56 protein-coding genes and 6 tRNA genes (1 of these 62 cut by a window edge) are annotated in these 41,993 nt (G+C 45.5%); 58 read left to right on the top strand and 4 right to left on the bottom strand.

Features of this window, described 5'->3' with window-relative positions; translation table 11 throughout:
- The first annotated feature begins 67 nt into the window (after nt 1-67).
- The 5 genes from DWZ44_RS07555 to DWZ44_RS07535 all read left to right on the top strand — a co-directional run bounded on the left by DWZ44_RS07555 (nt 68) and on the right by DWZ44_RS07535 (nt 508).
- Nucleotides 68-149: transfer RNA gene (locus tag DWZ44_RS07555), tRNA-Tyr, on the top strand.
- 19 nt (nt 150-168) lie between these two features.
- A tRNA-Thr gene (locus DWZ44_RS07550) sits at nt 169-241 on the top strand.
- Between the two features lie 33 nt (nt 242-274).
- A tRNA-Met gene (locus tag DWZ44_RS07545) sits at nt 275-348 on the top strand.
- Between the two features lie 6 nt (nt 349-354).
- Nucleotides 355-427 (top strand) — tRNA-Phe (locus DWZ44_RS07540).
- A gap of 8 nt (nt 428-435) precedes the next feature.
- A tRNA-Lys gene (locus DWZ44_RS07535) sits at nt 436-508 on the top strand.
- A 134-nt stretch (nt 509-642) separates the two neighbouring features.
- Here DWZ44_RS07535 and DWZ44_RS07530 read toward each other — a convergent pair.
- Together DWZ44_RS07530 and DWZ44_RS07525 are read right to left on the bottom strand one after the other, a co-directional pair.
- Entirely contained in the window at nt 643-1,749 is a 1,107-nt protein-coding gene (locus tag DWZ44_RS07530; protein WP_117804557.1) for a tyrosine-type recombinase/integrase, read from the bottom strand.
- A 176-nt stretch (nt 1,750-1,925) separates the two neighbouring features.
- Nucleotides 1,926-2,723 (bottom strand): DUF4236 domain-containing protein, encoded by a 798-nt coding sequence (locus tag DWZ44_RS07525; protein ID WP_117804556.1) that lies wholly within the window; start codon nt 2,721-2,723, stop codon nt 1,926-1,928.
- A gap of 55 nt (nt 2,724-2,778) precedes the next feature.
- Between DWZ44_RS07525 and DWZ44_RS07520 the strand changes: the two genes are divergently transcribed.
- Complete coding sequence (locus DWZ44_RS07520) at nt 2,779-2,973, top strand: helix-turn-helix domain-containing protein (protein WP_117804555.1); 195 nt, start codon at nt 2,779-2,781, stop codon at nt 2,971-2,973.
- A gap of 247 nt (nt 2,974-3,220) precedes the next feature.
- Here the strand turns inward: DWZ44_RS07520 and DWZ44_RS07515 are convergent, their stop codons facing one another.
- Complete coding sequence (locus DWZ44_RS07515; protein WP_117804554.1) at nt 3,221-3,592, bottom strand: helix-turn-helix domain-containing protein; 372 nt, start codon at nt 3,590-3,592, stop codon at nt 3,221-3,223.
- Nucleotides 3,593-3,750: 158 nt separating this feature from the next.
- Here DWZ44_RS07515 and DWZ44_RS18185 point away from each other — a divergent pair, with 158 nt between their 5' ends.
- From DWZ44_RS18185 to DWZ44_RS07340, 38 genes are all read left to right on the top strand, one after another.
- Nucleotides 3,751-3,903 (top strand): hypothetical protein, encoded by a 153-nt coding sequence (locus DWZ44_RS18185; protein ID WP_158565846.1) that lies wholly within the window; start codon nt 3,751-3,753, stop codon nt 3,901-3,903.
- Between the two features lie 19 nt (nt 3,904-3,922).
- Nucleotides 3,923-4,216 (top strand): hypothetical protein, encoded by a 294-nt coding sequence (locus DWZ44_RS07510; protein WP_117804553.1) that lies wholly within the window; start codon nt 3,923-3,925, stop codon nt 4,214-4,216.
- Entirely contained in the window at nt 4,213-4,491 is a 279-nt protein-coding gene (locus DWZ44_RS07505; protein ID WP_117804552.1) for a hypothetical protein, read from the top strand. The genes DWZ44_RS07510 and DWZ44_RS07505 overlap by 4 nt, the downstream gene beginning before the upstream one ends.
- Entirely contained in the window at nt 4,473-4,655 is a 183-nt protein-coding gene (locus DWZ44_RS07500; RefSeq protein ID WP_117804551.1) for a hypothetical protein, read from the top strand. The genes DWZ44_RS07505 and DWZ44_RS07500 overlap by 19 nt, the downstream gene beginning before the upstream one ends.
- 189 nt (nt 4,656-4,844) lie before the next feature.
- Nucleotides 4,845-5,630 carry a rolling circle replication-associated protein gene (locus DWZ44_RS07495; RefSeq protein WP_199608671.1) on the top strand — a complete coding sequence of 262 codons (786 nt, stop codon included), beginning with the start codon at nt 4,845-4,847 and terminating at the stop codon, nt 5,628-5,630.
- Entirely contained in the window at nt 5,572-5,982 is a 411-nt protein-coding gene (locus DWZ44_RS07490; RefSeq protein ID WP_117804550.1) for an RNase H family protein, read from the top strand. Before DWZ44_RS07495 ends, DWZ44_RS07490 begins: the two co-directional genes overlap by 59 nt.
- A 1-nt stretch (nt 5,983) precedes the next feature.
- Entirely contained in the window at nt 5,984-6,469 is a 486-nt protein-coding gene (locus tag DWZ44_RS07485) for a hypothetical protein (protein WP_117804549.1), read from the top strand.
- Between the two features lie 9 nt (nt 6,470-6,478).
- A complete protein-coding gene (locus tag DWZ44_RS07480; protein WP_117804548.1) occupies nt 6,479-8,614 on the top strand; it encodes a PcfJ domain-containing protein in 2,136 nt (711 codons plus the stop codon).
- Nucleotides 8,615-8,623: 9 nt separating this feature from the next.
- Nucleotides 8,624-9,865, top strand: a complete 1,242-nt coding sequence (locus tag DWZ44_RS07475) for a hypothetical protein (protein WP_117804547.1) — start codon at nt 8,624-8,626, stop codon at nt 9,863-9,865.
- Nucleotides 9,855-10,109, top strand: coding sequence for a LexA family protein (locus DWZ44_RS07470; RefSeq protein ID WP_117804546.1), 255 nt, complete (start codon nt 9,855-9,857; stop codon nt 10,107-10,109). Before DWZ44_RS07475 ends, DWZ44_RS07470 begins: the two co-directional genes overlap by 11 nt.
- Nucleotides 10,106-10,531 carry a single-stranded DNA-binding protein gene (locus tag DWZ44_RS07465; RefSeq protein WP_117804545.1) on the top strand — a complete coding sequence of 142 codons (426 nt, stop codon included), beginning with the start codon at nt 10,106-10,108 and terminating at the stop codon, nt 10,529-10,531. Before DWZ44_RS07470 ends, DWZ44_RS07465 begins: the two co-directional genes overlap by 4 nt.
- A 17-nt stretch (nt 10,532-10,548) precedes the next feature.
- Nucleotides 10,549-10,899, top strand: coding sequence for a hypothetical protein (locus DWZ44_RS07460; RefSeq protein WP_117804544.1), 351 nt, complete (start codon nt 10,549-10,551; stop codon nt 10,897-10,899).
- Nucleotides 10,900-10,909: 10 nt separating this feature from the next.
- Nucleotides 10,910-11,128 carry a hypothetical protein gene (locus DWZ44_RS07455; RefSeq protein WP_158565845.1) on the top strand — a complete coding sequence of 73 codons (219 nt, stop codon included), beginning with the start codon at nt 10,910-10,912 and terminating at the stop codon, nt 11,126-11,128.
- The gene (locus tag DWZ44_RS07450) at nt 11,061-11,294 is read left to right on the top strand and encodes a hypothetical protein (RefSeq protein WP_147342466.1); all 234 of its coding nucleotides are present in this window, start codon (nt 11,061-11,063) and stop codon (nt 11,292-11,294) included. The genes DWZ44_RS07455 and DWZ44_RS07450 overlap by 68 nt, the downstream gene beginning before the upstream one ends.
- A gap of 6 nt (nt 11,295-11,300) precedes the next feature.
- On the top strand, nt 11,301-11,468 hold the full coding sequence (locus DWZ44_RS18180; protein ID WP_158565844.1) for a hypothetical protein: 168 nt from the start codon (nt 11,301-11,303) through the stop codon (nt 11,466-11,468).
- A gap of 127 nt (nt 11,469-11,595) precedes the next feature.
- Nucleotides 11,596-11,769, top strand: a complete 174-nt coding sequence (locus DWZ44_RS18175) for a hypothetical protein (protein ID WP_158565843.1) — start codon at nt 11,596-11,598, stop codon at nt 11,767-11,769.
- A gap of 1 nt (nt 11,770) precedes the next feature.
- The gene (locus tag DWZ44_RS07445; RefSeq protein ID WP_117804541.1) at nt 11,771-11,968 is read left to right on the top strand and encodes a hypothetical protein; all 198 of its coding nucleotides are present in this window, start codon (nt 11,771-11,773) and stop codon (nt 11,966-11,968) included.
- Between the two features lie 15 nt (nt 11,969-11,983).
- Nucleotides 11,984-12,541, top strand: coding sequence for a hypothetical protein (locus DWZ44_RS07440; protein WP_117804540.1), 558 nt, complete (start codon nt 11,984-11,986; stop codon nt 12,539-12,541).
- Between the two features lie 29 nt (nt 12,542-12,570).
- On the top strand, nt 12,571-12,993 hold the full coding sequence (locus DWZ44_RS07435) for a sigma factor-like helix-turn-helix DNA-binding protein (protein ID WP_117804539.1): 423 nt from the start codon (nt 12,571-12,573) through the stop codon (nt 12,991-12,993).
- A 138-nt stretch (nt 12,994-13,131) separates the two neighbouring features.
- Nucleotides 13,132-13,467, top strand: a complete 336-nt coding sequence (locus tag DWZ44_RS07430; RefSeq protein ID WP_117804566.1) for an HNH endonuclease — start codon at nt 13,132-13,134, stop codon at nt 13,465-13,467.
- 151 nt (nt 13,468-13,618) lie between these two features.
- Nucleotides 13,619-13,927 carry a P27 family phage terminase small subunit gene (locus DWZ44_RS07425; protein ID WP_117804538.1) on the top strand — a complete coding sequence of 103 codons (309 nt, stop codon included), beginning with the start codon at nt 13,619-13,621 and terminating at the stop codon, nt 13,925-13,927.
- The gene (locus DWZ44_RS07420) at nt 13,914-15,566 is read left to right on the top strand and encodes a terminase large subunit domain-containing protein (RefSeq protein WP_117804537.1); all 1,653 of its coding nucleotides are present in this window, start codon (nt 13,914-13,916) and stop codon (nt 15,564-15,566) included. Before DWZ44_RS07425 ends, DWZ44_RS07420 begins: the two co-directional genes overlap by 14 nt.
- Nucleotides 15,559-16,725 carry a phage portal protein gene (locus DWZ44_RS07415; protein ID WP_117804536.1) on the top strand — a complete coding sequence of 389 codons (1,167 nt, stop codon included), beginning with the start codon at nt 15,559-15,561 and terminating at the stop codon, nt 16,723-16,725. Before DWZ44_RS07420 ends, DWZ44_RS07415 begins: the two co-directional genes overlap by 8 nt.
- A gap of 50 nt (nt 16,726-16,775) precedes the next feature.
- The gene (locus DWZ44_RS07410; RefSeq protein ID WP_117804535.1) at nt 16,776-17,534 is read left to right on the top strand and encodes a head maturation protease, ClpP-related; all 759 of its coding nucleotides are present in this window, start codon (nt 16,776-16,778) and stop codon (nt 17,532-17,534) included.
- The gene (locus DWZ44_RS07405; RefSeq protein ID WP_243002038.1) at nt 17,521-18,693 is read left to right on the top strand and encodes a phage major capsid protein; all 1,173 of its coding nucleotides are present in this window, start codon (nt 17,521-17,523) and stop codon (nt 18,691-18,693) included. The genes DWZ44_RS07410 and DWZ44_RS07405 overlap by 14 nt, the downstream gene beginning before the upstream one ends.
- A 14-nt stretch (nt 18,694-18,707) precedes the next feature.
- Complete coding sequence (locus DWZ44_RS07400; protein ID WP_117804533.1) at nt 18,708-18,974, top strand: hypothetical protein; 267 nt, start codon at nt 18,708-18,710, stop codon at nt 18,972-18,974.
- The gene (locus DWZ44_RS07395; protein WP_158565842.1) at nt 18,971-19,318 is read left to right on the top strand and encodes a phage head closure protein; all 348 of its coding nucleotides are present in this window, start codon (nt 18,971-18,973) and stop codon (nt 19,316-19,318) included. The genes DWZ44_RS07400 and DWZ44_RS07395 overlap by 4 nt, the downstream gene beginning before the upstream one ends.
- Nucleotides 19,315-19,638 carry a hypothetical protein gene (locus DWZ44_RS07390; protein WP_117804531.1) on the top strand — a complete coding sequence of 108 codons (324 nt, stop codon included), beginning with the start codon at nt 19,315-19,317 and terminating at the stop codon, nt 19,636-19,638. The genes DWZ44_RS07395 and DWZ44_RS07390 overlap by 4 nt, the downstream gene beginning before the upstream one ends.
- Complete coding sequence (locus DWZ44_RS07385) at nt 19,635-20,006, top strand: hypothetical protein (RefSeq protein ID WP_117804530.1); 372 nt, start codon at nt 19,635-19,637, stop codon at nt 20,004-20,006. Before DWZ44_RS07390 ends, DWZ44_RS07385 begins: the two co-directional genes overlap by 4 nt.
- Nucleotides 20,007-20,019: 13 nt before the next feature.
- Nucleotides 20,020-20,643: a major tail protein gene (locus DWZ44_RS07380; RefSeq protein WP_117804529.1), complete on the top strand. Its 624-nt coding sequence runs from the start codon at nt 20,020-20,022 to the stop codon at nt 20,641-20,643.
- Between the two features lie 8 nt (nt 20,644-20,651).
- Entirely contained in the window at nt 20,652-20,990 is a 339-nt protein-coding gene (locus tag DWZ44_RS07375; RefSeq protein WP_117804528.1) for a hypothetical protein, read from the top strand.
- A 129-nt stretch (nt 20,991-21,119) separates the two neighbouring features.
- Entirely contained in the window at nt 21,120-23,882 is a 2,763-nt protein-coding gene (locus DWZ44_RS07370; RefSeq protein WP_199608665.1) for a phage tail tape measure protein, read from the top strand.
- A complete protein-coding gene (locus DWZ44_RS07365) occupies nt 23,879-24,673 on the top strand; it encodes a distal tail protein Dit (RefSeq protein WP_158565841.1) in 795 nt (264 codons plus the stop codon). The genes DWZ44_RS07370 and DWZ44_RS07365 overlap by 4 nt, the downstream gene beginning before the upstream one ends.
- Nucleotides 24,670-26,493 carry a phage tail spike protein gene (locus tag DWZ44_RS07360; protein WP_117804526.1) on the top strand — a complete coding sequence of 608 codons (1,824 nt, stop codon included), beginning with the start codon at nt 24,670-24,672 and terminating at the stop codon, nt 26,491-26,493. The genes DWZ44_RS07365 and DWZ44_RS07360 overlap by 4 nt, the downstream gene beginning before the upstream one ends.
- Nucleotides 26,480-27,499 carry a phage tail tip lysozyme gene (locus tag DWZ44_RS18170; RefSeq protein WP_158565840.1) on the top strand — a complete coding sequence of 340 codons (1,020 nt, stop codon included), beginning with the start codon at nt 26,480-26,482 and terminating at the stop codon, nt 27,497-27,499. The genes DWZ44_RS07360 and DWZ44_RS18170 overlap by 14 nt, the downstream gene beginning before the upstream one ends.
- 16 nt (nt 27,500-27,515) lie before the next feature.
- On the top strand, nt 27,516-28,310 hold the full coding sequence (locus DWZ44_RS07350; RefSeq protein WP_117804525.1) for a phage baseplate protein: 795 nt from the start codon (nt 27,516-27,518) through the stop codon (nt 28,308-28,310).
- A 12-nt stretch (nt 28,311-28,322) separates the two neighbouring features.
- Nucleotides 28,323-28,643, top strand: a complete 321-nt coding sequence (locus DWZ44_RS07345; protein WP_117804524.1) for a hypothetical protein — start codon at nt 28,323-28,325, stop codon at nt 28,641-28,643.
- A 1-nt stretch (nt 28,644) separates the two neighbouring features.
- On the top strand, nt 28,645-31,836 hold the full coding sequence (locus DWZ44_RS07340) for a right-handed parallel beta-helix repeat-containing protein (protein ID WP_117804523.1): 3,192 nt from the start codon (nt 28,645-28,647) through the stop codon (nt 31,834-31,836).
- Between the two features lie 70 nt (nt 31,837-31,906).
- Here the strand turns inward: DWZ44_RS07340 and DWZ44_RS18165 are convergent, their stop codons facing one another.
- Nucleotides 31,907-32,074, bottom strand: a complete 168-nt coding sequence (locus tag DWZ44_RS18165) for a ribbon-helix-helix protein, CopG family (RefSeq protein ID WP_158565839.1) — start codon at nt 32,072-32,074, stop codon at nt 31,907-31,909.
- Nucleotides 32,075-32,268: 194 nt separating this feature from the next.
- Here DWZ44_RS18165 and DWZ44_RS07335 point away from each other — a divergent pair, with 194 nt between their 5' ends.
- From DWZ44_RS07335 to DWZ44_RS07270, 14 genes are all read left to right on the top strand, one after another.
- Nucleotides 32,269-32,691 carry a hypothetical protein gene (locus tag DWZ44_RS07335; protein WP_117804522.1) on the top strand — a complete coding sequence of 141 codons (423 nt, stop codon included), beginning with the start codon at nt 32,269-32,271 and terminating at the stop codon, nt 32,689-32,691.
- A gap of 240 nt (nt 32,692-32,931) precedes the next feature.
- Complete coding sequence (gene xerA, locus DWZ44_RS07330) at nt 32,932-33,927, top strand: site-specific tyrosine recombinase/integron integrase (protein WP_117804521.1); 996 nt, start codon at nt 32,932-32,934, stop codon at nt 33,925-33,927.
- A gap of 115 nt (nt 33,928-34,042) precedes the next feature.
- Nucleotides 34,043-34,495, top strand: coding sequence for a phage holin family protein (locus DWZ44_RS07325; protein WP_117804520.1), 453 nt, complete (start codon nt 34,043-34,045; stop codon nt 34,493-34,495).
- A 171-nt stretch (nt 34,496-34,666) separates the two neighbouring features.
- Complete coding sequence (locus DWZ44_RS07320) at nt 34,667-35,017, top strand: hypothetical protein (RefSeq protein WP_117804519.1); 351 nt, start codon at nt 34,667-34,669, stop codon at nt 35,015-35,017.
- Between the two features lie 61 nt (nt 35,018-35,078).
- On the top strand, nt 35,079-36,638 hold the full coding sequence (locus DWZ44_RS07315) for a phage tail tip lysozyme (protein WP_147342465.1): 1,560 nt from the start codon (nt 35,079-35,081) through the stop codon (nt 36,636-36,638).
- A gap of 542 nt (nt 36,639-37,180) precedes the next feature.
- Nucleotides 37,181-37,582: a hypothetical protein gene (locus DWZ44_RS07310; protein WP_147342464.1), complete on the top strand. Its 402-nt coding sequence runs from the start codon at nt 37,181-37,183 to the stop codon at nt 37,580-37,582.
- A gap of 111 nt (nt 37,583-37,693) precedes the next feature.
- Entirely contained in the window at nt 37,694-37,930 is a 237-nt protein-coding gene (locus DWZ44_RS07305; RefSeq protein WP_117804516.1) for a hypothetical protein, read from the top strand.
- 86 nt (nt 37,931-38,016) lie between these two features.
- A complete protein-coding gene (locus tag DWZ44_RS07300) occupies nt 38,017-38,214 on the top strand; it encodes a hypothetical protein (RefSeq protein WP_117804515.1) in 198 nt (65 codons plus the stop codon).
- A gap of 17 nt (nt 38,215-38,231) precedes the next feature.
- Nucleotides 38,232-39,206, top strand: a complete 975-nt coding sequence (locus tag DWZ44_RS07295) for a type I-C CRISPR-associated protein Cas8c/Csd1 (RefSeq protein ID WP_117804514.1) — start codon at nt 38,232-38,234, stop codon at nt 39,204-39,206.
- A complete protein-coding gene (locus DWZ44_RS19295; protein WP_117804513.1) occupies nt 39,196-39,375 on the top strand; it encodes a helix-turn-helix domain-containing protein in 180 nt (59 codons plus the stop codon). Before DWZ44_RS07295 ends, DWZ44_RS19295 begins: the two co-directional genes overlap by 11 nt.
- A 22-nt stretch (nt 39,376-39,397) precedes the next feature.
- Nucleotides 39,398-39,709: a hypothetical protein gene (locus DWZ44_RS07285; protein WP_117804512.1), complete on the top strand. Its 312-nt coding sequence runs from the start codon at nt 39,398-39,400 to the stop codon at nt 39,707-39,709.
- A gap of 124 nt (nt 39,710-39,833) precedes the next feature.
- Nucleotides 39,834-39,903 (top strand) — tRNA-Lys (locus DWZ44_RS07280).
- Between the two features lie 166 nt (nt 39,904-40,069).
- Complete coding sequence (locus DWZ44_RS07275) at nt 40,070-41,125, top strand: D-alanyl-D-alanine carboxypeptidase family protein (RefSeq protein ID WP_022461224.1); 1,056 nt, start codon at nt 40,070-40,072, stop codon at nt 41,123-41,125.
- 320 nt (nt 41,126-41,445) lie between these two features.
- Nucleotides 41,446-41,993, top strand: partial view of a peptidoglycan DD-metalloendopeptidase family protein gene (locus DWZ44_RS07270; RefSeq protein ID WP_117762165.1) — the 5' portion only. 406 nt of this gene lie beyond the right edge of the window; the window shows 548 of its 954 coding nt (coding positions 1-548); it begins with the start codon at nt 41,446-41,448; the stop codon falls past the right edge of the window.

The raw sequence follows: 41,993 nt of genomic DNA, 5'->3' as shown, positions 1-41,993 counted from the left end.
CTGGGAGAGCATCTGCCTTACAAGCAGAGGGTCACAGGTTCGAGCCCTGTAGGTCCCATTCTTTTATGGGTGGTTTCCCGAGTGGCCAAAGGGGACAGACTGTAAATCTGCTGCAAATTGCTTCGGTGGTTCGAATCCACCACCACCCACTTGCCAATCAGGCAATCGGCCGATGTGGCTCAATTGGCAGAGCAGCTGATTTGTAATCAGCAGGTTATCGGTTCGAGTCCGATCATCGGCTTTACTTGAGAAATCAAGTACAAAAATAGGATATCGCGGGATGGAGCAGTCTGGAAGCTCGTCGGGCTCATAACCCGAAGGTCGTAGGTTCAAATCCTACTCCCGCAATTTTATGCCTAGTTAGCTCAGTTGGTAGAGCAGAGGACTGAAAATCCTCGTGTCTCTGGTTCGATTCCGGAACTAGGCATATTTTACGGAGCATTAGCTCAGTCGGTAGAGCACTTGACTTTTAATCAAGTTGTCCGGGGTTCGAATCCCCGATGCTTCATCAAATGGAAACGGCTGAAAACCTTGATTTTACTGGGTTTTCAGCCGTTTTTCTGTTACAAAAATGAAATTGTAAAAAATGGTCGTACGACAAAGTAGAACAAAGTAATACAAAGTAAATGTGTCACTTCCGTGTCACATATACAGCGCTGCTTCTACGGCCCCTGCGGTGTCCTCGCGCTCCAACATAATGTGATTATACACGCGCAGCACCATGGCCTCGCTGTCGCCCAGGAGCGCCGCAATATTCTTGATCGACACGCGCGGGATCTGGTAGCACATCGCCGTACAGTAATTGTGCCGGAAAATGTGCGCTGTGAGCCCGGATATGGGCTGTTCTGCGACTTCATTCATGGCCTTGATAATTCTATCCCACTTGCGGCGATAAGAGGATTTAGACACCAATTTGCCGCCGCGCATGGAAAAGAGCTGAGTTCCTCTCATGCAGAAACGAACGTAGGTCTCGAGAGAGGAGAAGAGCTGCGGCGGGATCGGTACCTGCCGGTATCCGTTATGAGACTTTGGGCACTTGATACTCGGATGACCGGCATCGTCAAATTCGATTGATTTATTGACGTTGATTGTTTTCTCCACAAAATCAATGTCGAATCGAGTGAGGGCAAGAACTTCTCCACAACGTAATCCGGTGGCATACAAGATATCCACAAAAATCCGATCAGATGGGGATAACTCAGCATCTTTCATTGCTTTCTTCTCGTTTTCGGTCAGCGGACGCTTCTCATCCGCCTTGTAGTCGACCGGTTTCATGATGTCCTTCAGATCCTCGTAGAGATTCGCGGCGTAAAGGCGATCATGCACTGCGGTCCGCATAATTTGCGAAAAGCAGAGGAGCAGCTGCTGCTGAGTGCGCTTCTTGCCGGCGGCATCGTTGAGGAGCATCTGGTAGTGGATCGGGAGGACGTCACAGAGCCGCACACCCGCCATCTGGCTCATGTGTTTCTCAATGATGTTGAGATACATTCGTTTTGTATTGTTGGCCGCTTCGGCCTTATAGACGGTAAGCCACTTGTGAGCGTAATCCAGAAACAGGATGTGTTTATCGCGGACTGCCTCCATATTTTTGATTTTGTTGTTGTACTGAGCAACCTTTTCTTCCAGATCTTTGCTGCTCTTCTTTGATCGGATCGTGATATAGTGTTTCTGGGTCCCCTGATAGGTGCCGTCCCATACGCGGGCCTGGAAATATCCGTTTTTTTGACGTGTATATTTTGCTTTTGCCATGTTCTATACCTCCATTTTCTGAAAAAGGGTGCAAAAATAACAGGCATCGGGAAACGAATGTTCGTTTTGACACCTGTTCCAGAAAATGGTAATATACAGATGGTACCTGTGTCCATTATCTGGATGCAACCCCGCCTTGGTGTTGGCGCACCGGGGCGGATTTTTTTATTTACTTTTTAATGGCATTTCTTGCAAGGCGTGTATCCTTGCGCCTGCGCATCGGATAACGAGATCTGATGCGGATTTGACATATTGCTGCAGCTTGATTTGGAATGATATTTCTTTCCGGAATCAGAAACCCATACCATAGTTTCCTGCTGATCGGACGATGCCGGAGCCTGTGTAGCGGCGGGAGCAGCGGTTGGCTGTGTATCGGAAAGATAATCACTTGCCACGTAAGCCTCTGTCCCATTGTAGTCGATCTTAGACCAACCGTTTTCAGAACTGATAACGGTAACAGAGTCGCCAGCCGAGAACGTGCCGAGCTTTTCGGCATCCGCGCTTGCAGCGGCTCGAATGTTGAGCGATGACTGGGAGTACATTACTTTCGTTTCCACGGGCGCTTCTGTGGGAGTCGGCGTTGAGGTCTCAGACACAGCAGAAACGGTGGAAGATGAAGCTGCGGAAGAGGATGAAGCCGCGGCTTCGGCTGCTTTCTTCCGCCCGCTACTGAACCCGCTTGAGAAGACACCGACGATCAGGAAAAACAGAATGAAGCCGAGCAGGATAGTGCCACATCCGACGGTTCCACTTTGCGCTTTTTTAGAGGATTTCCTTTTACGAGATCCTCCACCGGAAGTTTTAACGTAGCTCAGTCCGGTACCAGGCGCGCTTACAGTGGTTGTCTTTCGACCGCTGCTACTCACAGAATGATGAACACCTTTCCCGCCAACAGAAACACCAACGCTCTTATTGGAGACGTTCAGTTTGACGCCTGGAGCAATTTTCTTACTCTTTTTGAATCGCATACCCATAACGATTCCCCCTTTCTGGAAGTATAATTTCCCGAATATCGGGAACTATAATGTCATGAAAATATTAATTCAAGACATCATATACAAAAGAAATTTGACGCTCCGCCAGGCGGCCTTACTGACTGGAATCCCAAAATCTACGCTGGAAGATATCTGCAGCGGAAGAATGCCGAGAATCGACACGATGGAATCCATAGCCAAAGGCCTGAAAGTGCGGATTACAGACTTATTCGACAGTCCGTACAAATAAGTGTCCGGGAACCCGGACAAATGTCAAAAAATACTAATTTTCGCCCGAAGATCTCGTATTATTAGCAAAGGGACGTTCGAAAAAAGATATTGAAATCGAACGAACGTTCGTATATAATAAGGATAGAGATCGGAGGGCGTACATATGGACTACAAAAAAATTATAATTGAGATGCTCGATCATGCAAATCAAAAACAATTGAGAATGATTTACATTCATATTCGAGCACTCTTGGGGCTGAGATAACTCAGCCCTTTTTTATTTGGATGGAATCAAGGAAATTTTCTAAAACGCTCCATCCGTTTTCATCCAGTGCAGCCAAACCAGAAATCAGGCGGCGTTTGAAAGAATCTTCTTCATTAGAAAGCAAATCTCCGATAAATTCTTCAATTTGTTCGTCCTTAGATAATTCGGCAAACATTTCGCCATCTCCTGTGCGGAGCCATTCAGGATTAAGATTGAATGTCGCACAAATCAAATCTAAAAAAGGTTCATCGGGATTGGTCCGACCGAGTTCAATATTTTCAATTTTCCCTCTGCTTTTTAAACCTAATTTATTGGCGAATTCCTCTCGGGATAATCCGAGAGCTTTTCTTAACTCCTTTATGCGTTCGTTCAATGTTTTCTCACCTCCGTTTCTAAAAATATTATAACACCTGCAAAATACGTTGTCAACGTAAATTAAAAGAAAAAATGCGAAAAATACGTTGACAATGCGTTGATAATGCGTTATAATACGTTCACAAAGCAAAATAAGACAGAAAAGGAGTGGCGAATATGTCAGAAAGAGAAAAAGAAATTCTTGAAAAGCTTACAGAAAAACTTCCGCACATGTCCGAAAGAGAGCGCGGCTATTTGGAAGGCACGATCAACACCGCGGCGGCGATGAGCGAGAGACAGAAAGAAAAATCGCAGAAGCTGGAAAAATAAGAAGAAAGGGGAAATCTGAATGGAAAAGATAACCACAGATGAAGCAGCAAAGATGCTGGAGCACCTGACAGGAAAGAGATACGTAATCAGTGCCAGCAAGAAGAAAGAGCCTATGCGCGTCGAGTATCCGGCGCGCTACATGAGAAAAGCGGAGCTGCTGAGAATGGAGAATCCGCTGATCGGAAGAGAAGTCCTGAACCGGGCGATCATGTACGCACCGGAGGGCGTAGCACGGAAAGTTGATCCGCGGAAGAAAAACAGTCCGGTCATTTTTGACACAGAAAAATTTGAAGAATGGAGGCAGAAACATTGAAAGTACAGAACGTAATTGCTGTTATGGCAGGAGTAGCAGGAACATGGACTTATTTTGCAGGAGTAGAGCAGTGGAAACCGTCCCAGATGGCCGCCGGTCTCGGAATCGCCGCCGCTGGATGGGCGGTCAAGCGGATCTGGGAAACGATCGCAGAACGGAAAGAGGAAGAAGAGGAGCGGCTCGCACGCCATAAGGACGAGGTGTTTTCGATTTGGATGAACTGCGGAGCAAGTATGTTGTTTAGAGGTGATAAAAAATGGCAAAAGAAAGATTGACAGTAAAAAATCCAGACGGAACGTACCGGATCTGGATGGATCACGCCGGAACATTCCGGCTGGAAAGCCAGATGAATTCTGTATTTGCTTACGGAGACTTGGTAGACAAGCTGGGAAGATATGAAGATCTTGAAGAAAAGACAAAAAAGCGTCCTACATGCTGAGAAACATGTAGGACAGGGATTAGAAGTGTTTTTTCGATATTTATCTTATCACGATCGGCATCGAAAGTCAAAGAAAATATTGAAAAAATAAGGGGAGAAAGTCCCCTGTTAAACCTCGATTAAGAGATTAAAGTTAGGACACATGAGATGGCGACGAAGAGGAAAGTATATAGGCTCCGAGGGGGAACTGTGCTGGATATTGATGAGTTCCACGACGGGAGATATGGAGGCCCAGGAGGCAAGAGAGAAAAGAAAAGGGAAACAACTCCGGAGCAGATGAAAGAAGCCAACAGAAGAACGAAGGTGAAAAGCTGTCAGAGGAGGATGCTGCAGTATTTTCGATCGGGAGACTGTTTCGCGACGTTGACGTATGCAGTACAAAACAGACCGGAAACGATGGAACAGGCGGTGACTGACTTCGGGAAAGCATGGAGAATGGTTCGCGCAGAATATAAAAAACGTGGAGAAGAACTTTTTTGGATGCGAAACATAGAACGAGGAACCAAAGGAGCGTGGCATATACACGTTATCATTAACGAGATCGGAGAAACAGCAGCGATCCTGCAGAAAGCCTGGAAAAAAGGTGGGATATACATCGAAACCATAAAACAAAATGAAAGACTATATGATCCGTCTTTTCGGAAGCTGGCTGAATATATGACAAAAGACGGAGACACAAAAGAGAAGAAGCAGGACGGAACGCTGGCAAAACCGAAACTGAGAGAAGCGTCATACAACCATTCCAGGAACATGCCATTGCCGGATCCGGAGAAAAAATATCTGAAAAGGTGGAAAGAAGAAGTAAAACCGCCGAAAGGGTACTATATAGCGGACTACTACGAGGGGATCAACCCGAAAACAGGCTATAAATACCGACGATACACGCTGATCAGCCTGGAAAGGAGGAGAGAGGACGATGGAGACCGGCATCTACATAGAGCTAAGCGCAAACGATCCACGAGAAAGAAGCCGTAGTTGGGGCTATGTGCTGGAAGCTCCCGGAGGAAAGACCAAACACGATACGGGAGAGTGTACCAGTACAATGCACGGAGCCACACTGCAGATATTGATCAAGGCGCTTGGCCGGTATCACAAGCCGAGTCAAATCACGATCCACGCCGCGGACGAATGGGTTCTGAACATGCTGGAGAATCAACTCCCGGCATGGGAGCAGAACGGTTTCCGGAATACGCGTGGGGAACCGATCAAGTATCAGCAGGAGTGGGAGCAGCTGGCAGAAAAAGTAAAAGACCACAAGATCACAATCGCGCCGGGCCGGCATGAATACAGCGCCTGGCTGCAGGATGAGATGAAAAGAGGAAGATGAGATGTTTGAACGATTTGGAGAGCTGGAATCAGCAAAAGAAATTAACGAGTTGGCAGTAAATCTGTTCAACGAGGGAGACGTGGAGAGTCTGCGCGTCATGGCGACAGAAAACGGAATTCCGGAGATTTTCGTGGATTTGTTCTGCGAGGGAGAAATTCCGGAACTGTGCGATCCAATGACGGCCGCACTGGGCAAAATTGAGGTTGAGTCTGCAGAGCTGCAACCGAAAGAGATCATGGAGGACTGGGTGGAGTATATAAAAAGCCAGTGTATGGAAAACGAGCTGATGGCCTACAGCGTCAGAAAAAAAGGAAAATCGCTGAAAGGCTGTATTGCCGCGCTGCTGAAATGGTCATTCGGGAACCAGATTCCCATCGAAAAGGAGATTCTGAAAGCCGCCGGCGTGACAGCGGGAAGAGTGACGCTGGGGATTCCGGGGATGGGAACTGCGAAGCGGATCATCCGGGAATATTATATGGGAAAGTAGGCGGAGCAGATGAGAAAAAAAGAAATTGAGAGAATCCCGTATCTCGGATTGAAGAAAATCAGCAGGAAAAAAGATGTGAAGTACATCGGAGTGACAGCGGTTAAGATCGTTGGAAACAAAAAGCACTTGTTTTTGGAGGTGTACAAAAACAAGAAAGAATCCAAAATGGTACCTGTGGTGCGAATCATCCTTACAGAAAAGGAGTTTTGGAATTATTTTCCCAAAACAGAGCAGTGGACACGGCAGAAAGTGGAGAAAGATGGTGGATACGGGAATTATATATGGGGAGAAAAAGCTGTTACATGGGAGCAGATAGAAAAAGAAAATGTCCTCCAGAGCACGGAGGATCTGGAAAGAATAAAGAAATTCTGCAAGATAAAAATACCTGTATACTACGAGGCGCGCTGGTGGCAGTACATCTACAAGCACGAGGATGATCTTGCGACCGCTGCCAGAATTGACAGAGAACATCGAAAATTCGTGCGCCGACAGGAAGCACTGAAAGACAGGATGTCGCATACCGCAAAACTTCCGGAAAAAAGAATTTTAGAATATGCGGACAGAATTTATTTTCAAAAGGAACATCATCTGTACTACAAAAAATATGGAAGTTGGACAAAAATCGCCTGCAGCAAGTGCGGCGGTGTAACGGATGCGCGGTGGAGAGATGGCATATCCTACGAGAGCCAATTTCAGAAGCATACCGAAGAACCGCGAGAAGGAAAAAGCGGAAAATGCCCGATGTGCGGCGCGGTTGGAACGTACAAGTGCCAGGGAAAAATAAAGGGTGAATACAGTAAGAAAATCCATCTGTTCCTGGGACAACGATACAAAGAAGATGGAGCAGTGCTGCGGTACGTGGAGATTGAGAAAGCATGGACACTGGGCTTCATCAAGGGGAACGATGGACCAGAGATGTACAATGCCGCAGAAGAACTTTCCGGCGTAGAGGTGGCAAGAGCCTACTTTGAGCCAGGGAAAAAGGTGCAGATCGACTATCATAAACATGACTTGTGCCGGAATGAAGACTTTTGGGACGACTGCAATCTATACGGACTTGCCAACATTGACATCAAAGCGGCGCCGATCATGCCGGAGACTTACGAAGAGTTGAAAAATACTATATTTCGTTACAGTGAATTAAAAGAATATGCCGCACAGGCGCAGGAAGTAAATCCGATCCGGTATCTGCAGAATTATCAGAAAACGACGCAGATTGAAATGCTGGTAAAATTGGGGCTGAGTGAGATTGTGAAAGGCATCAACGAAGGGCGCACAGGAATTATTGTGGATGCATCTGCGAAAAGGTTGGATGCGTTGCTGGGAATTCGAAGGGAACGTACAAAAAAGCTTATCGAAGAAAAGGGAGATGCGCGCCTTTTGAGAGTTCTGCAGATCGAAAAGAGCCTGGATCAGCATTGGACGGAGGAGCAGGTAAATCATCTGCGGGAAACGGGGTTGGATATTGCACACATCGCATTTGTGCTGAATTACATGACCATTCAAAAACTGCTGAATCGAATTGAAAAATATGCAGGATGTGCTTATGAAACAAACTGCGGAAGGGCAATGAACGAGATACAAAATACGGCCATCATGTATCTGGACTATTTGGCAATGCGAGAAAGACGGGGATATGACTTGAATAACTCTGTATACCAGCAGCCAAGAAATTTAGACGAAGCTCATACACAGATGACTGCGGAGACAAATCGGGAAGAAGTCGAGAAACGACTGAGGGAGACGGAAGAAAAATATCCGAACATCAAGAAGCAGTACAGGAACCTGCGAAAAGAATACTACTACGAAGATGCAATGTATGTCATCAGGCCGGCCCGATCAGCGGCGGAGATCGTGATGGAAGGAAGGATTCTCCATCATTGCGTGGGAGGAGATAACTATTTGAGCAAACACAACGAAGGGAAAAGCTATATTCTGATGATGAGATATCAAAAAGAACCGGAAACACCGTATATCACCATCGAAATCAACCCGGAGCAAAAAAGAATAGTGCAGTGGTATGGAGAAAGGGATACAAAGCCGGATAAAGAAAAAATTCAGAGCTGGCTGGATAATTATCTGGAAAAGCTGAAAAGCGGAACTCTGCAGGAAGAAACCAGTGAAGTGATGACAATGACAGCATAGGAGGTAGGTATGGAAGAATATACACAATTAACCCTGGATGACTGGCTTGCGATGAAAGAGAGCCTTAAGCGGGACTTGATCGGCGTGCAGGAGAGTTTTGTGCGGATCGGTTACACACTCCGGAAGATCGAGGAGCAGAAACTATATAAAAATGATGGCTATGAGACAGTGACAGAATTCGCTAAAGCAGAATACGGATTGAGCGCATCGACGATCTCGAGATTCATGAGCATCAACCGAAAATTCAGCATCGACGGTTATTCGGACCGCCTGCGGCCGGAATATGCGCAGATGGGGAGCAGCAAGCTCTCCGAGATGCTTTCCCTGCCGGATGCAGACATGGAAATGATCCGGCCGGAGATGCCAAAGGCAGATATTCGGGAGCTGAAACACTTCAACAAGGAGACGCCGAAACCGGAAGCCGCGGACTCACTGGAAAAGCTGGTGTGGAAATTCTTCGAAGCCAATGCGGCGATTGCAAAACAGTTGGAGCAGAGCGAGGCCTATGCGGACGGCGAGTCGGAGAAAATGGTTGAGATCGTCAATCCGGCGGGAGTCAAAACGTTCCGCGCGGGGCTGTACTACATGGCGATGTATGAGAACGATATCCAGATCAAGCAGTTCGGACAGCAGCCGCAGAAAATGAGCTGGGCGGAGTTTTTCGCAATCACGAAAAAAATCTTCGAGAGCGCGGAATGGCATCAGCGAACACAGGAAGAGGAGCATCCCAAAATAGAGCCGCAGGAAAAAGGTGAGACAAAACCAATTGCGCCGGCGCAAATTAAAAAGCCGGAAAGCCCTGTAAATACAGAAGCGGAGCCGGTTTTGGAGACACCGAAAAAGCCAGAAAAAGAGACGTCCCAAAATGCGGAGCAAAAGAAAAATGAGGCACCGCAATCAGAAGAACCGCGGAAACCAGAAGAAAAAGTGCAAAGTGAGACGGAAATTGCGGAAAACGGAGCGGAAAGCACGCAAAACGCAACGGAAACCGCACAAACCGAGACAGAGGAGCAGATGCCGGGGCAAATGAATCTTCCAGAGGATTACCCGGGAACGGAGAGCATTGATGTACTGGGAAAGACGATGCAGCGAAAAGAGTATCTGGATACGCTGACCGCGTGGGGCGTGGCGGACTACCTGCATAAAAATCTGACAGCAGAGATCCTGGGAAACAGAGAGGGTCTCTATGAATGGCTGAAAGGCAAGGTCGATGAGCGGGGATATGGAATGGAGGACGTGAATGTATTGTAGAAGAGAGGGTACGGCGATCAAGGAAGAAATATACCGATATATCGCCAGATACATTTCGAAACATGTATATCCGCCGAGCTACAAAGAGATAGCGGACGAACTGAGCATATCTGCAAAAACGGTGAAAAAACACATGGAAGAGCTCGTAGCCGATGGAATCCTTGAGACAGATGCGGAGCCGGGAGCGCAAAGAGCGTTCCGGATCAAAAATACAAAGGTAATAAAGAAAGGGGAAAAGAAATGAATAAAGTGATGCTGATGGGAAGATTAACCAGAGATCCGGACGTCCGCTGGACACAGGGACCGGAGCAGAGTGCGGTGGCGCGCTATACGCTGGCAGTGGATCGCCGATTTCAAAAAGAGGGAGGAGTGACTGCGGACTTCATCGGATGCGTAGCGTTTGGACGGCAGGCGGAATTTGCAGAGAAATATCTGCAGAAGGGAATCAAGATCGCCATCACCGGCCGGATTCAGACCGGAAGCTACACCAATCGTGAAGGGCAGAAGGTCTACGCGACAGATGTGGTTGTAGAGGAGCAGGAGTTCGTGGAGAGCAAGGGAGCAAGCGCGGCAAGACCACCAAAGAGAAAAACAGAACCGGAGACGGACGATGATGGATTCATGAATATTCCAGAGGGCGTTGAAGATGAAATCCCGTTCCGGTAACAGAGAGGAGAGAGAAAATGTTATTTCCGAAACCGCAGACGAAAAAGAAGAGAAAGAAGCACAGAGAGAGCCTGCTGCAGAACAAGGAGAGCCGGATCTGTTATCTCTGCGCCAGAGGGGGGGATTATGGTTGGAAACCGGTGTTAGAGGAACACCACATCTTCGGCGGACCGAATCGGCATCTGTCGGAGGAATATGGCCTGAAAGTCTATATCTGCCCGGAATGCCACAGGACATCAGCCAGAGCAGTGCATCAGGATCCGGCGGGAGAAGCGAACCGATATCTGCAGGCGGAAGGGCAGAAAGCATTCGAAGAGAATTTCCCGGAATTAAGTTTCCGGGAGATCTTTGGGAAAAATTATCTGTGAGGAAGAAAAAATGGAAGATTACGAAAAATGTAAGCACGTGCAGAGCATTGGAACATACGCGGTATATGTTGATCCGGGATGCCCAAAAGCGCACAAAATAAAAGGGACATTGGTAAGCTCGCGACGGAAGTGTGAACACTGCCGGGAAGAAGGAGAAGAGAATGAAAAAAATACCGGAAGAAATGGAAAAATTGATTCTGGAAATGCTGCAGAAAGGGGAAAAATATAAAGCAATCACGGCCAGAACCGGAGTGACAGAAGCTACAGTTGGAAGAGTAGCAAGAGATAACGGAATATGCAGAAGGAAAAGGAATGCTGAAAAGGGAAATAATTATCCGCCGGAACTGATGGAAGAATGGGATCGTGTAAGAATTGAAATTTTGAAGAAAGGATAAGGGGAAATGGAAACGATTATTGGAATTTTGGCGCTGTGCGCGGTTATGTTAGGCGGCACCGCGTGGCTACTGAACCGACCAGAACACACAAAGGATCCGCGGGAGGATGAAGAACAGATGGAATACTTAAGAGAATGGAGCGAGAAACATGGTAAGGCTAACAGAAAAGAGTAAAACAGGATTATGGCACCTGAGAGGTGTAAGTTGGGAGCAACTTCGGACTGGGCATAAAATCACAAAAACGGTAAGCGAAAAGATCTACGGTGCTCTGTGCAAATTGAAAGACTACGAGGATTCAGGCATGGATCCGGATCAGGCAGCAAAAGCAGCAGAAAAGAATACTCCGACAGAACCGAAGGAAATACAGGATTGGAACGGAATTACGGCTTACGAGTGCGAAAACTGCGGATGTGATGTATTTGAGACTCAGAACTACTGTCCGTACTGCGGTCAACGACTGAAGTGGGAGGAATAAGATGCGAGCAGTTGCAAAAACGCTTATGATAATTTTTGCGGTAGTAGAAGTGGGTTTGGGATTAAAAAGGACTGTGACGATTGCGGATCGTGACGGAAATAAGGAATACGTTCCGTCAAAAGAAGATCAGATCCTAGGAATGTTGGATTTTATTCTGGCAATGCAGATGATTCAAGCTGCGATGAGCATACAAAAATAGAAAGGAATATGGACTATGGGAATTTGGGAAGTGATTCAGAAAGAAATTGTAGATAAGCCGGAAATATCTGCGGAGTTGAGAACATCATGGAGGGAGCAGGAAAGCATGGTGTTGACGCTTGAAAATACGAAAACAAAACAGAAAACAGAAAGGGGATTTTGCACAGAAGAAGGTGGAACGGAAGAAAGAATGAAAGATATAGTTCGGGAAATGCTGCTGAGGCTGGATGACGTAGATGAATGGAGAAGAAAGCTGGCTATGTTGAAACTGATACAGGCGGCGCTGGATATTAAGCTTGATCAGAGACAGAAACAGTACGCATTATCAGAGATTCCTGCGTGGCTGGTCGAAGGGAGAAGAACGGGAAAAACACTGGCAAATGTAATCAAAATATTGATTAACGAAAAAGAAACAATAAGAATAACGAGAGATAGTGCGTGGCGGTACACGGATGATAACCGGTTCGGATATGCGTATGTATGGGAGCAGGCAAAAATATTAAAAATGATCAGTGACAAATTACGAGAAAAAGACGTGCCGGTTCCGGAAGTGAAGCTAATAGAATTGTGGTAAAAGCCGAATGGTAAGAGGAGGTGAGACCGATGGAGCAGAACAGAGATGAGAACGAAAAGAAAAAGGAATATCTCAAAAGATATCACAGTGCAGTGCTTGCGGAAAAGGCGATCCAGCAGGAGATTGATGAGCTGAGAATGGATAAGATGTACCCCATGCTGATTCAGGACGGGATGCCGCACGGGAGCAGTTGTGGAGATCTGTCGGAATATGCGGCGCAGTTGGACGGGCTGCTGGCGGATCTGAAAGAACAGATGGAGAAGCGGATCAGCATCCGGAGAGAGATCACGCAGAAAATCGAACAGATGCAGGATGAGACGGAAAAGACGGTGTTAAGATTACGATACATCCATTGGCTCCGGTGGGAGCAGATTGCCGAGCGGATGGGATATAGTCCGGAACATGTGCAGAGGATACATAAAAAGGCGTTGGGAAATTTTAAGATGTCATAGAATGTCATACTGCATATGTGATATAGTGTAAAAGAAGAGAAACGGGAAAAGGAAAACCGATTCTCCAGTTCAAAAATTGATCACACCTTGTCACAGAAAATCCCTGCAGAAATGTGGGGATTTTCTTATGGGGGAAACATGACAGATAAAGAAGCAAAGGAATTCTACAATTCCGAAAAGTGGAAACACAAACGCCTGGCCATTCTGCGAAGAGATCGGTACGAATGCCAGGACTGCAGAAAGAGACTGCAGGAAGCAAAAGAAAAAGATGTGAGGCTGCCGGCGATGGATGCAAAGATCCGGAGGGCAACACAGGTCCATCATATCATGGAGCTGAAAGAGCATCCGGAGCTGGCGCTGGATGATGAGAACCTGGTGAGCCTGTGCACACAGTGTCACAATGAGCGGCATGGCAGACATGTCGAACGGAAATTCATTCCGAAGCGCCGAGTGATCGCGCCGGAGCAGTGGTGACCATCCCCCCGGGGTAATTCTCGGCGATTTTTGGCCGGGGTAGAACGGGTAGGAAGGGGCATGACTGTTCAGATTTTTCAGATTCTCGCGTGAAAGGGGTGGGGGTAACCGGTTCGGGTGAAGTGGGAAAAAACAGAAGGGTGGTGAGCAGATGTCACAGAAAGATGTTAAGGAGTCGCTGCTGGAGCAGTTGAGATTACAGGGAAAAACAGCGGATTTTTACGGAGATCTGGTAGAAGATTATATGCATTACTGGAAGTTGAAAAAGGATCTGATCCAGGATATCAAAAAGCGTGGAATCCGTTATGAAGCCATGAACGGAAACGGAATTAAGGTGGAAAAAACGAATGAATCTGTGCAGAATCTGCAGAAAACCACGGCAATTATGTTAAAAATTTTGAGTGATCTTGGTCTGAGAGACCAGATCTCGAATGAGTCTGAGGCAGATGGTTACCTGTAAAGAAATTGACGACTATCTTGCCTACGCGAAAGCCCATCCGGAATGGATCAACAAAGAAAGACAGCTGCTGATCAAAAACATCGTACTCCCGACGTTAAGGCGAGACGATGTTTTTTTTGACGAAGAAACCTACAGAAAATGTCTGCAGTATTGCGAGAATAATTATTACCCGCTTTTTCCGTATCAGAAATTCATCTATGCGTTCGTGTTTATGTACGTGAACGATATGCCGCTATTTCAAAAATTCATTGTGATGATGGGAAGAGGAAACGGAAAGGATGGATTTATCGTACCGCTAGCGAATTTCTTTCAGACGCCATTGTACGGCGTTGAAAATTATCACATAGAAATCGTGGCAAATGCAGAAGATCAGGCGAATGAAACTTTCAAGGTTGCTTACAACGTATGCAAAAAAAAGAAGTTCAAGGGAAAATTCAGCGTCACAAAAGAGCTGATCACGAATCTCAAGACCGGATCGGAGTTGAAATACAACACGAGCAGGGCAGAGACAAAAGATGGAAAACGGCCTGGATGCCTGATTTTGAATGAGATACACGCCTACGAGAATTACGAGCAGATCAATGTATTCGAAAGCGCACTTGGAAAAGTAAAGCATCCGCGGGAATTTATCATTACCACAAACGGATATGTAAGAGATGGACCGCTGGATGAAATTCTGACGATGATAGAAGAGATTCTGAGGACGGGTGAAAATCCGCTCGGATATTTTCCGTTCGTCTGCAAGCTGGATGCGAAAGAAGAAAAAGATCTTCCGGAAGCCTGGCACAAGGCCAATCCGTCGCTGGAATATATGCCAATTTTGGAAACGCAGATCATGAAAGATTATCTGGAAGCACAGAAGCTTCCGAGCAAACTTCCGGAGTTGATGACCAAACGGTTCAATCTGCCGGCGCGGAATGAAGAAGAAACAGTAACATCATGGAACAACATTCTGCGGTGCTGTTATGACGATATCGAACGGAAAACACCGAGAAAAACAGCGGACACGAAAGGCAAACTTGCGATTCTGGCGTTGGACTATGCCGACATTCGAGACTTTGCATCGGCCGGAGTGCTGACGCAGGACGGAGAGGAGTTCATCTGGCGGCAGCACACATGGATCTGCAAAGATTCACCGTTTTTGGAGAAAATCAAATTTCCGCTGAACAATTTCGGACAGCCGGAATTTGAGGACTTTGAGGTGGTGGATGGTCCGACGATCCCGATTGACGCCATCATTCGATGGTGTGTTGAGAAGATGAATGAATATGTTGTGCAGAAGATCACAATGGACACCTACCGCTACCAGATGTTTAAAGCAAAATTCGAAGAAGCTGGAATAACGATCGAAAGCAAACAGAATCCGGCGGGACTGGTAAGACTGGTGCGAAGAATCGGATCGGCGTGTGCCATCATTGCTCCGGAGATTGAAAGGCTGTTTGCAGAAGGAAAAATAAATTATGGTCCGTCATCCATCATGCGATGGTACACAAACAATACGAAAGTGAGCACGGACAAATACGGAAACAAGATGTACGGAAAAATAGAACCGAAGTTAAGAAAAAACGATGGATTTATGGCTTTCGTGGCGGCGATGTTTTCGAAGGACGAGATAAAGGAGACGGTTATCTATGTTTGATTGGTTTTTCAAAAGAGCAGAAAAAGAAGAGTCTCTGCTCGAAATCATAACATCGACCACACAGCAGCTGCAGTTATATGAGTTCGCAAAAGAGAAAGCAATTGGTATGATTGCGGATGCGATTGCAAAATCGGAAATTGTAGTCCAGAGGAAAGACAAAAAAGGAACAAGACGGGCAAAAGATGACGTCTATTGGCGGCTGAACGTGCGGCCGAATGCAAATGAAACCGGAACGGATTTCTGGCGTGCGGCAATCCACAAACTGCTGACGAAAAAAGAAGCGTTAATCTGCAGAGTGGGTGAGCAATACTTTCTTGCGGATTCCTGGACACTGAATGACAGTGTAATCTTACCGCAGATCTACAGCGATATCACGATCAGCTGCAACGGAAGAACGATGACGCTGGACATGTACCTGACGGCGGATCAGGTGCTGCACTTGCGGCTGCGAAATGACCGGCTCAGTGCACACCTTGGGAATATTGCGAAAAAGTACAATAAGCTGGCGAACGCGGTCTGCACGATGCAGACGTATGTTAATACGCCGAAATTCAAGCTCCATTTTGACGCGACAAATTCCATCATTGCGACAAAAGATGAGAATGGAAACGTGAAAACGCTGACAAAAGATCAATACAAAGAGAAGCTGCAGGAGACGTTGCTGAGTGATGAACCGTCAACTATCATCACGAGTGCCGGAATTGATATCAACCAGATTGAAATTAAGGCCGGAGGGGCAAGTGAGGACGTTGTAAAGTTTGCGAAAGAAATTTTTAAGGACACCGCAATGGCATTTAACATCCCAATGGCGGTATTCCTGGGAGAAATCACAGAAAAAGCGGACAGCACAAACGAGTTCATCACCTACGCAGTTTCACCGATTGCCGAAATTCTGAACGATTCATTCAACGCAAAACTTGTCGGAAAAGAAAGTTATGAAAAAGACGAGAAAATTTGGGTGGATCTGTCAAGATTCAAGCACCGCGACCTGATCGAGTGCGCAACCGGCATGAGTACCCTGCGGAGCATCGGCTTCAACCTGGATGAGCTGCGGGAATCCATCGGCTGGGAAGCACTGAATACAGAATTCAGCCGAAGCCGAATGGTGACAAAGAACTATACCGCGGACGAAAGCGCGGTCACGGGAAACACAGAGTAAATCTCCCAGCTGATGGGTGAAACAGCAAATAACAAGGGAAGGAGAAAACCATGAAAAGAAAAGAGATGCATTACTGCCAGCAGGTGGATGGCAACGTGCACAAGATCTTTCTGTATGACGATATCTCGAAATATGGAGAGTGGAACTGGGAAACCTGGGACTATGACGAGTCGGAGACATCCGCGGCACATTTCCAGAAGCTCCTGGAAGCGGTGCCGGATGGGGAAGAAATTGAACTGCATATTAATTCCTACGGCGGATCGGTTTCGGAAGGAACGGCCATCTACAACCTGCTGCAGGAGAGCAAGGCACACAAAGTGGGAATCGTGGACGGCGTATGCCATTCAATCGCGTTTACAATTCTGCAGGGGTGCGATGAGCGAATCATGGGATACGGCACAAGCGCGATTATCCACAACATGTGGGCCAGCGTCACAGGAAATGCAAAACAGCTCCGGGAAGAGGCGGACAAGCTGGACGTGTGTATGGAATCCTGTGTGCAGCTGATGATGCGCCGTGCGACCATCGATGAGGCAGAACTGAGAGCCATGATGGATGCAGAGACCGTGCTCACGCCGCAGAAAGCCTTGGAGTGCGGACTGATTGATAAAATCGGCGTGGAGCAGAAGGAGGAGCCGCGGACAGAACAGCTTCTCGCAGAAAATGAACAGCTGATCAAACAGCTGAACAATCGCACATTCCTGGATGCGGAGGTTAAAAAGTTCATGCGGGCCGTTGCGCCGGCGCAAAAACAGAAAAGCGGATTTGACGCTTTCTTTCAGAAAGGAGAAAAAAATGAACATCGATAAAATCACAGAGGCAGAGCTGAAACAGAAAGTAATGAAGATGATGGAAGATGCAGACGATAAGGTAGAGGCGATCTATCAGGCTGCAGCTATGATCGTGGAGGAGAAAAACAAAGAACTCATCAATCAGCTGGTGGAGCAGAACGCCCGCGCGGCTCACGATGAGGAATACAGAAAACGCCTGAACCTTCACAATCTGTCAGACAAGGAAAAACAGTTCTACGAGGGGCTGAAAGATGTGAAACAGGCAATCACTGCAAAGCAGATCGACATTATTCCGGATGAAATCATCGACAGAACGCTGGATGATGTGAAAAAGGCAAGTAAAATTCTGAGCCTGGTAAAATTTGCCCCGGCAAATGTGAAAAAATGGCTGGTTGGTGAACATTCCGGGACTGCAGTATGGGGGGACTTGACAGATGCCATCAAAGGAGAGCTGAACGCAAGTTTTGAAACTCTTGACCTGGAAGTGAAAAAACTGACAGTATATCTTGTGATTCCGAAAGCAATTCGGGATCTTGCGCTGCCATTTGTGGACAAATATTTTACGGCAATTCTTGCGGAGGCAATGCAGGACGGTCTGGTAAAAGGATATCTGGATGGAAACGGAAAAACGGGTCCTGTAGGAATCATGAATAAGATCGCGAGCTTCAAAGCGGACGGAACCGCGCAGGCGAAAACGGTAATGAACACGGTAACCAAATTCAGCCCGAAAGGACTTGCTCCAGTAAGAAAGACACTGAGCAAAGACGGAAAGAGAGAAATCGGAACGCTGTATTTACTGTGTAATCCGAGCGATGAGGCGGAATATGTGGACCCGGCGCTGTATGGAGAAAGTCTCACGGGAGGATACAGAAACACCTCGTTTATGAGCCTCGAAAAGATTCCGGATGCGAATGTACCGAAAGGAAAAGGCATTTTTACCATGGCAGGTGTCTACACGATGGGAGCATCTGGCGTGGAGCTGAACACTTATGACCAGACAAAAGCAATGGATGATGCAGACGTTATCGTCGGAAAATGCTATGCGAACGGACGCGCGGTGGATGATGATTGCGCTGTAGTATTTGATGTAACGAAACTGGAAGAGTACGTGCTGCCGGTTCAGCAGGTAACGGTCCCACAGACAACCGCGCAGGCAGAAGAGCAAACAGGAGAATAAGGAGGTAAGGCGGAATGCTGGAAGAAATGATTGAGGAAGTGCGGCAGGAATTTCAGATTCCGCCGTATTTCCCGGATGAGTCCCTGCTTCGGTATCTGAAAGAGGGAAAACACCGTCTCGATACACTCAACCCAGGAAGAAACCTGGAAACGGATGATACGTTTCGGAGTCTGCTGAAAAATTATGTGTACTATGCATATAATCATAAAACGTACGAGTGGGAGCAGAACTATGCTGCAATTATCTTATCATGGCAGCTGGAAAGCGAGGTGCCGTCATGAGCCTGCCGGTGTACACAAGCGGCTGCTTTGAACTCTATAGAATCAAAACAGACGAAACCAAAGATTTTCCGGAAGACATTTTGGAAAATCAGCATATGACAATCTGGTATAACGAAATATCCGTGTATGATCATACTAGATACGCACTGAGTCAGAGCGGACGGGAAATTACGATGAAAATACGGATCCCGCAGTACAAGAAAATTGACAGTGACTGTGTGTGTGTCATCGAGGGAACGCAGCACCGAGTCTATAATGCAGCGCACATCATAAACAAGGACGGATTCCCGGAAACAGAGCTCACACTGGTGCGGCCAGATCGAACGATTGAGGTGATTGCATGAAAAAACAGGAATTAAGCGATTTGCTCCACTCGCTCCAGATCCCGGTCAATGAGGGAATCGCAAGCCAGGAAAATACAAACAAATACCCGCGTGTGGTCTATTGGGACTATATCTGGGAGGATATTCTGGCATCTGGAGAAGAGTACGAAAATGTGGAAACATACCAGATTAGCTTCTATTCTCGTACGCCGCGGAATGAAAAACTGATGGAACTGAGAGAAAAACTCAGAGAAGTCGGGTTCCATCCTACCATCTATCACGAGTACGTGCAGGAAGATAAGGTCTTTCATTCTTATTTTTCCGTTGAGGTAACAGTATGAATGAGGACGATTTCTATTCCGCCGGCATGAACGAATTTCAGAAGATCATTCAGGAATATCAGGAGAAATTCGAACAGAGCAGAATTGAAGCAGCCATGATGGATGGCGCGGAGCAGCTGGCCAGAGATGTGCGGGCGCTGCCAAAACCGAGATCACAGATTCGAAAGTCTGGATACGCCCATCTACTGGACACCGTTTCGGCCAGAAAAGGAAAAAACGGGGAAGTAGAGGTCGGATGGGGAAAATATTACGGTCCGATGGTAGAAGCCGGAACATTGAAAATGAATGCACAGCCGCACCTGCGCGGGCTGTTCAAGAAAGATTCGAATAAATATTATAACCTGATACTGCAGAGATTGTTCAGGTAGAAAGGAAAAAAATATGTCAATCAAAACGAGAAAACCACCGCTGAAAGAAACAGTGGGAGCACAGTATGTGTGTTTCAATACGCCGGACGAAAATGGACAGTGGACAGAAACGTTTGAGGAAAGCGTGGAGAAAACCGAAGTTGTAAAAAGCGTAAAAGTAACAGAGAACACAGGGACAACGGATGTATATGCTTCCGGGAAAATCTACGATACAGACACCCGCCAGCCATCAACGAACATCGAAGTCGAGGTAGTGGCGTTCCCGGCAGATACGCTTGCAAAAGCGAGAGGGGATGAGGTGACGAAAAACGGCCTCATTCTGTCCGGAGGAAAGAGCATTCGTCCGTTTTTTGCGTATGGAAAAGTGGTCAAAAACAAGGACGGCTCAGAGAGATATGATTGGTATCCGAAATGTAAGCTTACAGCAAACACAGATGATGCGGCAACAGGTGAGGAAACGTTTTCCGTGCAGACAGATACAGTAACGATCGTTGCGTACCCATTCGACGCAAAAGAAAATATTAAAGTATCGCTGGATTCCAGCATGAAAGCATTCCCGGAGGGGCTGACAGAAGAAAAGTTCTTCTCGAAACCAATCCTCAAGGATGACGATCTGACAACGGCAGTAGCCGGATAAGGAGAAACATGAAAGATTATATTGTAGATTTGACGGACGGCACCCGGCTGCCCGTCAATGTTAATTTTGGCACACTCTATTATCTGCAGAAAATGCCGAAATTTTACAAGCTGGCCAAAAAGAAGCAGGAAAAACTGACAGATCCGGAAAAAATGGATCTTGCGGCCGCGTCCGTGTACGCAATCCTGCGAAGCAACGGAAAAACGGTGACGTTTGACGAGGCACTGCAGCTGGTGCCGATGGACGATGAACAGATCCGCGTGCTGCTGGAGGGATTTTCGGCCAGATGTGACGAGTATGCTAAAAAAAAACGAGCACGCCAGCAGATGGCGAAGGGCTTGACGTAGACTGGGCGGAATACCGGATCTGCGCCGCGGAGATGGGGATGAGCGAGGAAGAATTTTTTAATTGCGACCCCATCTTTTTTAACGAAATGTATGAAAAATTTTGGGAGAGAAAGAAAGTAGGTGAGCTGTATGGCGGATGATATGAAGCGGGTCGGTTTATCGTTCAAAACGGACGGTACGGTAGATTTTCAGAAAAGCCTGAAACAGATTTCGGAAGCCGTACAGGGTAACCGGGAAGAGTTTAAACGTGCGAGAATCGCCTGGGATGACAGCACAACGGCCATGGAGAAACTGACCGACAGACAGAAATACCTGCAGAAACAGACCGAAACATATAACGAAAAAGTGGAGGTCCTGAGAAGAGAGCTTTCTGAACTGGAGGGAGCAGAGAACAAAAACGAGAAAGCGATCTCCCAGAAGAAAAAACAGCTTTCCCAGGCAGAGACAACACTTGCCCAGTACCAGAAAGGCCTGAAAGAAGTAAACCAGGAAATCAAGAGCGGCTCCGCGGTTTTGGAAGAGAACATGAAAAAACTGGATGACTCCATCAGCACGCTGGATGCGTCCGCAAAAAAGAATGAATCCTCATTCAAGCTGATGAAGAGCCAGTGGGACAAAAACACCTCATCTGCGAAAAAATTAAAAGATGAGCAGAAGTATCTGACGGAGCAGGGCGAGACGTACCAGAAAAAAGTCGGTCTCGTAAAAGAAGAACTGAAACTGTTGGAAAATGCCGAGGGCGACAACAAAAAGGCGATCGAGGAAAAGAAAGCCGCGCTGAATGAGGCGGAAGCGTCGCTAAATGAATACAAGAGCCGTCTGAAAGAAGTAAACGAGCAGCTGAAATTCGGAAAAGCATCAATTGAGGAATATACAGAAAAAGTCCAGAAAGCAGGGGAAAAGGTCAAGGACGCGGGAAGCGGAATGACGAAAAAGGTGACCGCTCCGATTCTTGCGGCCGGAGCGGCGTCTGCCAAAATGGCTATGGATTTTGAGGATTCGATGGCAAAAGTTTCGACGATTGCTGACGCAACGGAAGTCCCAATGGACGAAATGCAAAAGGCGATCTTGGATCTTTCCAATCAGACAGGAATCTCATCGGAAGAAATTGCACAGAATGTCTATGATTCTATTTCAGCAGGACAGAAAACAGGCGATGCAGTCAATTTCGTTTCGAATTCAACAAAATTGGCAAAAGCAGGCTTCGCGGATGCGGGAGCGGCGCTGGATGTGCTTACAACCATCATGAATGCGTATGGATTGAAAGCATCTGAAGTAACGAATGTTTCGGACATGCTGATCCAAACACAGAATTTGGGAAAAACGACGGTTGCTGATCTTGCATCATCAATGGGAAAAGTAATTCCGACAGCAAACGCCTACGGAGTAAGCCTGGACGAGCTGTGCGCGGGATATGCCATCATGACAGCGAACGGCGTTGCAACGGCAGAAAGCACAACCTATATGAACGGTATGCTGAATGAGCTCGGAAAATCAGGAACGACCGTATCGGAAACTCTGAAAGAAAAGACGGGAAAGACGTTTAAGGAATTGATGGACAGCGGCATGTCATTATCTGATGTCCTGAAAATAATCAGCGATGCGGCGACGGAAAACAACAAATCGTTTGGCGATATGTGGAGCAGTTCGGAGGCCGGAAAAGCAGGTATGATCCTGCTGGGAGACAGCGCTGAGAATTTTAATGGCGTTTTGGAACAGATGCAGAATAGTGCAGGTGCGACAAATACGGCATTTGAAAAACTGGACACAAACTCCACAAAGATTAAAAAGGCGACGAATGAGCTGAAAAACGATGCTATCGACCTTGGAACAACACTGATGGAGGAACTCGCACCGATTATCGAAAATATTGCGGAAAAGATTTCGCAATTTACAGAATGGTTTAACGGGTTGTCGGAATCGGAAAAACAGATGATTATACAGATTGGCCTGATCGTAGCTGCTATTGGTCCGTTGCTTATTGTGCTTGGAACAGTGGTGAGTAGCGGGGCAAAAATAATCGGAGGTATTCCGGTCATAGCAAAAGGCTTATCGGGTCTATTTGGCATCATCGCGGCGAATCCGGTCCTCGCAATTATAACGGCAATTGTGATTGCTGTTTTTACACTCTGGACAACCTGCGACGAATTCCGGGAAGGGGTACTCGAAGGGATTGATATTTTAAAAACGGTACTGACCGCCGGTTATGATTTCTGCGTGGAGCTGGGCGAAGAGAAGCTCGGCCGGATCCAGGATGCCTACGAAAAACACGGAGGCGGAATCACCGGAATCTTGGCCGCGAGCTGGCAGACATGGAAGGAAATATGGTCCACGGGATTTGATGTGATCGACAAGCTGACAGGCGGCAAGCTCACAGGAGTCAAAAATAAATTCTGGAGCAAATTTGAAGAAATCAAAAACGTGGTAAAAAATGCACTAGATGCAGTAAAACGTTTTTTTGCCGGCGAATGGCCGACACCAAAAATAAAAATGCCACATTTTCGGATATCACCGCCGGGATGGTCGATCGGCGATCTAGTAAAAGGAAGCATCCCGAGGTTAAGCGTCAATTGGCACGCGAAAGGCGCGATCCTGAACAGACCGACCGTTATTAATCAGTCTGGAAACACGATCGACGTAGCAGGCGAGGCAGGACCGGAAGCTGTAACACCAATTGAAACACTGAGAAAATACGTCCGCGAGGAAGTAAAAGAAAACAATGCGGATCTGATAAAGGCGCTTGCGGAAGTCCTGGGAAATCTCGGTCTGACAATGGAAAACGTGATCAATCTTGGAGATGAAAGAATCTACCAGAAAGTTGTAAAATTAACCATCAAAGAGCTGAACAGACAGCAGACAAGCAAGCCTGTCTGGAAAGGAGGCTTTGCGTGATTGATGATTATGAGGTTATTTTTGCGGGGGTCAGTTCAGCTGACCTCTGCATTTTTGTGGTCAACAGGCCGAACATCCCTGCAGCAGAACGGGACATCGAAACTCTGGAAGTGCCGGGAGTAGATGGGGCTTATCATATCGACAATGGCCGTTACAAGGAGATGACAATCTCGATCGAGATGAACTATATCGGCCCGGAATCGAAATGGCATGAAAAATGGCGGGAAATCAAACGATGGGCGCAGGAGAAAAATGCAGAACTGATCCTGAATGACGATCCAGTGTTTGTGTACCGCGCCTATTATGCAGTTTTAAGCGAAAACAGCAGAGAAAGCCTGCGGGTGGGAAAATTCACGATCACATTCTATTGCTCACCGTATCTGTACGTACGCGGAAGCGATGAATATGAAAAGCCATATCCAATGCCGGTATACTGGGGCCACAAAGTAGGCGGCGGAGGATACGTGCTGACAGAAAACGGCCAGAAAGTAGCCACAAAAAGAAAGTTTTTTACACTGACGAATGAGTATGACACCTCGTGCCCCAAAATCAAAATTGAGGGCCACGGAGAGTGTTGGGGACGAATCAACGGAAATGAGCTGCTTGCACAGGTCAACGGAACGTTGATTATCGATACGGAAAAAGAAATCACAGTGAATGGTCATGGACGAAATGCGAGCAATGCAATCAGAGGAAACTATGAAGATTTCTATCTGAACCCGGGTGAGAATGTGATTTTGTTTGATTCTGCATTTGAGATTTCGATTGCACCGCGTTGGAGGACAAGATGATACAGGTTTACAAGCCAGAAAACAAAAATTTTGAAAATAACGGCGACTGTGTACTGCATCCGAAGAAATGCGAGCTGACTATGCAGCTTAGCGGGGAATGGGATATGGAGATCGAGTGTGCGGCGGATGCGCTGTATATTGATTGCCTGAAAGCCGGATCCGTTATCACAGCACCGACCCCATACGGAGAAAACGAGCAGTTCCGGGTGTATGATGCAGAAAAGGAGATGGGTGGACTTGCCGCAAAGGCACGGCCCATCTTTTTTGATGCATCAAGAGAAACCCATCTGAAAGATGTGCGGCCAACACAGTGCACGGGCACGGAGGCGGCGGAGAAGATCAGCGCTGGGAAATATCGTGTTATTTCGGATATCACGGATATCAATACCGCGTACTACGTCAGGAAGAATTTGATTGAGGCGCTGCTGTCTGACGATGAAAACAGTTTCATCAACAGATGGGGTGGAGAACCTATTTTCCAGAATTACGTATGCCAGATGAGGAAAAGAGCCGGAGGAGATTACGGAGCAGAAGCACGGCTTGGATTTAACATGTCGTCCGTTAAGGCGAAAGTAAACATGGATAACGTGGTTACCAGAATTATTCCGGAGAGCTACAATGGGCACACACTGCCAGATGATAGTTACTATGTGGACAGCCCCAATATTGGGAAATATCCGATCGCCTACACAAAAGTGGTACAATACGAAGACGTAAAACTGCAGGAGGACTGCGGAAACGATGAAACAGGATATGCTACACTGGAAGATCTGCAGAAAGCATTACGGAAAAAGGCAAAAGCAGATTTTGAGGCAGGATGTGACCTGCCGGAAATCACGTATGAAGTGGATCTTATCAATATCGAAAACACAATTGAGTACGCAGATGTGGAGAAACTTGTGAAAATCGGCCTCGGAGATTACGTGAAAGTGGAGAACAAAGATCTGCAGATATCGACAAGAGAACGTGCTGTGAGCGTGGTGTGGGATTGCATCATGAAAAGAAATACAACAGTCACGCTCGGATCCGAGGAGAACGATTATCTGGATCGGATCAGTGCGGCGATGAAAACAGCAGAGCTGGCGCTGAACAAAGATGGAACCGTAAAAGGCGATCAGGTAACCGGAATGATTAACCTGATGAAAACAAGGCTGAAAGCAACTGCAGAAAATGCGGAAAAACAGGCGGCGAAAGCAATCCTTTTCGAAGAGTTGGACAAGAACAGCGATCTGTATGGAGCGATGGCACTTGGAACCACGGGATTTCTGATCGCATCCGAAAGAACGCCGGACGGCAGAGATTGGGATTGGAAAACGTTTGGAACGGGTCAGGGATTTCTGGCGGATTATCTCATCGCAGGCGTATTGATGTCACAAAATTACAAGGATGGGGAGCAGGGATTTAAACTGGACCTGAACAGTGGTAAGATTTTCGCGTCATTGTTGGAAATTGCCGGAAAAGAAAATGGAAAACATTATTCTGTAGCGCTGGAGAATGGAAAAGTAGTGCTGAAAGAATCCAGCGGAAAGGCAATTATCCAGATATCATTGCTCCAGAATATAGATATTGCAACCGGAAAAAGCACATGGTCAGGAATGATCGGGAGCGGAAACACCTTCGTGGAGGTCAACCCGCAAGACGATTATATCAGATTCAAGGCTGGATCAATCTACGAGGGATATTCCGGTTCCGCGGGATTGAGTGGAAAGCTCGTGTACTCGGATGAGAGCTATCTGGTTATCCGAAACGGCAGAATCACCGGAGGAAGGATCAAGAAATCAGATGGAACGTGGGAGGAGTTAAAAAATGGCACTAATTAGCTCAAATGCTTATCTGAGTATGGAAAATGCCACAGATAATGCGCAGTACATCTACAATTTCATGGTCCGAAATGGAGCGTCGCAGAATGCGGCGCTTGCCGTGCTGGGTAATATGTACGCAGAATCAACGTGCAATCCGGGAATCTGGCAGAACCTCGACAGCAGCAGAACAGACCTGGGGTTTGGGTTGGTGCAGTGGACACCATCCACGAAATATACGAGCTGGGCCGCGTCGAAAGGATATGAGAGCAAAAATATCAACGGGCAGCTACAACGAATCCTATACGAAAAAAATGTAGGGATCCAGTGGCAAAAAAGAACCACGTCGATGTCATTTGCGGAATTCTGGAACTCCGGAGAAAGCTTGGAAACGCTCGTAGAATTATTCGAGCTCAACTACGAGCAGCACGCCGGAGCAGTGCAGCCAAAAAGAAAAGAGTATGCGAATTATTGGAAAGCGCATCTGGCGTTGGATGATGATTCGATCGAAAAAATTGAAAAGGCGATTGCCTGGATGTTGAATATTGCGGCTGATAACTCACATGGATACGATCAGGGCTACAGATGGGGGCCGGATTATGACTGCTCCTCATTCTGCATCACAGCGTGGCAGGAGGCCGGCGTGCCGGTGAAAACGTATGGAGCATCCTACACTGGGGATATGCGGGCGGTCTTCCTGCGCTGTGGCTTTTCGGATGCGATCGGGAGTGTAGACGTCTATTCCGGATCAGGTCTGAAACGCGGCGATGTACTGCTGAGCGAGGGCTATCATGTAGCAACCTACATAGGCAATGGACAGGTTGTGCACGCTTCGCAAAACGAATTCGGTGGAGCGGTAGGAGGACAGACCGGGGATCAGACGGGAACCGAAATCTGTACAAGGGGTTACTATTCCCATACGCCGCCGTGGAATCATGTTTTGAGATATAAGCAGGGAGGCACGGAGGAGGTGCCAAAGCCGGAACAAACGGTAACAGTATATCCGGTGCGGTGGATACCGGCATAGAGAGGAGACAGAAAAAATGGACATGACAATGTTTGAGTGGCCAACGAAAGCCAAAGTCGAAAGCACGGATTATGTAGCAATTTGCGACGCAGACGGAAATGAGAAAAAAATTGCCGTGGACGATTTGAAAAATATCCAGAAAGCAGAAACCACAGGGGAAACTGTGGAGGAGTGGCTGAAAACAAAACTGAAAAGCTATGCAGGCTTTTCGGACGGATTCTACCCGGATCTGGGCGGATGGTCTGGAGGAACGGATGCATTCGGACTGATCACAAAAAAAGGAGTTAAGGTGCAGTACGTAGGATTTATGGCAGATGGAAAAATCCGTATGGGATCCTATGATACGAGCAGCGGTGCGTACAAAATCTATATGCACGGAGATGCTCTGGCGGATCATCCGGTTGGATCCGTGTGGATCACGGAAGAAAAAACTGCAGATCCGAATACAATTTTTGGCGGAACGTGGGAGAGATACGCAAAAGGAAGGACACTGGTTGGCGTTGATGAAGAAGACACCACGAAAAAATGGAACACAGCTGGACTGCAGGCCGGTGTTGTGACAAACAACATCGACCACAAACACTACGAGACCAACGGAGCCGATGAGGGATCTATGTATCAGATTTTCGGAGAAGATGGAGGACCGTATGGCTCTACGGTCCAGGCAAAAATGAATAATGCATCATGGAAAGCACAGACATCGGTTGGAAATATTAGAGTAAATAAAGTCTCCAATATTATTGATGGATCAAAAACTATCAATAACATGCCGCCGTACATCACAGTCTATATCTGGAAACGTACAGCTTAGGAGGGAAAGATCATGAGAGTACTTGAATTTTCTGTTATGGGTCAGCAGATCGAAAAGCGAGGGGATTTTTCCGGTCTGGTGGCGGGCAGTGAGCAGTATATGACAGCGAAATTTTATTTTGACCGGGAGTGGGCAGGAAAAGTAAAAGTGGCAGAGTTCCGCCGAATTGACTCGAAGATTGCAGAATGCTTTTCGGAAAAAATCACTGGAAACTGCTGCATCGTGAGAACCGAGGTGCTGCACGGAAAGAAATGGTACGTGAACGTAGTAGGACTGGGAAAAGACGGAATGAAGCTGTCAACAAACAGGGTAGAAGTGAAACAGGAGGAATGACATGAGCACAACAGACGAATTACTGGAAGAGATGCTGGAAGATGCGGAAGAGTACGCAACACCAGTCACGGACGATGATCTGCAGTTCTGGATTGACGAACATCTGAGAGTGATTTCTATCCCGAAAAACGGCGTAGTGGCTGGAGTTGAAGGAGATAAAAATGTAAATAAGATCAAATTCGGCATGAACCGGTACTACCACGGCTTCGACATGTCCACATTCTCCGGGAGAATTTTGTACTCAAACGCCAAAGGAAATAAAAATTACTACAACATCACAGATATGCAGGCAAGCGGGAGCGCCATCACGTTTTCGTGGCTCGTAGACGCCGATGCTGTGCAGTACATGGGCAAAACCGCGTTCGTGGTCTATCTTTACAAAACCCAGGGCTCGGAGCTGCGGCAGAAATTCTATTCGACGCTCGCCACTCTGAACGTATTAGAAGGAATGGAAGTAGATTCTGCCGTGCCGGTTGAAAAACAGACGGACATCATCGAGCGAATGAAAGAGGAGATAAGCGCCTACGCAGAAGAAGTCAAGAAAAGCCTGCCGGCCGACTACACGGCAATGACGGAGCAGGTTAGTTCGCTCAAGGAAGATATAGTTCCACTTGAATACGATATTTATAATCAGTTAAATAATATAAATTTCGATGAATGGAAAACAAATAATCCAAACAATACAATTTCGGAAGATAATGGTGTTCTATCTGTTATTATGAACACCTACGCGGAAGATTTTAGAATCCAACGAATTGGGGCTATACCAAACTTTCAAACAGGTCATACATACTACGCAAAATGCGAAATGTATACGGAAAATTTTACTGCTCTCGGCAAAATTTATATAGGAGATAGCTATTCTCCAGTAACAACGATTACTCCGTCAACATGGTATACGGTATCAGGACTTATTGAACCTCAAAAAAATGCTGAACTTGGATTTTATAGCGAAGGAATTGCTGGAAATGAGCAAGGGATGGTTTTCAAGTTTAAGAATTTATTTCTTGTTGATGTGACTTTTTTGATTGAAGAAAGCACAGACCTAAAGTATTTTGATAATTACTTCAACGGAATAAATCTAATAAAAAATGAGCAATATCTTCCTTTTTTAGCAAAGAAAAATACTTTAGCAAAAAGAAATAATGGGGTCACAATAATTGCTGGTGCAAATAGTGCTTATAAAAACACAGCAAATTACATCTGCTCAGGCAACAACGACCAGTTACTTATAAACAATGTTATTTCGAAGCCACAAGTTAATACAATATATTTCACGCCAGATTCGGTGTTTGATATACAGGCTGAAATAAAATGCAAAACAAGTTTATCTCTTATTTCAGATGGAGCAGTATTTAAGACATCAAAATCAAAAACTATAAATATTGCTTCGATTTCAAAAGGTTCTTTAACTGTTACGTCTACAGAAGAAGTTTATGATTTTTTTGAAGGAATGTATGTGGAACTGACCTCAAAGGAAGACTCTTCTGTTTGGGAAACATTTTATATTGAAAAACCGCACTATCAAGCAAAAACAATAAAAATACGACCAACATATAAAACAAAAGGTACTGCCAAAACAAGTCTTCAAAATAATTACTTAAAAGGTGCTTATTTAAGAAATGTATCTTCTTGCTTTTCTGGTTTCAATATCAGCGATGTAATAATTCGAGGGATTAAAATTGATTGGGGAGCAGATGTAAACGAACAAAGCCCAGATACTTATTATGCGCAAAACGGTTTGCATTTCGCATGGTGTAAAAACATAAATGTTGAAAATGTAATTGCTAAAAACGGTGGACGACATGGAATAATGTATTTTGATTGTCCATATTCAAGAATTTTAAACTCTACTTTTGATAAGTGGGGCGAGCATGGAATTGATATTTTTATGCCACTTGATATTCAAATCGAGAGAAACAAAAACATTATTTCTGGTTGCTTCGCATCGCAAAATGGAATGAATGGAATACAATGTCATGGTGGGTCTGGACTAATAGTTTCAAACAATTTTTTCTTCGATAACGGGCAATATGGGATTGGTATTTTTGGCGGATGCAATGACAATATTATTTTAGGGAATGAAATCCGAAATAATGAATATGGAGGTATTATGGTTCAACGAGCATCCCATGACATTATAATCCAAGGTAACACTATTTTTGGTGGAAATTATGGATTACTACTCAATGGGTGGACAGACGAAAGATGTGTTCATGTTAAAATTTCAGGAAATTTCATTTCTAATAGCAAAAAACAAGGCATTAAAGGTGCCCACGTTACAAACATTACAATTTTTGACAACGAAATTTTAAATTTTGCAAATGACCCAAATGGTGAAAGCTCGGTAGATGGAATTTGTTTTGACGATGCTATAAAATGCACAATCAGAAATAATACAATATCATCTCTTCGAAATTTAGCAGGGAATGCACTTTTAATTAGCGGCAACAATAGTATCGGAAACATTTGCCAAGATAATAGCATAAAATTTTTGAATGAAGTTGGCTTTATTATCGGCAGAAATAGTTCGTGCCAAAAAAAGATGAATTTCCCTAGAAAGCGCACTTTTGAAAATGTCGCATCAAATACTGGTTATATTAACCAAGATGGTACTATCACACAAAATTATTCGGGATATTCGTATACGGATGAAATCCCTGTTGATGTTGGTGACATTATTGTTTCGACTAATTCTGGCGGTAAAATGCTCGTTATGGCATTGTATGATGAAAATCATACATTTGTAAGTGGAGTTTATTCGGGAGAATATGGAGTTCTTCAAGAAAGATACCTGTTTGTGACTAAAAAAGGATACGTTAGACTATCATATTTAAATAAATATGGAAATATGGCTATATTATGTAGTGCCGATAACGAATCTAATCATGAAAGATATATCGAAGTAAGCACCAAAAAAGACGTTTTGGATTCCGATAGTATTCTTGACTTTTTCGTAGCTGCAAATAACAATATTCAAATTCTGGTTGAAAATGTAACTGGAACGGTTACCAGCTCTGGAATGGTGAATATATATTATTCTGACGGAAGTGTAAAATCCGAAGGAATAACGTTCAACAGACCAAAAGAAGTACATGCTGATTCCGAAATCAATGCTATTTCGATATATATTTCTCAACAAGTTATTGCAAAAGATGGTGCTATTAAACTTTCAGCACAACTAATTAACTAAAAGAAGCAGAAAGGTAACTACCGATACCATTTGAAACACATAGAATGGTATCGGTAGCATTGGAAAAGGATCATGAATCATGTTTCTCAAGCCACTCGGAAAGAGCCTTGCGGATGACCCACGATGCGGTACGCTCTTCGCGTTCGCAGTATGAGATAAGCTGCTTAAGCTGTTCCGGTTCAAAGCTGATCGACATTTTCTTGTACTTGTCCTCTTCGGATTTGCGTGGATGAGCCATGATAACCACCTCCTCGAGACCACTATACCAGACGCGAGTGAGTGGTAGCAAGAAGCAGTGATATATTGGGATATGTAGGCATAACAGACGAAGCGCCGCCTCGTATTGGATATGGTATCAGAAGACATTAACTAAGAATTCTTGGAAATTTTCTCCTTCTGCTGTATAATAGCGGTGGAAGGAGAGCTAATAACATGGGATTTAATATAGAAATAGAATGTGTATTACTAGGTGCGTTGATTACGGTCATTACAGATGTAATATGGCATTATATGGAAAGTAAAAACAAAAAGAGACATAGTGCAAGAATGTTATATTATGATATATTAAGCATTAAAAACTATGTGGATCAGCATAATCAGAATAGGTTAGAGACATATGAGAATTTAAGATATAATAGAGAATGGCAAAACATATTATTAGAATTAGATTTTCTGTCATTTAAGCAAGTAGAATGTGTATATAATTTGTACGATACAGTATATGATTTTGAGTATTCAGATGAATATTCTTGGAGATATGAATGCTTTGATAAAATAAACAAAATAATTACGAGTAAAGAATTTGATGATTTGATGAAAAAAATACAACATAAAGCAAAAATTAGGAGAGGCTAGTGCCTCTCTTTTCTATTGATGTTTTAGTTAATTAGATTTGCTGAGAAAATCGAAAATATATTCGAAAAAATGAAGAAATCGCGCGTGAAATATGCTATAATGATAGGGTAGAAAACAAAAAATGGGAGCCGAACTCCCTGACTACCAATCATAAAAGTTCGGCTCCTCCCACCCACAAGGGGGCTGTGATTATTATAACACATCCGCCTCCTTTTGGGTACCCCACAAGGAGGTTTTTTTATGCGCGAACAGTTTGTGAAAGAATTCGTGACGAAGCTTGTGAACCAGATCCCGGATGATGCACTTAAAATCGTGTATCAGAAATTGACCATTTTTGTGTCGGACTACGAAATAGAGCCGAGAAAAACGGAAATCGTCCCATACGAGGGATATCTTCCGGAATGCTATGAGATTTATTTTGCGACACGAAAAATCGAGGGACTGAGCATCCGCTCGCTGGAGCTGTACAACATGGTCCTCCGGGATTTCTTTTTCCAGGTCAATAAGCAGCTGACAGAAATCACGACGAACGATATTCGGGTGTATCTGTACCAGACCCAGGAAACAAGAAAAATCAGCAATGCAACGCTAGATAATCGCCGAGTCATTATTCACACATTCCTGGAGTGGGCGGCCAACGAAGGATACATCGGAAGCAACCCATGCCGAAACATCAAGGCGATTAAGTATGAGCGGGCACAGAGAAAGCCACTATCCGGAATGGAGCTGGAACGGGTGAGAAATGCGTGCGAGACGCTCAGAGACAAGGCCATGATCGAGATGCTGTATAGTACCGGATGCCGCGTGACGGAGCTGGAACGCCTGAACATTACAGACGTAGATTTTGAGCAGAAGGACGTGCATCTTTTTGGAAAGGGGGATAAGCACCGTACATCGTGCCTTAATGTACGAGCCGAACTTGCGATGAAAAATTATCTTGCGACAAGAAATGATGATAACCCAGCCTTATTTGTTTCAGAACGCGCTCCTCACGGCCGGCTGAAGAAGCCGGCGATTGAGAAAAGGGTGCGGCAGTTGGGAGAGATGTCTAAAATCGGGCGGAGAGTGTATCCACATCTGATCAGACACACGACAGCGACAGATGGATTGGATCGAGGAATGCCAATCGAAGAGGTACAGCAGTTCCTCGGGCACGTAAATATTAACACCACCATGGTCTATGCTCAGGTATCGAGAGCCAATTTAAAGCGGGACCACAGACGGTGCATTGTGTGAGAGCGGATTTCCGCTCTCATTTTTTGAAGGAGAAAATATGACTGAGATTAGAGCAGGACCCCGCGCGGAGGTCCTATTTTTAACACATAAAATAAGAAGAAAAAGGAGAAAAACCATGAAAATTATTGACTCTTATAACGCTGTAGTAGGCAGCGTGGTAGCGGTGCTGTCGTATCTGTTGGGGCCACACTGGATCCTGTTTGCACTTTTTCTCGGCCTGAACGTGGCGGACTGGCTTACGGGCTGGATGAAAAGCAGAATTGCCCACAAAGAGAGCTCCAGCGCGGGCTGGAAAGGGGTACTCAAGAAACTTGGGTACTGGCTTATGATTGTAGTAGCGTTTGGAGCAAGCACGGCTTTTGTCGAAATTGGTAATACAATCGGAATTGACCTCAAAATCACAACACTGCTGGGGTGGTTTGTGCTCGCGTCGCTGCTGGTGAACGAAATCCGGTCGATTATTGAGAATTTTGTGGAAGCTGGATTTGATGTACCGGTTGTTCTGACGAAGGGCTTGGAAGTCGCGGACAAAGCAATCAACCAGGAGCAGGAAAAGAAATCAGAGTGAGGGCGGCCAACAACCGTCCTCTTTTGCGCCGGCGCAATTCCGGCAGAAGGAGCTAATATGAAAATTGATAGGTCATACATGTGCGCAATGAACAAATACCATAGACGTACATAAAAAGCCCACACGGGGCTATACGAGGCTCTGACGGGCGAATAACAGGAGGTTAGAAAGATGGAAGTATTAAAATTTCTGGAACAGATCCCGTTGCCGATTCTGGTGGTGGCACTTGTGATCCTGGTTGCGATCACAGTAGTGATGGCATATCAGTATGCAAAGATGCGCGGCATGGACGGCATCCGGGGGGATGTATACCAGTTGATCCTGAAAGCCGAGCATGTCTACAATGAATCCGGCCAGGGAAAGCAGAAACTCAAATGGGTTGTAAGCCAGGCACGCGGACTCTTACCAAAGTGGATGCAGGTTTTTGTAACAGAAGAAATGATGATGAAGGTAATTGATGAATGGTTCAAAGGCGTGAAAGACCTGCTGGACGACGGGAAGGTAAACGGATTCCAGCAGTAGTTATAAAGAAGGTCAAAGAGCGGGCATCATACCCGCTCTTTTGCTGTGAAAGGAGAACGTCGTGGCAATTTCACGAAATATGAATACGGATGCGGTATATAACTGCCTGATCGCTGCCGGGGCATCAGTTTACGGAGCTTGCGGAGTGATGGGAAATATCTTTGCAGAATCGGGGTTCAATCCCCGTAATCTGGAAGACCTGTGCGAGGAACGCCTGGGGTATAAGTACACAGACGATACCTATACCGAGGCGGTAGACAGCGGAGAGATCTCTCGGGAGTTGTTTCTGCATTCGATGGGAGACAGCCGCCAGTATGGCTATGGCCTGTGCCAGTGGACAAGTGCTGGCCGAAAAGCTGGATTGTATGATCTGGCGAAAAAGAAAGGGGTTTCGATCGGAGACCCGACAATGCAGATTGAGTACATGATTTCGGAACTGCAGAGCAGATATCGAAGCGTTTTCTACGCTCTCAAAAATGCAACGACTGTGCAGGAGGCGTCGGACATCTTTCTGCAGAAATTCGAGCAGCCCCTGGATACTGGGGACAGCGTAAAAAGTAAACGAGCCAATTATGGAGAACAGTATCTCATGCTCTATCAGGACAACAACGATAAGGAGGAAGGAACTATGAGCTTAATCTCAAACAGTGGACACGATGAAAACGGCAGATATTCCGGCGGCAGAGCCGGAGATCAGACAGGAACCGAATGGGCGTTGATCCCGTGGTACTCCCGTCCCTGGAAGTGCGTACTGCGGCATCCGAACTCTGCAGTACGTGCAAAAATCGCAGAGCTTGGTGTCAAGGCGGCGAAAAACGACCTGATTGGTTACGATCAGGGACAGCGTGATACATACTGGCAGCACCTCAAAGCCAGCAACTACGATCCATCGCAGATCACCATCGCCTGCGAGGCAGACTGCTCCGCGGGAGTCATTGCAAATGTCAAAGCGGTCGGACACCTGCTCAACATCGATTCTCTCAAAAACCTGAAAGCAACTTACACCGGAGATATGCGATCAGCGTTCAGAGCTGCAGGTTTTACCGTCCTGACGGACAAAAAATACCTGAACGGACCTGACTACCTGCTTGCCGGGGACATCCTCTTAAACGATGGATTACACACGGCAACCAATATTGCTGACGGCGCGGAAGCAGGCGGAAACTCTACGAGCACCGGATCCGGCAGCAACAATGCCAGAAACAACGTTTCTGATGGTCAGAAATGGCTCAACAGCAACTATGGGGACAAGATCCTGAAGTATTGTGGAGCCAAACTGCGCGTGGACGGAGACTACGGCGATAAGTCCAGATGGGCTGCCCTGGCGGTTTGGAAAGACTTGATGAACCGGAGATACGGCACGAAGCTGGATCCGACCAACAAGAACTTTTTCGAATCATGCAAAAAAGTTGCTTCGAAAGCCACCGTCAGCCATGGAACTCAGGGAACCTTTACCTTCCTAGTTCAGTTCATCCTCGCAGCGAAAGGCTTTTATTTCGATAACATGGACGCTCTCTGCGGAGACGGACTGACTGCCGCGATCAAGTCCTACCAGAAATCCAAAGGCCTCGAAGCCGATGGATACTGCGGAGCCAACACCTGGTACGCACTGTTCAACTGATGAATCAACTGACCGGTTGTGATCCTGAAACGTGATCGGTCAGAAGTAACCAGTAAACCACGCAAAAAGACTTTCTTACCAGAGAAATCCGGTGCAATTCCATACATGCAATTTATACGCCACTTTGCCCTGGGTATCTTCGGATACCTGGGGCTTTTTTATTGCCATTTTTTAAGGTAAAATTAAAATAAATATATTACGTAAAATGTATTGACATATTGCGCAATATGTGATATATTATAACCATAGAAACGAAATAATAATTGATGAAAGAAATATTTCAATAGCAGAGACGCTGCGGCGCTTGACTCTTTGATGTAAAGGCGGTAATTATGAGAGAAACAAAAGAATTTAATCAAATTGAATATATCAACAATTATATAAAGAAGAAATACGATCGGATAAATTTGGTTGTACCGGCGGGAAGCAAACAAGTTATTAAAAGTAGGGCTGCACAAAAAGGAAAAAGCGTTAATCAGTATATAAATGAACTGATCGACAATGACTTAAAAAATAGTAAAGAGAAAAAAGGAGATAAGAAAATGAAAAAATTTGAAATCGTAAAAACAACAGCAGAAATCAGCTGGAAAGAAAGGGATGAAATCAAGGAAGGATGCACGATGTACGATGTGGATCCGGAAAAAATTGCTTCATTCGGAACCAAAGAGGAAGCCGAAAAGGAATTGAAAAAATACAAAACGGATGTTTGCGCATCCGGAAGCCTCTTCACGGTCGAAGAGTTTTCGATCCAGGAAAACGAATATGACGAAGACGGCGAGTGGATCGGAGGCGGAGATATTTGGAAGTTTACTCCAATGGAAATTTTCGTGGTCGACAAAGAAACGCGGAAAACGATCGCAAAAGTCAAAACTTACGAAGAGGCGGAGGAGGCCGCAGAAGAGTATGAGGGCGATGCGGGCGCCGATATCGTGTTTTACGAATAAAAAAATAGTCGTGTCGAAATGGCACGGCTTTTTTTATTTGCAAAAAAATGCACATTATACGTATAATGTGCTAATATATAATCACAGAAAGGAAATAAACAAATCAGAAAGGTGGTAGTAAAAATAGAAGAAAAAGTGGTAATAACGAATAGTTCGGAAGCAAAGAATTTAAATGAAAATGAATATTTCACTGCATATTTTAATGACGTAAAATATGGTATGACAGATTATTACGAGGACCTTGATGGTAACGGAGCTGCAGAAGTGGTGCAACGAGCAGAAATAATGAGGAGACGCAGGGATACCAACCCCTGCGTCTTTTCTATAAAAAACTATTGGGAAACTTGAAAAAACTATTGACTTTTGTACTCCAATGGAGTACAATATAATTAACAAAGGAACACAAAACAAAAAAGAGAAAGGCGGAAACAACAATGACAAGATACGGAGAAGAATACAAACTGAACACGGAAGAAATGGAGAACATCGCAACCTATATGAACGATGAGATCAGAGAAGACCTTCACTTCGAGATGGCTCCATGTGAACCGGAAGAGTTTCTGAGAGCTTACGTAGAAAAAGATCCAGATTTTGAAGAGCTGCTGAACAGCGAGTTCTCAATCGAGCTGTAAAGAAAGGGGAGGAAAAGATGTACTGGAAAGAGATCCTAGATATTTACGAAAGAATGGGAGTGGAGAACATCATTCCGATTGCGCACACGAGAATTAAACCGAACATAAAAGTATTGCTCGACGAGAGTGGAAATTTCGTTGGGGCAACACTGAATGAGCAAGATCGTTTTACGATTCCGTGCACGATTGAATCAGAGTCAAGAACGAGTGGATGTGCACCGCACCCGATTCATGATAATATGCAATATTTATGCAACGAGTACAATGACCCGAAATGCAAAGAAAAGAACGAAAGTTACATGAAGCAGTTAGGAGAATATATCGAGAAAGTAGACGACGAGCTGGCGAAATCAGTGTACAAATTTCTCGAAAAAGGACTTCTCAGAGAGTGCATCAAAGATCTTTTAAGGAAAGTAAATCTTCCGGAAGAAAAGGTAATGATTTGTTTCGTGATGGTAACGAGGGAAACCCTGACAAGGGCCTCCATATCGGACGAATACGAAAGATTTTGCCTGTACGCGCTACAAACAGGAGACGGGCAAGACCTCCAATGGCGTGACTACTATCTGAAAAAGCTGGATCCAAACGGAATATGCAGTATAACAGGAAAAGCTGATTTCATACCACCAACTTATCCGAAAGCAATACGAAACCCGAGAGACTCAGCAAAATTGTTCGTCGGCGGAGCGCCCCAAAAGCAAAAAGAAAAATTAAACTCAATGCCGGTGATCAATCCGGGATATGTGATCACACAGAAAATCATTCACACACTACAGTGCATGAACTACGAAGGAGCACAATGGGCATATCAAGTGGTCCGGGAAAACAAAGGAATAACAAAAGAAGTCATAAACAAAATTGAAAACGATCGTGAAATGACAGAGGAAGAAAAGAAGAAATTCGAGAAAAAAATAGTAAAAAGTTTTAACAGGATAAAACAAAATAAAGAGTGGATGGCGAAGAAAGACGGGGAAGAAAGTTATGACGATTAAAGAGATAAGAGAACGCTCCGGACTTTCACAAGGAGCTTTCTGCAAACGGTATGGGATCCCGAAAGGGACCTTGTGTCACTGGGAGAGTGGAGAAAGAAAGCCGCCGTCGTATGTGCTGAATTTGTTGGAAAGAGTTGTTGAACAAGATAAAATAAGAGGGGAGAACTAAAATATTTGAGAGGAGAAACTATATGAATTTAAAAGATGAAAAAATTTTATCGGCGTTCGAAGAAAAACAATCAATAACAGGTGTGCATAAAATTACTGGGTATAATTGGCAACAAATAGCAAAGGTATTATCTACGTATGGAATTGTTGCAAATGATACTCATGAAATTATTTTGAATTTATATGATCGAGGAAAAAATGCAAAAGAAATTTCTGAAATAACTGGTTATGCAGAAACGACAGTTCATGCCTATTTACCGAGGGTAAGACCTGCATATAATGAAAACATTTCTGAAAACGCAAAACGGATAAAGAAATATAGACAAAACAAATAATATACGTACAAAAGACCGTGTCAAAAATTGACGCGGTTTTTTATTTGACAGGATAGACACAATGTGCTAAGATCTGAATGTGTCATTTTTGTGTCATGGGCTTTCGCAAAAATGGCGTATTTGCGGGCATTTTAGGCGGTAAGGGAACTTGACTTTTAATCAAGTTGTCCGGGGTTCGAATCCCCGATGCTTCACTATGTGGAACCCTTTCGAGGGTTCTTTTTTTGTTCTGCATATCCAAAATTGGTCCGGTGGACCAATTTTGATTATGTTTATCTTAAGGTTACGGCGAAAATCTTGCAAAAGAGCAGGAAATGTACTATGCTTTGAAAGAATAAAAAAGAACGGAGGAATCTGTTTATGGCACAAAAAAAGAAAAACAAAAGACGAAGACGCCAGTTTCAGCAGAAAGTGATTTTAAGTGTTCTGCTTGTTATCATTATCGGATTGATTGGCGTGCTTGGATATCAGATGCAGAAGAACGAGAAAAAACAGACGGATGGAAACGCAAGTGCATCCTCTTCGGTTTCGTCATCCTCTCTTGTTGGGGACAGTTCAGAGCCGATATCGGATTCCAGCCCGGAGGAGGAGATTACACCGACGCCTGAGCCGGTACAGCAGATTTCGTCAGATGGTCTGAACAGTCAGCATGCCCTGCTGGTGCGGGAAAGCGATCTGGCTGAGATGATGAATCTGGGCGGAGATGAGAGAATTTATCCGGCGTCGATGACAAAGATTATGACAGCGCTGCTTACCATTGAAAATCTTCCGGATCTGAACGAGACGATTACGGTTCCGGAGGACATCTTCGAGGAACTGACGGCACAGGATGCGTCGGTAGCGGGATTTAATCCGTACGAACAGCCGACGGTTCGTGATCTTCTCTATGGTGTGCTGCTTCCATCCGGCGCAGATGCCTGTGAGACATTGGCGAGAGCAGTCGGCGGATCGGAAGAAGGTTTTGTGGCCATGATGAACCAGAAAGCAGAAGAACTGGGACTTACCAATACGCATTTTGAGAACTGCACGGGACTACATAACGACAACCATTATTCTACCTGCCGTGATATTGCGGTGCTGATGAGTGAGTGTCTGAAGAGTGATACGTTTCGCGAGATCGTGACGAGGGAGGTTTACACAACGGAGGCTACCGCATCACACCCGGAGGGAATTACGCTGTATGACACGATGCTCCACCGGTTTACCAGCTATGAGATGAGTACGACACTGGAGAACGGGGCAGTCATTGAAGGCGGAAAGACCGGATTTACCGATGAGGCGGGTCAGTGCCTGGTCAGCTTTGCAGAATATGGAGGCGAAGAGTACATACTTGTTACGGCAGAGGCCATGACGGATTCGGGATCTGCGGTGGACAGCATCGCGGATGCGAGTACGGTGTATGGAAGATTACAGTAAATACAGGTGAAAGCGAGAGCTGGAAACGGGAGAAAATTCCCGGTTCCGGCTCTTTTTTTTACGTGAAGCAAGTCGAGAAAATAAGGTGTGGATAACATTGGGGATGTTTTGCACGGAATGCGCAGAAAAGAATTATGTTTTCCACAAAAGAAAGAAGCGCAGGGGAAAAATTGTGGATAACGGAAAGGAAAAATCCGGTTTTTGTGTATAGATCGCGCCGGATGGGAAATACTGCTTACTGTAGAAAAGCAGGAGGAGAGCGAGAAATCGAAAAACGCCTCTGAAATGCTTAAAAAGATATCAGCAGAGGTGGTAAGAACATGAAAAGAGACAAGTTGAGAATCGGCGTGATCACAGCGGCACTGGCAATGATGATTGCAGGCGGAGTGCTGACCTGGCAGCAGGATGCGAGAAACGGTAAGGCAGATCAGGCGAAACAGGGAGAGACGGCACAGCTTACAGAGGACGAAAGCACCGGAACTACAGAACAGCAGACGGAGGAGACGGCGGGAGATGCAGACGGAACGCGTGCCGTACAGGATCAGGCAGATGATGTGGAAAACAGTCTGGAACAGGTGCCGGAAATGGAAGCGGCGTGTGAAGAAGAGGCGGCGGGAAATCCAGAAGCAGATGCAGAGACGGCTCAGAATACACCGGAAGAATCAGATGGGAATACAGAAAGACAGGACGCGCAGGCGGTAAACGGAACAGCGGCGGATCAGAACGGAGAAACAGGATCAGGAGAAACAGCGGCGAATGAAGAAACGAGTGCAGCATCCGGAACTGTGGATTCTGCAGAAAATCAGGAAACGGCAGTTGAGACAGCAGGGGCTGCACAGGATCTGATGTTCAGCGAAGCGACAATCAT

Source organism: Blautia sp. AF32-4BH (assembly GCF_003460565.1).
Lineage (GTDB): Bacteria > Bacillota > Clostridia > Lachnospirales > Lachnospiraceae > Fusicatenibacter > Fusicatenibacter saccharivorans.
Note: the sequence above shows the minus strand (reverse complement) of the source record. Positions and strands in the feature narration are given on the sequence as shown.

Bases quoted from the DNA above. Each gene is read 5' to 3' on its own strand.
- DWZ44_RS07490 (WP_117804550.1), top strand. From the start codon at position 5,572: ATGGAGACCGGCATCTACATAGAGCTAAGCGCAAACGATCCACGAGAA.
- DWZ44_RS07475 (WP_117804547.1), top strand. From the start codon at position 8,624: ATGGAAGAATATACACAATTAACCCTGGATGACTGGCTTGCGATGAAA.
- DWZ44_RS07395 (WP_158565842.1), top strand. From the start codon at position 18,971: ATGAGCCTGCCGGTGTACACAAGCGGCTGCTTTGAACTCTATAGAATC.
- DWZ44_RS07390 (WP_117804531.1), top strand. From the start codon at position 19,315: ATGAAAAAACAGGAATTAAGCGATTTGCTCCACTCGCTCCAGATCCCG.
- DWZ44_RS07485 (WP_117804549.1), top strand. From the start codon at position 5,984: ATGTTTGAACGATTTGGAGAGCTGGAATCAGCAAAAGAAATTAACGAG.
- DWZ44_RS18175 (WP_158565843.1), top strand. From the start codon at position 11,596: ATGGATCCGGATCAGGCAGCAAAAGCAGCAGAAAAGAATACTCCGACA.
- DWZ44_RS07435 (WP_117804539.1), top strand. From the start codon at position 12,571: ATGGAGCAGAACAGAGATGAGAACGAAAAGAAAAAGGAATATCTCAAA.
- DWZ44_RS07520 (WP_117804555.1), top strand. From the start codon at position 2,779: ATGAAAATATTAATTCAAGACATCATATACAAAAGAAATTTGACGCTC.
- DWZ44_RS07480 (WP_117804548.1), top strand. From the start codon at position 6,479: ATGAGAAAAAAAGAAATTGAGAGAATCCCGTATCTCGGATTGAAGAAA.
- DWZ44_RS07310 (WP_147342464.1), top strand. From the start codon at position 37,181: ATGAAAAAATTTGAAATCGTAAAAACAACAGCAGAAATCAGCTGGAAA.
- DWZ44_RS18180 (WP_158565844.1), top strand. From the start codon at position 11,301: ATGGAAACGATTATTGGAATTTTGGCGCTGTGCGCGGTTATGTTAGGC.
- DWZ44_RS07335 (WP_117804522.1), top strand. From the start codon at position 32,269: ATGGGATTTAATATAGAAATAGAATGTGTATTACTAGGTGCGTTGATT.
- DWZ44_RS07430 (WP_117804566.1), top strand. From the start codon at position 13,132: ATGACAGATAAAGAAGCAAAGGAATTCTACAATTCCGAAAAGTGGAAA.
- DWZ44_RS07415 (WP_117804536.1), top strand. From the start codon at position 15,559: ATGTTTGATTGGTTTTTCAAAAGAGCAGAAAAAGAAGAGTCTCTGCTC.
- DWZ44_RS07470 (WP_117804546.1), top strand. From the start codon at position 9,855: ATGTATTGTAGAAGAGAGGGTACGGCGATCAAGGAAGAAATATACCGA.
- DWZ44_RS07400 (WP_117804533.1), top strand. From the start codon at position 18,708: ATGCTGGAAGAAATGATTGAGGAAGTGCGGCAGGAATTTCAGATTCCG.
- DWZ44_RS07465 (WP_117804545.1), top strand. From the start codon at position 10,106: ATGAATAAAGTGATGCTGATGGGAAGATTAACCAGAGATCCGGACGTC.
- DWZ44_RS07500 (WP_117804551.1), top strand. From the start codon at position 4,473: ATGGCAAAAGAAAGATTGACAGTAAAAAATCCAGACGGAACGTACCGG.
- DWZ44_RS18185 (WP_158565846.1), top strand. From the start codon at position 3,751: ATGTCAGAAAGAGAAAAAGAAATTCTTGAAAAGCTTACAGAAAAACTT.
- DWZ44_RS07530 (WP_117804557.1), bottom strand. From the start codon at position 1,749: ATGGCAAAAGCAAAATATACACGTCAAAAAAACGGATATTTCCAGGCC.
- DWZ44_RS07455 (WP_158565845.1), top strand. From the start codon at position 10,910: ATGGAAGATTACGAAAAATGTAAGCACGTGCAGAGCATTGGAACATAC.
- DWZ44_RS07345 (WP_117804524.1), top strand. From the start codon at position 28,323: ATGAGAGTACTTGAATTTTCTGTTATGGGTCAGCAGATCGAAAAGCGA.
- DWZ44_RS07460 (WP_117804544.1), top strand. From the start codon at position 10,549: ATGTTATTTCCGAAACCGCAGACGAAAAAGAAGAGAAAGAAGCACAGA.
- DWZ44_RS07380 (WP_117804529.1), top strand. From the start codon at position 20,020: ATGTCAATCAAAACGAGAAAACCACCGCTGAAAGAAACAGTGGGAGCA.
- DWZ44_RS07325 (WP_117804520.1), top strand. From the start codon at position 34,043: ATGAAAATTATTGACTCTTATAACGCTGTAGTAGGCAGCGTGGTAGCG.
- DWZ44_RS07405 (WP_243002038.1), top strand. From the start codon at position 17,521: ATGAACATCGATAAAATCACAGAGGCAGAGCTGAAACAGAAAGTAATG.
- xerA (WP_117804521.1), top strand. From the start codon at position 32,932: ATGCGCGAACAGTTTGTGAAAGAATTCGTGACGAAGCTTGTGAACCAG.
- DWZ44_RS07285 (WP_117804512.1), top strand. From the start codon at position 39,398: ATGAATTTAAAAGATGAAAAAATTTTATCGGCGTTCGAAGAAAAACAA.
- DWZ44_RS19295 (WP_117804513.1), top strand. From the start codon at position 39,196: ATGACGATTAAAGAGATAAGAGAACGCTCCGGACTTTCACAAGGAGCT.
- DWZ44_RS07385 (WP_117804530.1), top strand. From the start codon at position 19,635: ATGAATGAGGACGATTTCTATTCCGCCGGCATGAACGAATTTCAGAAG.
- DWZ44_RS07440 (WP_117804540.1), top strand. From the start codon at position 11,984: ATGGGAATTTGGGAAGTGATTCAGAAAGAAATTGTAGATAAGCCGGAA.
- DWZ44_RS07300 (WP_117804515.1), top strand. From the start codon at position 38,017: ATGACAAGATACGGAGAAGAATACAAACTGAACACGGAAGAAATGGAG.
- DWZ44_RS18170 (WP_158565840.1), top strand. From the start codon at position 26,480: ATGGCACTAATTAGCTCAAATGCTTATCTGAGTATGGAAAATGCCACA.
- DWZ44_RS07525 (WP_117804556.1), bottom strand. From the start codon at position 2,723: ATGGGTATGCGATTCAAAAAGAGTAAGAAAATTGCTCCAGGCGTCAAA.
- DWZ44_RS07450 (WP_147342466.1), top strand. From the start codon at position 11,061: ATGAAAAAAATACCGGAAGAAATGGAAAAATTGATTCTGGAAATGCTG.
- DWZ44_RS07275 (WP_022461224.1), top strand. From the start codon at position 40,070: ATGGCACAAAAAAAGAAAAACAAAAGACGAAGACGCCAGTTTCAGCAG.
- DWZ44_RS07350 (WP_117804525.1), top strand. From the start codon at position 27,516: ATGGACATGACAATGTTTGAGTGGCCAACGAAAGCCAAAGTCGAAAGC.
- DWZ44_RS07425 (WP_117804538.1), top strand. From the start codon at position 13,619: ATGTCACAGAAAGATGTTAAGGAGTCGCTGCTGGAGCAGTTGAGATTA.
- DWZ44_RS07320 (WP_117804519.1), top strand. From the start codon at position 34,667: ATGGAAGTATTAAAATTTCTGGAACAGATCCCGTTGCCGATTCTGGTG.
- DWZ44_RS07410 (WP_117804535.1), top strand. From the start codon at position 16,776: ATGAAAAGAAAAGAGATGCATTACTGCCAGCAGGTGGATGGCAACGTG.
- DWZ44_RS07360 (WP_117804526.1), top strand. From the start codon at position 24,670: ATGATACAGGTTTACAAGCCAGAAAACAAAAATTTTGAAAATAACGGC.
- DWZ44_RS07295 (WP_117804514.1), top strand. From the start codon at position 38,232: ATGTACTGGAAAGAGATCCTAGATATTTACGAAAGAATGGGAGTGGAG.
- DWZ44_RS07420 (WP_117804537.1), top strand. From the start codon at position 13,914: ATGGTTACCTGTAAAGAAATTGACGACTATCTTGCCTACGCGAAAGCC.
- DWZ44_RS07375 (WP_117804528.1), top strand. From the start codon at position 20,652: ATGAAAGATTATATTGTAGATTTGACGGACGGCACCCGGCTGCCCGTC.
- DWZ44_RS07370 (WP_199608665.1), top strand. From the start codon at position 21,120: ATGGCGGATGATATGAAGCGGGTCGGTTTATCGTTCAAAACGGACGGT.
- DWZ44_RS07510 (WP_117804553.1), top strand. From the start codon at position 3,923: ATGGAAAAGATAACCACAGATGAAGCAGCAAAGATGCTGGAGCACCTG.
- DWZ44_RS07340 (WP_117804523.1), top strand. From the start codon at position 28,645: ATGAGCACAACAGACGAATTACTGGAAGAGATGCTGGAAGATGCGGAA.
- DWZ44_RS07445 (WP_117804541.1), top strand. From the start codon at position 11,771: ATGCGAGCAGTTGCAAAAACGCTTATGATAATTTTTGCGGTAGTAGAA.
- DWZ44_RS18165 (WP_158565839.1), bottom strand. From the start codon at position 32,074: ATGGCTCATCCACGCAAATCCGAAGAGGACAAGTACAAGAAAATGTCG.